Genomic DNA, 40,655 nt, shown 5'->3' with positions numbered 1-40,655 from the left:
TTATGGCCCGTTGGTCAAGCGGTTAAGACACCGCCCTTTCACGGCGGTAACACGGGTTCGAGTCCCGTACGGGTCATCCTGAGACGTTTTTAAACGTCTCTTTTTTTGTGTTTTAAAGGTACTTTTCGTAAATTACTGCTTTTCTTTAGAAATTTATTAGTGACAGGTGCTATTTTTCTGTTATAATCGAGTCGTTGCAAGTTCCCGATAGGCTCTGGAAGCCCAGAGATTCCTTGTAACCGAATAAAATTTAGGGGGAATATTTATAATGGAAGAACGTCGTTTATTTACATCTGAATCTGTTTCAGAAGGACATCCGGATAAGGTTGCTGATCAAATCAGTGATGCAATTTTGGATGCAATTTTAGAAAAGGATCCAAAAGCCAGAGTTGCATGCGAAACATCTGTAACAACTGGGCTTGTTTTAGTTTTTGGTGAGATCTCTACTTCAGCATATGTAGATATCCAAAAAGTAGTACGCCAAACTATCAAACGAATTGGCTATACTGATTCAAAATTTGGTTTTGATGGAGACAATGTTGCTGTTTTAGTTGCAATCGATGAACAATCACCAGATATTGCTCAAGGTGTGGACGATGCCTTAGAGACTCGTGGTAAAGAAGATTCATTCGATGATATCGGTGCTGGAGACCAAGGCCTTATGTTTGGTTTTGCGGTGAACGAGACGCCTGAATTGATGCCATTACCTATTTCATTGAGTCATCACTTAGTTAAACGTTTAGCTGATTTACGTAAGTCTGGAGAAGTTGCTTATTTTGGACCAGATGCAAAATCTCAAGTAACAGTAGAGTATGATGAAAATGGAAAACCATTGCGAGTGGATACGGTCGTGATCAGTACACAACACAACGATCAAGTTGAAAACGAAACGATTCAAAAAGATGTAATGGAAAAAGTGATCAAACACGAAATTCCTGCAGAGTTATTAGATGAACAGACAAAATATTTTATCAATCCAACCGGCCGTTTTGTAATTGGCGGACCTCAAGGTGATGCTGGTTTGACTGGACGAAAAATTATCGTTGATACTTACGGTGGTTATTCACGTCATGGTGGCGGTGCTTTTTCTGGTAAGGATGCGACAAAAGTTGATCGTTCAGCTTCTTATGCTGCACGTTACATTGCGAAAAACATCGTAGCCGCTGGTTTAGCTGAAAAAGTTGAAGTCCAACTTGCCTATGCAATCGGTGTAGCGCAACCAGTTTCTATTTCAGTCAACACATTTGGCACAGCAAAAGTTTCTGAAGAAGCATTGATTGGTGCTATTCGTGAAAACTTTGATTTGCGTCCAGCAGGTATTATTGAAATGCTTGATTTATTGCGTCCAATTTATAGCGATACAGCTGCATATGGTCATTTTGGCCGGACAGATGTCGATTTAACTTGGGAGCATACCGATAAAGTTGCTGCGTTGAAAAAAAGTTTGAATTTAGGATAAATCGTACAGACATAAATTATTTATGGAGTTCACGAGGCGGTTTCGATTGGTCTTTGATCAATGGGACCGTCTTTTTTTGTTAGTTTGATTTATGCAGATCAGATAGGAATTTGGAGGGGAAAATGAAGAGGAAAACAAATGTGAAAGTTGTGACTGCCGGAATTTTTATCGCGACATTCATGTCAGCGATTGAAGGAACGATCGTGACGACTGCCATGCCGACGATCGTTGGTAGTTTACATGGAATCGAGATTATGAATTGGGTCTTTTCAATCTACTTATTAACTAATGCTATGATCACACCGATCTATGGCAAGTTAGCCGACAAAATTGGGAGGAAACCAATTTTTATTCTAGGAATTTTATTGTTTGTTTTAGGCTCTGCGTTGTGTGGAATGTCAAATGAGATGCTGACATTGATCATTGCTCGCGCAATTCAAGGGATCGGTGCTGGAGCGATCATGCCCGTATCATTAACGATTATTGCGGATCTCTATGATCTTGAAAAACGAGCAAAAGTTTTGGGACTGACGAGTGCTGCTTGGGGAATCGCGAGTGTCTTTGGTCCGTTGGCTGGTGGACTGATCGTGGATACAGTCGGTTGGCATTGGATTTTCTTTATCAATGTGCCGATTGGTCTGGGTTTGATTGGTTTATTGCAATATTTTTTTGTGGAAGAAAAGAAAAACCATCAAGCCAAAAAGATGGATATTTTAGGCAGCTTATTTTTAATGTTGACGTTATTAAGTTTGCTGTTAGGTTTTCAATTATTAGGTGATGAAGGTCTGTCATTAGCAGTCGGTGCGTTATTCATTGCGAGTGTTCTTGCATTAGTCTTTTTTATACAAACGGAAAAAAGAGCAGTTGATCCGGTGATAAACTTGAAATTATTCAGCAATCAGACTTTTGCTAGTGTAAATATTGTCGCAGCGTTGATCAGCGGTTTTTTGATGGGCCTAGATGTTTATATCCCGATGTGGATGCAAGGCGTTTTAGGCAAACCTGCGGGGGTAGGCGGCTTAGTTTTAGCACCGATGTCAATCGTCTGGATGTATGGATCTTTCTTATCGGGGCGTCTGTTGCGCAAGTATTCAGTTAAGTGGATTTTGATAGTTGGATTGACCATTATTTTATTAGGCGGTGGAACCTTGCTAGCCTTACCACAACAAAGTCCATTTTGGCTGTTCTTCATCATTACAGGTGTCTTAGGTGTCGGGTACGGATTATCTATCACAACAACAACGGTGGAGGCGCAAGCCAGTGTACCAAAAGAAGAAATTGGTGTTGCAACTTCATTCAATGCATTGTCACGAACGATTGGTCAAACGGTTATGGTCGCACTTTTTGGAATTATTTTGAATGTTGCTAATAGCCGCCAGCTAATAAAAGCCGGGATTTCTGATCTGGATATCATGAATCGTTTGATCAATCCGCATACAGCGATCCAAATTGAGTTGGAACTGCGGACGGAATTGCATAAAATTCTTTTTGACAGCTTGCATTGGGTGTATTTGGCGGGGCTGCTGTTGATTATTTTTGCGCTGATTTTTAGTTTTATGGTTGGGAAACCAGCCAGACGTGTTAAACTAGAAAAATAAAGAAACTGGAGGCCTTAGCTGAATGGCTTTTTTACAGGTAAATGTCTATTCGAATGTTTTACAAATGGAAGTAATGGTAAATGTGATCTTGCCGCAAACGACACATAAAAAAATCGGAACAGCGACGACCGGTGCGACAGAAGATGTCTCTGTCTTGTATTTACTGCATGGGATGGGCGGCAATCATAGTGTTTGGGAACGACGAACATCAATCGAACGCTATGTTGCAGATTATCAGATGGCAGTAGTGATGCCTTCGACAGATCTTGGTTTTTATACGAACACAACTTATGATATGAATTATTGGACGTTTATTTCTGAAGAACTTCCTGAAATCGTCCATGAACTCTTTCCGCAGATTACTGACAAACGGGAAAAGACGTTTGCTGCAGGACTATCAATGGGTGGTTATGGCGCGTTGAAATTAGGTCTGGCAAAGTCAGAGAATTTTGCGGCGGTCGCATCTTTGTCAGGAGCAGTTGTTTTGAGTGATGTGAAAAGTCTGTTGACAGTGCGAAATGAAGCCTATTGGCAAGGGATTTTTGGACCGTTGGATCAGATTCAAGGTTCTAAAAACGATCCGCTTTATTTATTGGAAGAGCTGGTGAACAGTCAAAAACCTGCTCCGCGCTTCTTCTTAGCTTGCGGAACAGAAGATGATCTGTATCCAGCCAGTCAATATATGGCGCATAAACTGAAACAAAAAGAACTAGCTGTAACGTTTGAAGAGGGACCGGGGAAACATGATTGGGTATTTTGGGATACTTGGATCGAACGTGTTTTGGAATGGTTCAATGAAAAGAGCGACTGATTGATCAGTCGCTCTTTTTTTCTACGCACAATAAAATCGGCGGATTATTTTTTTGGTTGATGAATTGATAATTCAAGACACTATAAGTTTCTTGCGGCAAGTCTTGACAGAAGTGCAGGACCTCATTTTTTTCGACTTCACCGCCTATGTGACCATAGTAAATTACAAGAATCATTCGGCCGCCAACTGCTAAGCGTTTCAAGATCGCCCGCATGGCTTGTTTTGTTGTTTCAGGCAATGTGATGATTTGTTTGTCGCCTTTTGGCAAATAACCGAGATTGAAGATCGCCGCCCGGATTGGTTGCCGCGCTGAAATTTTTTCCTCGATCGTTTCGTGACCGGCAAGATACAAAGTAGTACGGTCAACATAGTCGGCCAATTTTTCGCGGGTATTTTGGATGGCTTGTTCTTGGATATCAAAGGCAGACACATGGCCTGTCGGACCCACGAGTTCCGCCAAAAATAAAGTATCATTGCCATTGCCCATCGTCGCATCGATCACGTGATCGCCATTGGTCACTACTTCTTTCAACAGTTGATGACTAAAGCGTAAGGCTGTTAGCAGCATCGGCAAAATCCTTTCGCAAAGCAAATTTCCCTTGATACGAATCGCGTCGGATTAGTTCTTGATCAATCGCGTTCAAGACTTCCCATTTTTTCAAACTCCACATCGGCCCAATCAAGGAATCCCACGGCGCGTCGCCAGTTAGCCGATGGATGATAATCTCTTGCGGAATCATTTCTAGTTGATCGCAGATGACTGAGACATAATCGGCTTTACTCATTAACTGCAGTCGACCTTCGGCATAGTCGCGCAACATTTTTGTATTGCGCATCAAGTGGAGAAGATGAAGCTTGATGCCTTGTACGTCAGAATCCAAGATTGTTCGGCGTACATTTTCCCGCATCATCTCTACAGTTTCTCCCGGTAAGCCATTGATCAAATGAGTACAGACATGAATATCGTGTTTCCGCAGACGTGCTACGGCATCCACATAAGTTGGATAATCATGGGCGCGGTTGATACGTGCGCTCGTTGATTCATAAGTTGTTTGCAAGCCTAATTCTACCCAAAGGTACAAACGCTGATTAAGTTCGGCTAAATAATCGACAACTTCTGGAGGCAAACAATCGGGTCGTGTACCGATTGATAAGCCGACCACGCCGGGCAGATTCACGACTTGTTCAAAACGTTCACGGATAACTTCGACCGGTGCATGCGTATTAGTAAAGTTTTGGAAATAAACGATGTATTGTTCCACATGGGGCCATTTTTGATGCATCATGTCGATCTCTTTTTGAAACTGCAAAGGCAGCGGATCACTTGGCGCGACGATCATATCGCCAGAGCCAGAAACACTGCAGAAGGTACAGCCGCCATGTGCCACGGTTCCGTCACGATTGGGGCAGTCGAAGCCGCCGTCGACAGGAACTTTAAAAATTTTCCCGCCAAATTGATGGCGCAGCGCATAATTCCATGAATGATAGCGCTTGGTTTTGTCGTCACTATATTGAAAGGTCATCTGTTTCTCCTAATCGCTTTTAGATCATAAGCTAATTTTTTCTGTTTGTAATATGGATAGGTAAAAAGCAGCCAGCTGCTGCCGAAAAGCATCCCGCCGAGTACATCGCTTGGATAATGGACACCCAGATAAATTCGGCTGATCATGATACTAAAGATCAACAATCCTGCAATGAGCTGAGCAATCAATCGCGGCGTTTTTTCTTTGAAGAACAACGCCATGACAGCAATCAAAGTGCCGTATAACAAAGTACTGGCTGTCGAATGACCGCTGGGGAAACTAAAGCTGTGTTCAACTACCATGTGGGGTAAAAGTGTTGGGCGTTCACGTTGGAAAAACAGCTTCAGCAAGTGGTTGCCGACTCCGCTGACTAATGCCATAGTAGTCACCAGCCATAGTGCGGTGATTTTTTGTTTATTGAAATAAAATAAACCAGTGAAAACAAGCGTCAATAAGACGATTGTAGTCGGATTAGCAAATTTTGTTACCCATAAAAAATAGCCGTTCAGCTGTGGGTAGAGTTGATGGACTGCCTGAATGATTCCGCGGTCAAAACCAGCGAGTGTTTCTGGATAAAAACGGACGATGTAACAAAGTGCCGCAAAAAAAAGCAGGGTAAAACTGCCGATCAATTGATAGAGTGATTTATTTTTCATTGTTTTGTCTGACTCATCCTTTCTAAACAGAAGTATTATATCATGTTTCAGCGGCGGGACAATTTTTTCCGTGATTTCTTAAAGGGAATTCAATTGAATATTATTTTGGAATCTGCTAAGATAAAACTACTTTAAATATTGTTGCTTGGAAGAGGAGTAGTAGAAACGAACGCATTTTAGAGAGCGCACGGTGCTGGGAGTGTGTATGTGGGACATTCGAACTTACCTTGGAGCATGATCAATCGATCCGGTTAGAGACCGTTATTTCTTTTGAGGTCTGTTTTTTGGCAGATAAAAATAGGTGGTACCACGTTAATTACGTCCTATGAAAGTTTCTTTGAGCTTTCGTAGGACTTTTTTTTGCTAGGTCCGCTTCTCATCCCGGCTTTTTGCTGTAAAGTTAGCTGAGTGATGAAGGTAAGACCGTTTTTCCTAGTTTGAAAAATGATTTTGGAACCTGGGTTAGCTGTCAATTGTATATCATCAAAAAATAAGTTTATCTAAGTAGGAGGAACAACATGAGTTACGATCACAAAGCGATTGAAAAAAAATGGCAAAAATATTGGGCAAAGCACAATGTGTTCAATACCCAAGACGACCCTGAAAAACCAAAATTTTATGCATTGGATATGTTTCCTTACCCATCTGGACAAGGCTTGCACGTAGGTCATCCGGAAGGTTATACGGCAACGGATGCAATTTCACGGATGAAGCGCGCGCAAGGATATAATGTCTTGCATCCAATGGGCTGGGATGCGTTTGGTCTGCCTGCAGAGCAATATGCATTGGACACAGGAAATGATCCAGCAGAATTTACCAAGAAAAATATTGAAACATTCAAACGTCAAATCAACTCATTAGGATTCAGCTATGATTGGAATCGTGAACTGAATACGACGGATCCTGAATATTATAAATGGACACAATGGATTTTTGAACGGATGTATGAAAAAGGCTTAGCTTATGAAGCAGAAGTTCCGGTCAACTGGGTACCTGAATTAGGGACCGTTATTTCAAATGAAGAAGTAATCGACGGCAAGAGCGAACGAGGCGGCTATGATGTGATCCGCAAACCAATGCGTCAATGGATGTTGAAGATTACTGCTTATGCCGATCGTTTGTTGGATGATTTAGAAACTGTTGATTGGCCTGAAAGTATCAAAGAAATGCAACGAAATTGGATCGGCCGTTCTGTTGGTGCAAACGTCAACTTCAAAATTGATGGTAGCACGGAAACATTTACTGTTTTCACAACCCGACCAGATACATTGTTTGGTGCAACATATGCGGTCATGGCACCCGAATTGGCTTTAGTTCAAAAAATTACTACTGCTGAACAAAAAGCTGCTGTAGATGCCTATATTGAAGAGGCATCAAAAAAATCTGAATTGAATCGAACAGATTTAGCAAAAGAAAAAACAGGGGTCTTTACTGGTGCGTATGCAATTAATCCGGTCAATGGTGAAAAAATGCCGATCTGGATCGGTGATTATGTCTTAGCTTCTTATGGAACAGGAGCGATCATGGCGGTTCCTGCTCATGATGAACGCGATTATGAATTTGCTAAAACATTTGGTTTGCCGATCATTCCCGTCCTTGAAGGCGGCGACATTGAAAAAGCAGCCTTTACCGGCGACAGTGCGCATATTAATTCTGAGTTTTTAGACGGTTTGAACAAACAAGAGGCGATCGACAAGATGATCCCTTGGTTAGAAGAACATAATTGCGGGAAAAAAGAAATCAGCTACCGTTTGCGTGACTGGTTGTTCTCTCGTCAACGTTATTGGGGCGAACCAATTCCAGTTATTCACTGGGAAGACGGGACGACTGGTTTAGTTCCTGATTATGAATTGCCATTGGAATTACCAAAAACAACAGATATCAAACCAAGTGGTACTGGGGAATCACCATTAGCCAATATCGAAGACTGGGTCAATGTGGTCGATCCGATTACTGGCAAAAAAGGGCGACGTGAAACCAATACTATGCCGCAATGGGCCGGTAGTTCATGGTATTACTTGCGCTTTATTGATCCTCATAACAAAGAAGCATTAGCAGATTACGATAAATTAGAACGCTGGATGCCAGTTGATCTGTATATCGGTGGAGCAGAACATGCTGTGCTGCATTTATTGTATGTTCGTTTCTGGCATAAATTCTTATACGACATCGGTGTCGTTCCAACAAATGAACCATTCCAAAAACTTTACAATCAAGGTATGATCTTAGGTCAAAGTTTCCGCGATAGTCGAGGAGCGCTAGTTCCAACCAATCAAGTAGAAAAACGCGATGGTAAATGGTTTAGTGTGGAAACTGGGGAAGAATTGGAAGAAGCACCGGCAAAAATGAGCAAATCATTGAAAAATGTCGTGAACCCTGACGACGTGGTCGAACAATATGGTGCGGATACATTGCGGATGTACGAAATGTTCATGGGACCATTAGATGCTTCAATTGCTTGGAGTGAAAACGGACTGGAAGGTTCACGGAAATTCTTGGATCGGGTATGGCGTTTGATCGTTGATGAAGAAGGCAAAATGCGTGATCATATTACGAACTTCAACGACGGTTCATTGACTAAAGTTTACAATCAAACAGTCAAAAAAGTAACAGATGATATGGAACATCTGCATTTCAATACCGCGATTTCTCAGCTGATGGTCTTTGTAAATGATGCCTATAAAGCAGAAGCGCTGACTTATGAATATGTAGAAGGCTTCGTACAATTGCTAGCACCGATCGCCCCGCATGTTGCTGAAGAACTTTGGGCGATCTTAGGTCATGAGGGCGGCATTTCTCATGTGGCTTGGCCAACTTATGATGAAGCGGCGTTAGTTGAAAATGAGATCGAAGTGATCTTACAAGTAAACGGAAAAGTCCGTTCAAAAGTGATGGTCGCTGTTGATTTAGCAAAAGAAGAATTAGAAAAACTTGCGCTGGAAGATGAACTTATCCAACGTAATATCGAAGGAAAAACAGTTCGTAAAGTGATCATTGTACCGAATAAATTGGTCAATATCGTAGCGAACTAATTATTCTTACTTGAAACATATGTCTGCTGGAAGCCTGTATTATCAAGGCTTCTAGCTTTTTTATTTTATTTTTAGTTTGAAATGAGGTAAGATAAGCAATTAAATAGAGTACTGAATTATCATGGGGGCCTTTTAGGATGTCGAATAAAAAAATTACCGTCATGGCAGGGACGCCGGTAGATACAGAAATGGGCTGCCGACTGTTGAAAGCAAATTTTTCTTGTGCGCTCGATCCGATCGCCGTGACAGATACACCTGAGAAACAAACTTTTTTTCAAACAAGTGATTCCGCGGTTCGCGCAAGTATCGTTAAATCACTGATCGCGTCAGCTATTTCCCGTGGCAGCGAATTGATTTTTGTTTATTGCAACTCATTAAGTGCTACGGTAGACTTTGAAGCTATCTCGCGTGACTTGCATATCAAGATCATTACGCCATTCAAAGCATACCGAGCAACAGCCAAACAATGTAAAAGAGTCGGCTTGCTGACAGCTAATGCGCAAGGAGCGTCAGGAATTGAAAAAGAACTGGTACAAACGAATGAAAAAATAAAACTTTATTCCATCAGCAATCTAGATTGGGTCAATAGTATCGAAAATAAGGAAGACGCGAAAACAATTTGTCAAAATTACGGACTGCCTGAATCAGTGCAGTTTTTTGAAACAAACAAGGTAGAAAAAATAATTTTCGGCTGTACTCATTTTCCATATTTCATGAAGGAATACCAAACAATGACTGCGATAGACTGTCTGAGCCCGGATGAATACATGCTAGCTGAAGTCGTTAAGGCCCTTAATCTTGTAAAAATAAAGACGAAAACTCTGTAAATAGTTACGGAGTTTTTTTGTAGGAAAGAAAACCAATTTATTTATTAGTACGAAAAGTTGGCTTGACCGTACAAAAAAGACCGCTGATCAATGAGATCACGGTCTATGGGAGTAGCAGTGTTTTTGAGTCTAAGCGGAATCAAAGAGCAATGAATTTTTCAGCCAATTGATAATCGCCTTCATAAGGCAGATTTTCATCGTTAACAGTCATGTACTGATCCGTTCCTTTTCCGGCTAAGATGATGGCATCGTTAGGACCAGCTGCTTGGATGGCCGCTTGGATGGCTTTTTTTCGATCAATTTCAAAGTGTACGTCCACGTGAGGATTCTTGATTCCTTGTTGGATCTCATCAGCGATTTTTCGCGGATCTTCAAAGTTCGGATCATCGCTGGTCAAAATAGCGGTATCGGCATATTCACCGATGGCTTGGCCTAAGCCTGTTCGGCGAGATTCGGCTTTATTCCCAGTCGACCCAGTGATAACTACAAGTGCACCAGTGGGGTGTTGTTCTTTAGCGAAAGCCAGCAATGATTTCATGCTTAAATAATTATGAGCGTAATCGACATAAATGTGAGCGCCATTTGATTTTAAAAGCAAATTCATCCGTCCAGGAACTAATGCTTCAGCTAATCCTTGTTGACCAGCTTTTTGATCGCCTCCGACAAGCGCGCTGGCCAGTAAAGCGGCAGCGGCGTTTTCTTTGTTGAAGTCGCCAGCTAATAAAATTTCATAGTGTCCGTTTAAATTGAAACGATCGGATGAGCTTGTTAAGGCAAAGGCAAGTGGATGTGCCAATGGCTGTACGCAGTAATCAGCTTGCTGATTTCCGTAGGTGATGACAGGAATATTTTTTTGTTTGGTTAATTCCAGCAAAAGATCAAAGTGATCGATTTCATGCTGCAAGATGACTTGTCGAGAATTAGCGAGTAGCTGTCGTTTGCAATAGAAGTAATCTTCAAAAGTCGGATGTTCAATCGGTCCGATATGGTCTGGTGAAATGTTTAGGAAAACTCCTACATCAAAGGTCAAACCGTAAACGCGGGCGACTTTATAAGCTTGGGAAGAAACTTCCATGATGAGATGGGTCATCCCGTTTTCTACAGCTTCGGCCATCATCCGGTACAAGTCTAATGATTCCGGCGTTGTAAGTTTTGATTTAAAAAAAGTTACACCGTCTACTGTCGTATTTAATGTCGACAAAAGGGCGGTTTTTTGATTGGTAGTGATGTCTAAGATTTGTTTTGTGAAATAAGCGACGGTCGTTTTGCCCTTTGTACCGGTGATCCCAATCAGTTTTAATTTTCTTTGGGGATAATCGTAAAAAGCCATACTCAAAACAGCTAGTGCTTTGCGAATATCAGTAACGATGATGGCTACTTCAGCAGCGACTTCGTAAGGTTGTTCTGCAAGATAACAAGTCAAACCTTTTTCTAAGGCTTGTTCTAGATAGCGTTGTTGAAAATTATTGCCTTTACAGAAAAAAAGTGTATCCGCATCAGCTTCACGTGAGTCGTAAGCGATTTTGCGAAATTTTTTGTCAAAAGGCGCGGTCAACGTCCAACGCGTTGGCGTGATAAACTCCCGTAAGAGATTTTCTTTTTCAAGAATTTGTTGGATTTGGGTAAGTGTCAGCATGATGAGACCTCCAATATATAGTCTAAGCTATTATAGCATAGCGCAGTAAGAGAAAAAGTAAAGAGTGATTGTCAGAAGCGTGATTTCGTTTTACTATAAAGAGAACAAGTAAAGGAGAAAATTATGGACAAAATCCGATCAAGCGAGCTTTCTTATCAAGAAAAAATGATCCAAGGATCGGCTTGGCTGTCAGTAGGCAATATCTTTTCGCGACTGCTAGGCGCAATCTACATTATTCCATGGTATGCCTGGATGGGAGAAAATGCCCGAGCTGCCAATGGATTATTTAATATGGGCTATACGTTTTATGCATTGTTCATGATGATCTCCACAGCAGGATTGCCCGGTGCGATTGCTAAACAAGTCGCACGCTACAATTCAATGGGTGAATATCAGACCAGCCGGCGCTTATTTATCAAAGCGCTACAAGCTACCGCGATTTTAGGAATCTTTTTTGGCGGAGTGATGTTTTTGACTGCGCCTTTATTAGCCGGATTATCCGGCGGTGGAGCCGCGCTGATTCCTGTGATCCAAGCGTTAAGTGTCGCCGTAGTTGCTTTTCCTTGTATGAGTGTCTTACGTGGTTATTTTCAAGGGCAGCAAGATATGCGGCCATCGGCTATCTCACAATTAGTTGAGCAGGCGCTCCGTGTTTTGTATATGTTGTTAAGTGTCTTTATTATTATGAAAGTGATGAAAGGCGATTATTTGAGTGCCGTGATTCAATCGACCTTTGCTGCATCTTTTGGCATGATCGGTTCTTACGGTGTGTTGCTTTTTTATTGGTTCAAGGAACGTAAAATCAGCGACCAGCAATTGAAATATAGTTTGAACAAAGTGACGATCGACACAAAAAAATTATTATTTGAAACAGTTAGACAAGCGATCCCGTTCATTTTGCTCGGCGGCGGAATCACGTTTTACAAACTGATCGATCAAGCGACGTTCATCCATACAATGAAAGCGAATACGAATTACAGTCATGCTCAGCTGGTAGATCTGTATGCGTTATTTAGTGCCAATCCTGATAAACTGACGATGGTCGTCGTGACTTTAGGAACTTCGCTTGCTTTAACGAGTTTGCCGATGTTGACAGAACTTTTTACGCAAAAACGTAGACCAGAGTTGGCTAAGTTAGTAAATACCAACATCCAACTTTTCGCCTTTATTATGTTTCCTGCAGTTTCTGGTATGATTTTATTGGCGTATCCATTGAACACAGTTTTTTATTCAGCCGATGTTTTAGGCAGTCACGTACTGATTGCGGCGTGTTTAGCAGGATTTATTTCAGCGCTGTTCATGATGCTGTCCACAACGTTGCAAGGAATCTCCCACAGCAGAATCGCAGTACGATATTGGCTGGCAGGGCTGGTCTTAAAAGTGGTGATCCAAATCCCGCTGATCAAATTACTGGAGGTCTATGGTCCATTAGCGGCAACATTTTTAGGACTAAGTTTGACTTCTGCATTGTGCTTATGGAAGTTGCGAAGAGTCGTTCAAGCAAATTATCGGCTGGCATTTCGTCGCTGTCTCTTGATTTTGATCTTAACGCTCTTGATGTTGGGCGTTGCTGTGATCGTGCGACAAACGAGTTATCTGGTGCTTGATCCTGCCGCTCGCTTTTCGGCCTTGCTGATTTGTTTGCTGACAGCCGGGATCGGCGGAGCCGTTTATGTTTATCTGAGTTTGAAGCTGCGATTAGTCGATCAACTAGTTGGAGCGCAAGCGAGGAAATGGCGTCAGCGTTTAAGGATCAAATAAAAAAACTTCGACTCTGTTAAATAGAGCCGAAGTTTTTTTGCTTAAACAGCCAAATTTTTCAAGAATCATCGTCTAGGCTTCTTTACAAAAAGATTTCAATATTTCCTGAAGAGCGTTTTGTAACACAAAGATAAAACAGTTCCAATTGATAGAAACCTTATAAACAGCGAGTTTTATTTCGTAATAGAAAAAATACTATATTTCAAAGTGACACACTAATGGATGTTTTGTTACATTGTTTTATCGGATTGTAATGTACTGTTACATGATTATTACCCATGAAATACAAAAGGATGATAAAGTATCTCTCGTAGTCAATAAGACAAACGAAAACGACAGAAGAAAATTCGGGGGAAATTACATAATGAAATTAGGGAAAACAGTTCTTTTTAGTACAGTATTAGCAGCCGGTGCAGGATTGGCGATGGGTGCTACAGATGCACACGCTTCAGAAACATACACTGTTGAAGCAGGCGATACTTTATCAAAAATTTCTCATAAGTTTGCTGGCAATGACAGCTTAGTTGATAAAATTGCTAAAGCAAATAAAATTTCGAACGTAAACATGATCTTTGCTGGTCAAGAATTAACAATTGACGGCGAAGCTAAAACTGAAAAAGCAGAAACAACAGAAACAACTCAAGCAGCTCCTGCACAAACAGCAGCAGTTCAAGAAACAGCAGTTCAAGAAACAACTCAAACAGCACCTGTTCAAGAAACAGCGGCTCAAACAACAACAGCTACAACTGCAGCAAGCACCAACTCAGCAAAAGAATGGATTGCACAACGCGAATCTAGCGGTTCATACACAGCGACAAACGGTCAATACATCGGACGTTACCAATTATCAGCTTCATACTTAAACGGTGACTACTCTGCAGCAAACCAAGAACGCGTTGCTGACCAATATGTAACTTCTCGTTATGGTTCTTGGGAAGGCGCTCAAGCTTTCTGGCAAGCAAACGGTTGGTACTAAAATTAAAATGAATTCTAAGCTAAGATCCCCGAGATCTTAGCTTTTTTTTATAGTAAAAATTACCAACTAAATTGCTATTTTTAAAAATAAATGAAAAAAGTATTGACAAAACCTATATTAAATGTGATTATAGTGAACAAATAATGAAGCTTTGAAGAGAAGAGTAACTGATAAGTAACGAGTACAGAGAACCCGGTCGGTGAAAAAGGGAATTGTAAAAGTCAGTGAAGATGAACTCTGAGCAATTTGGTTTGTTCACGCAAACTAAACGGGAAGTGACCGATATATCACCGGGTATCAACAGGTACCGTTGAGGCATTATTCGCGAGGATAATGTAAATGAGGGTGGTAACGCGAAAACATTCGTCCCTTTATTTATTGCACTGGCAATAGGTAAAGGGATGGATGTTTTTTTGTTTTTCATCGCCTTTTCTTAAAAGCTAAAAAATGGAGGAATTTTATTATGACAAAACGTACAACATCACCATTTCGCTATGACATCGTGGGAAGCTTCTTGCGACCTGATAAATTAAAAGCAGCACGGACAGCATTTGAAGCCGGCAATCTTACACAAGCAGAATTAACAAAAGTTGAAGATGAGGCGATCATCGATTTGATCAATAAACAAGAAGCAGCTGGGCTGAAAGCTGTGACCGATGGCGAATTTCGCCGCAGCTGGTGGCACTTAGATTTCTTCTGGGGCTTGCAAGGAGTAGCGTTTGCTATTCCAGAACACGGCTACTTTTTCCACGGTGAAGAAACTCGACCAGGTACAGTCATCGTCACTGGAAAAGTTTCTGGTGAAAATCATCCGTTTGTTGAACATTTTAAATTTACACGTGCCCATACTAGCGAAGGTGTCGAAGTGAAACAGACAATCCCAGCTCCTGCACAAATCTTAGTGGAGTTATTAAGACCGGATGTCATCGAAAAAGTTCGTGAGATCTATCCAACCAATGAGCTTTTGATCGCCGATATCGTCACTGCATATCGCCAAGTGATTGCTGATCTATATGCCGCAGGCGCACGTACGATCCAACTAGACGATTGCACATGGGGCGTTTTAGTCGCACCGTTGCCAGAAGGATTTATTGTAGAAGAAGAGAAAGATGAAAAAGAAGTTCGCAACGAATTGGCACAATTGTATTTAACGATTAATAACGCAGTCTTAGCCGATCAACCAGCAGATTTGATTTTAAACACACATGTGTGTCGTGGAAATTATCATTCAACTTGGGCAGCAGCTGGCGGTTACGATGATGTGGCAGAGCCATTGTTCACCTCTGAAAATGTCCATGCATATTATTTAGAATATGACACCGAACGTTCTGGTGGGTTTGAACCTTTAGCAAAAGTCAGCGGTGATAAACAAGTTGTTTTAGGTTTGATCACTTCTAAAGACGGTAATCTAGAAGATCGTCAACAAGTCATTGATCGGATTCATGAAGCGGCACAGTATTTGCCGTTGGATCGTTTATCATTAAGTCCACAATGTGGTTTCGCTTCAACTGAAGAAGGAAATATTTTAACTGAGGAACAACAATGGAACAAGATCGCATTGGTTAAAAGTATCGCAGAAGAGGTTTGGTCAGAAAAGTAGGGATAGAGATGGAAAAACAGGAACAACCAGTTATCGAATTGCAAGACGCTGTCGTCACCTTCAAACGTAATCAAGAATCAATCACTGCGTTAGACCATGTGTCTTTAACGATCGAACAAGGAGAAATCTATGGAATCATCGGCTACTCTGGTGCAGGAAAAAGTACGTTGATCCGGGTGATCAATCATTTGCAAGTCCCGACTTCAGGAAAAGTGATCGTGAATGGTCAGGCGCTGGAAGAGCTGGATTCGCATCAGTTTCAAAAAGCTCGGAAAAAAATCGGTATGATCTTTCAACATTTCAATTTGATGAATTCACGTACCGTTTTAAACAACGTGGAGTTCCCTTTACTAGGTGAGAAACTTAGTAAAGCGGAACGGCGTGAAAAAGCTTTGGGTTTGTTGAAACTGGTAGAGCTTGAAGAACTTGCAGGAGCGTTTCCGGATCAGCTATCTGGTGGACAAAAGCAGCGGGTAGCGATTGCTCGGGCATTGGCAAATAATCCAGATATTTTAGTCAGTGACGAAGCGACTAGCGCATTGGATCCAAAGACAACGTTATCCATCTTGAAATTGCTTCAGCGTTTGAATCAACAGTTGGGATTGACGATTGTTTTGATTACACACGAAATCCAAGTAATCCAAACGATCTGTCACCGGGTTGCTGTCATGGAAGCTGGCGAAATCATTGAACAGGGGAAAGTCGCTGAAGTTTTTATGCGGCCGAAAAAACAGCTGACGAGAGAATTTATCGATACATCGATCAATGTCCAAGAAGCATTGAAAAGGATCCGTCAAAGTAATTCACAAGATCTTTATGTTCTGAAATTTATTGGAGACACGACGAATCAAGCGGTAGTGACCGAAATGGCGCAAAAATTCCAAGTAGCGGCCAATATTCTTTTTGCCAACGTCGATCAATTCGATAATTTGACAGTCGGAGTCATGATCTTAAATTTAAGCGGCGAAGTTTCAGCGGGGGTTGATTATTTACGACAGCAAGGAGTCGATGTCGAAGTAATCAAAAAGGAGGTGCGGTCATGAGTAATTTGTTTCCTCATGTGCTGACTATGCAAGGAGCGATTTGGCAAGCGACTTTGGAGACGGTGTACATGACGATCGCTTCAGCGGTGATCGCCGGTGTGATTGGTTTATTGACCGGTTTGCTCTTAGTCGTAACGCAACCAGGCGGGATTATTCAAGATCGTAGTTTCTACAGCGTGCTGGACAAAGTGGTCAATCTTTTACGAAGTGTTCCATTTATTATTTTACTAGCGGTCATTTCACCGTTGACCAGTTTTCTTGTCGGAACAACTGTTGGAACGACAGCCGCACTAGTCCCTTTAGTAATGGGAATCTTTCCTTTTTATGCGCGTCAGATTCAAAATGCGTTGCAAGAAGTCGGACAGGGCGTGATCGAAGCTGCTCAGTCAATGGGATTGAGTAATTGGGAAATTATTTTTCGAGTTTATTTAAGAGAAGGATTGGCAGATATCATTCGTGTGTCGACGTTGACAGTAATCAGCTTGATCGGATTGACGACGATGGCTGGAGCAGTTGGAGCTGGCGGTTTAGGGAATGTGGCGATCAGTATCGGCTATGCTCGTTTTCAAAATGATGTGACTTTTGTCTGCATGATCATCTTATTAATAATGGTATTTGTGATTCAATTTATCGGGGATCGGCTCGCGAGTCGTTTTACTAAGTTTTAATATCGGGTAGGAGAGAAAAGTATGAAAAAATTATTAGCTCTTTTGGGCGTAGTGGTGGTATTGGTAGCCGCCGGTTTCGGGATCCATCAAGTGAGTGGGCAGTCGCAAAAAAAAGAATCAAAAACGATCGTTGTTGGCTCGCAAGGTTCTGATTTTCAAATTTGGCAGCACATCGCTGACAGTCCGGAAGCCAAAGAAGCCGGCCTGAAGATTCAAGTCAAAGAAATCACTGACGGAGTACAACTAAACAAGGCAACAGCAGACGGCAGTGTCGATGTGAATGCTTTTCAGTCATATTCATATTTCAAAGCATTCAATCAACAAAATAAGAAAAATCAATTGGTGAATTTAGGGACAACTTATTTGGAACCATTAGGAATCTATTCAGAAAAAATTCAATCACTGGATGACCTTGCAGATGGTGCAACTGTTGCGATTGCTAATAATCCAGCGAATACAGCTCGCGGTTTATTATTGTTACAAGAAGCTGGTTTGATCACGTTGAGCGACGATTTCGGACCATTGAGCGGAGTAGAAAAAGTTGCGGAAAATCCTAAAAAATTGGTTTTCAAACAAATCGATGATACGACAGGGCCACGTGTATTGAAATCAGTCGACGCGGTATTGATCTCTAATACAGTTGCTTTGGATGGCGGCTTAAATGTGTTGGAAGATTCTTTGTTCCATGAAAAAGTCGATCAAAGCACAAAGAACAATGTCAATATCTTGGCGACGGCTAAAGATAATGAAGACAAAACCAACTTTAAAAAGTTAGTGAAGCTATACCATAACAAAACGATTCAAAAATATATCGAAAAAGAATTCAACGGAACAAAAATCGAAGTTGTTAAACCAGTAAGTTATTTAGAAAACTAAAAGGAGTGTTTCAAACATGGCAGAAGTAGAAAGTTTCACATTAGATCATACAAAGGTAAAAGCACCTTATGTACGTTTGATTGCTAAAGAAGACGGCGCAAAAGGCGATGCAATCACGAATTTTGATTTACGTTTTGTTCAACCTAACGAAAATGCGATCCCAACAGCGGGTCTGCATACGATCGAACATCTATTAGCCGATCTATTACGCGATCGTTTAGACGGCGTGATCGATTGCTCACCGTTTGGCTGCCGGACAGGGTTTCATTTGATCGTTTGGGGCGAACCGACTGCTCATGAAGTTGCGGTGGCGTTGAAAGAGTCATTGGAAGAGATCGCTGAAAAAACTCAATGGGAAGATGTTCAAGGAACAGATATTGTCAGTTGCGGAAACTATCGCGATCATTCACTATTTTCTGCTAAAGAATGGTCGAAAAAAGTCGTTGCCGAAGGAATCAGTGATGATCCGTTTGAACGTCATTTGGTCTAGGTGAGAAAATGTTTCCAGAATTAAAAGAAAAAATTGTATTAGTGATCGGTAGCAGTCAAGGGATCGGTAAAGCAGTCGTTGAGACGTTTTTAGAAAATCAAGCGACTGTGATCGCTGCAGATATCGCCTACGATTTTACAGAACTGCATCCGGCAGATCAAAACTATTTTCAAATACATTTGGATATCAGCCAAGAAGCCGAAGTTTCGGCGTTGAGTCAGCAGCTGATCGAATTGAATTTGGTTCCTGATACCGTCGTGGATGTGGCGGGAATCTCAACGATGGATTTTCTAGTAGAAAGCAAAACGAGTGATTTTGACAAGACTTATCAAGTCAATACTCGTGGCACGTATTTAGCAGCTAAATATTTTACTTGCGCGATGATCGACCACGGTAAAAAAGGGCGGCTGATTGTGATCGCTTCGCAAGCCGGCAAAAACGGCTACCGCGGAATGGCGGCGTACGTTGCTTCCAAACATGCGGTATTAGGTTTAGTAAAAACATTAGCCATCGAAGTTGCACCAAAGCAAATTTTAGTCAACGCTGTTTGTCCTGGAATCATTGAGACAGAGATGAAGCAACGAGAACGAGTTGAAGGCGGTGCGCTGCGAGGATTGAGCGCTGAAGAGATTCGGCAAGAAGATATCAGCCAAGTGCCGTTAGGTCGAACAGGAACGCCGCAAGATGTGGCCAACGTTGTTTTATTTTTAGCAAGTCCATTGGCAAATTATATGACTGGCCAAGCACTTAACGTTACTGGCGGGATGACAATGCATTAAAAAAGGTTGTGACAAAAAAATCTTGTCACAACCTTTTTTATGTCCACAATCCTGGTAATGCTTGAACTGAAATCACTTGATCAGTAAACGGGTGCGTCAGATGCAATTCATACGCGTGGAGCATCAAACGCTGTCGATCAGCTTGGCTGTATAATGGATCGCCAACTAATGGATGCCCAATACTGGCTAAATGAACGCGGATTTGATGGGTTCGGCCAGTTTCTAATTGGCAAAAAATAGCAGTTTGATTTGAAAAGGAGCGAGCAATCTGTACGTGAGTCACGGCAGGCTTGCCGCCTTTTGGATCAATTCGACGTTTCCGGCGATCGTGGCGATCGCGACCGATTTTTTTATTGATCGTCAGATTTTTTGTGAGTTTGCCGTGGACTAATGCTTGGTAACGTCGGAAAATCACTTTTTGTTCTAATAATCTTCCTAAGATCGGCAACACAAAAGGATTTTTTGCAAATAAAATCGCACCGCTAGTTTCTTTGTCTAAGCGGTGGACGACATGCGGCTGATGATCAGGTGCTAAATAAGCCGCCAAATGATTCAATAAGGTATCTTGTTCAATGGGTTGATTCGGATGTGTTTTCATACCCGCTGGTTTATTAACGATAATCAAATGTTCATCTTCATACAAAACAGTGATCAAAGATGGATCGCCCAATAAAATTTGGCGTTCGGGATAATCGCTCGTTTCAAGTATGACGGTAATGCGATCGCCTGGATGAACCAAGTCTTGAAAGTGACACGTTGCGCCGTTGATCAACAGCCCTTTACGAGTCCGAATAAAATGCCGTACTTTACGCGGTACGAGCCATTCTTTTTCTAGTAAGTCTTTGACTGTCATTTCAGTAAATTGTTGGGGCAAAGTCATCGTAAATTCCATTAGATCGCTCCTTGTTTTGTTCATTGAAAGTATCAAAAATTTTATTTTCTGGCTTATTGTATCACTTTTAACGGATATTTAAGAAAAAAATCAGCTTTTCCTTGAGAAGCCATGCTAGAATATTGCAAGTGTCAGTCTCAAGACCCAAGCGTTAAGATTGGGTTTTATGGTACACTGTGTCTGAATTTTAATAGAATGGAGATCAAAAAATGGATTTTCAGGAAATTTGGCGTAAATTTAAACAAGGCGCAAAAGTTTTTTGGCAGAAATTTCGCAGCGGCACAAAAATATTTTGGCAATGGGCCAAGCCATATTTGATTCGTTTTCACCATTGGCGCAAACGGATTTGGAAAAAATACCACGTCAATAAAATCTTGCTATTATTAACACTCGTTGGAGTTTTAGTGATGAGTGTCTATCTATTTTTCTTGGCAAAATCGGTCAACGTAGAGACGCTACAATCCAGCTTGAAACAATCAACGGTAGTCTACGATAAAAAAAATGAGCAGGCAGGTTCGCTTTATGGACAAAAAGGGACTTATGTAGAAAGTGATCAAATTTCTTCCTATTTAAAAGATGCGGTCGTTTCAACAGAAGATCGTAATTTCTACAGTCATCATGGTTTTGATATCAAAGGGATCGCACGGGCTGCGGTAGGGTTGATCACTTCTGGTCATATCACCGGCGGTGGGAGTACGTTGACGCAGCAGTTGGCGAAAAATGCTTATTTAAGTTTAGATCAAACTCTAGAACGAAAAGCTAAGGAAGTTTTCATGGCGATCGAGATCGAAAAGAAATACGATAAAGAACAGATTTTAACGATGTATCTGAATAACTCATACTTCGGCAACGGTGTTTGGGGTGTTCAAGATGCTTCGAGAAAATATTTTGGCGTAGATGCCAATCAATTATCCCTTGGAGAAGCTGCGACGATCATCGGCATGTTGAAAGGGCCAAATATTTACAATCCGATTGATAATTTAGAAAATGCCGTAAATCGCCGTGATACCGTTCTTTCAGTTATGGTAGAAACGGGCAAGCTGACTGAAGAACAAGCAGCGCAAGAAAAAGCTGTTGATCTTGGTGCGGAATTGAACGATACGTATTCATCAGCAGATGCAGGGTATCGTTATCCGTCTTATTTTGATGCGGTCATCGATGAAGCGGTTGAACGCTATGGTATCTCCGAAAAGGATTTATTAAATAAAGGCTATAAAATTTACACTGCGTTAGATCAGGATTATCAAAAACAAATGGATGCTGTTTACGAAAACACGGCCAACTTCCCAGCGGATGCAGAAGATGGGGCGATGCCGCAATCCGCTTCAGTAGCGCTGGATCCTAAAACCGGCGGCGTTCAAGCTTTAGTCGGACGGCGCGGTGAACACATCTTCCGAAGCTACAACTTTGCAACACAAATGCGGCGTTCGCCAGGCTCGACGATCAAACCGTTGAGTGTTTATTCACCGGCGTTAGAAGCCGGTTATAAACCGGATAGTGTTTTGAAAGATGAACCGCAATCGTATTACGACGCAAAAAATTATGATGGAACAACTCAAGGCGAAGTAGCGATGTATCAGGCGGTCGCTCAAAGTTTAAACTTGCCGGCAGTCTGGTTGCTGCACGAACTTGGATTGAATAAGGGATATAACAAAGTCGAAGAATTCGGAATTTCATTAGACAAATCCGATCGATATTATGGCTTGGCTTTAGGCGGATTAGAAAAAGGAACTTCACCGATTCAAATGGCGGCGGCTTATGGTGCCTTTGCTAATGAAGGAAAAGTTTATGAACCGCATTTAGTTACTAAAATTATCGACTCGACTGGTGCGGTGATTGAAGACAACAGCTCACCTAAATATGAACAAGTCATCTCAAAAGAAGTCGCAAATGAAATGACCAGCATGCTATTAGGAACATTTTCAAATGGAACGGCGGCCCAAGCTGCACCAGCTGGCTTTACAGTTGCTGGTAAAACTGGGACGACTGAAACTAATTTTGATGCAAATAAAGTCAATGACCAGTGGATCATCGGCTATACACCAAATATCGTGATTTCTACTTGGCTAGGTTTTGAAAAGGTCAGCGAAACCCATTACTTGAGTGGAACAAGCGGCTCTGAAGTCGGTCAAGTCTTCAAAGCAGAAGCGGAATCGATCTTGCCTTATGCCGGACAGTATTCTTTTGAAGTGGCAGATGCTTATGCGACAGGCGGTCAAGTCGTAGCAGCCGATCAAGTGAATCAAGGCAATCAAAATGGCGAGACAAGTAAATGGCGAGAAGACCTAAAAGATATTGGTGGCAAGGCTAGCGAAGGTGCCGCGAACTTCTTTGAAAAAGCTAAAGCCGGCGCGGATAAATTGATGGAAAAAGGCCAAGAATTGTGGCAGCAATACCAACCAGGAAATTAGGGTTTGAACCCGTTTCCATTCATGTTACAATGAAAAAGTAACTTTTATAGAAAATGAGGGAATAAAAAAATGGCAAACATTTATGATTCAGCAAATGGATTAGAACGTGAAATTCGTGAACTACCAGAATTCAAATCTTTAGAAGCAGCTTTTGCAGAATTAAAGGAAAATGAAACAGCGTATACAGCATTCAAAGAATTCCAAGCATTCCAACAAAGTTTGCAAGAAAAACAAATGCGCGGCGAAGATTTTAGCGATGAAGATGCAGCGCAAGCACAAGCATTAGCTGAAAAAGTTCAACAAGAAGAATTGATCAATGAACTAATGGTGAAAGAACAAGCCTTTAGCGTGATCATCAACGACTTGAACCGAATCATTATGACTCCAATCCGTGAATTATACGAAGGATAAGTCTTTAAGAGGTTGTGACAACATGTTGTCACAACCTTTAATTAATTTACTATATAAAATACGCTAAAAACGTTAGGAAGACCGGCTCAAAACGAGCGGCCTTCCTAACATTTTTATTTAAAGAATTTTTTGAATTGACCTAGTAAATCATCCATTTTATCCGATCTTAGTAAATTTTTGGCTTTGTCATAGTAATCGCCTAACTCTTCTTTGTGGTCTTCGATAAACGTTTTAGCCTTTTCAAGATTGTCCTCATTCAATAATTCTTTGACTTTTTTGATCAGTTCTTCGCGCTCCATCTTTAGCGACCTCCCTTTTTATTCTAGTTTATAACAGGCAGTCGACTTTGATGAAAAGTTATGCTTGGCTCTGCGGTCAATGGAACGAAATAACGGATAGTTGAATTACAGATGGAAGTATTTTGAAGGATCAGTTTGGAGATTTCCGTGTCATTAGTGTACATATCTATCAGTTTTCAGATCAAATTGATATTTTTAAAGCTAGTTTTTAAAAGGGGCACAGATTACTGAAATGCGAACAAGTTTTCGCTTTTTTATGGTAAAATAAACGAGATTGATTAGTTGAAGAGTCCTGGATCGGTCAACAATCACTTTAGGACGACAGCTATGATTGAATAACATGACAGGAGGAAAAAAATGAAATTTTTACATGCAGCGGATCTGCATTTAGATCGCTCATTTGAAGGTCTGACCAGTGTGCCAGAATATTTTCAAGAACAATTGACGACGGCTAACCAAAAAATGTTGAAAAATATTGTTGATACAGCACTTGTTCAAGCAGTAGATTTCATTTTACTGGCTGGTGATACGTTTCATCAGAATCGTCCTACATTGCGAACACAGCGCTACTTTTTTCAAGAGATGGGGCGTTTAGCCGAAGCTGGTATCTCTGTTTTTATGAATTTCGGCAATCATGATTTTTACCAAGCTGAACGTTATTGGTTCGCTTTTCCAGAGAATATTCATCGATTCACCGATGAACAAGTCGAGACGAAAAATTTTGTTACAAACGCCGGCGAGAAAATCGCGATTACGAGTTTCAGTTATCAACATCCTACAATCGAGACAGCGATGGCTGCAAGTTTTCCGCGTAAAAGTACAGCAGATTTTCATATCGGAATGTATCATGGCGGACAAATGCCTTATGCACCGTTTCAGTTGACAGAATTGGTGTCAAAAGGCTATGACTATTGGGCGTTGGGACATATCCATGTGCCACAAGTTTTAGCACAGCAGCCGCTTGTGATCTATCCCGGCACACCGCAAGGGCATACACAAAAAGAAACCGCGCTGGCAGGAGTCAGTCTAGTTGAGAGTCAAGGAAATCAATTAATTGCCAAACCCATTCCAGTTGAAGCGGTTCGTTGGGAGAAACGAACGATTTCATTGATGAATGTGAAACGGCCACGTGAACTATTTCCTTTGCTGAAAAAGTTAACCGCAGAGCTGCCGACACTGTTACAAATCGAGTTCAGCCAGACTGAAGGATTAGGTGAAGAACTTGCTTACCAAGTGGCCTCTGGTGAATTGTTGACGGCTTTACAAGAAGAAGTTCCCGAGAATATCTTTTTATGGAAAGTATCCTTAGCAGAGCTACCGCAAAAACGTCCTTATCTTGCAGTGAATAAAGAGTTGGTCGATCAGTTGATTGCGACGTATCAAGCACCAGCGATTTTTAACGATTTATTGAGCGAGCTGGAACAAAATCCGCAGCTGCATCAGTTGCTGGATAAAGGATTCAGGAGCGATACAGTTGCTCTATTGAAAGAAAAAATGGCGCGCAGCTATCGTTTTAGGAGGGACGCCGATGTGGATTAAAAAAGCGGAGATCACAAGCTTTGGCAAGTGGCGCCAACAAACATTTTTATTTGAAGCAAAAAATCAACTAGTCTATGGGTTGAATGAAGCCGGAAAATCGACATTGTATCAATTTATCCAAGCGATCCTTTTCGGTTTTCCAGCAAAACGAAAAAAAGGACAAGATTACACGCCAGATGACGGCAGCGGTTTTGGCGGACGCCTGCTGATCGTGCATGCGACGTATGGAACGGTGACGATTGAGCGCTACAAAAATAAAAATAAAGGCAAAGCCAGAGTATGGTTAGCTGATGGTCAACAAGGTGACGAAGAATTGTTGGAAAAAATTCTTTATCCGCTGAATCTGCAGCTTTTCCGCCAAGTCTTTACCTTTCAACAAGAACAATTGCAACAATTAGAGCTGCTGACTGAAGAGAATTTGCATGAAGCGCTGATTTCATTAGGATTATCCGGTAGCAACGAACTATTTGAACAGCGTTTGCAATTGAAAAACACCTACGAAGGGATCTATCGACCGCGAGGACGCAAACAACCATTGAACCAAGCGTTGCAAAAGTATCAAATGTTGCAGCAAAAAATCAGTGAAAAAGAAGCACAAGAAGCGAGCTTCCAACAATTGGTCCGTCAAGCGGATGAGGAAAAACTACAAGTAACGCAACAAGCTGCAAAAAATAGAACCTTGCAAGAACGTAAATTGCTGCTAGAACAGCAACGAATGAATTGGACTAGTTATGCAGAATTTTTAGAACTGCAAAAAATGGAGCTGCATTCAGTAGCAGATGAAAAACAGCGTGGTAAGCTACAAACGTTCTATCAAGACTATCAACAATTGATGAAGGAACAAGAAAAATTACATGCAGCGTTGCAGCAGCATAGCGGTAATCAAGATTCCGCTCGGTATTATTTTTATTTAGAAAATGAACTGCGTATCCAGCAGTTATTAGATGAAAAAGTCGCTATCAGTCGAATGTTGGACGAAGAGCAGCGAATCGCTGTCAAACTTGCGCAAACAGGAACGCAGGCCTCTCAATGGCAACAATCTCCGCCACAGCCATTTGTAGATGAATCAGCGATTCGAGCACTTTTTGCTCCGCTGCAAGCCCAACAAAAAATGCTGGAGGAACAGCGGATTCGCCTGCGTTTAGTTAATGAACAGCGGGATCAAGCAGAAGCGAGTCTCAATGCGTATGAACAAAAGCATCCTGAACTTTTTAACAATAAAAAAAATCCGCCGTGGCTGTTTGTCGCAGCAACGCTTGGATTGCTTGGGGCATTTTTAGTTCCGGCTCCTATACGCTATCTTTTGCTGATTGCTGCCGCAGCTTGTGGGATTGCAGGTGTCGCTAAGCGTAGCCGACCGGCTGACAAAGATACGTGGCAGGAGAAGTTGGGGCAGTTAGATGTTTATGAAGGGCAGTTGGCAGAAACAACAGAAAAACTCAACCAGAGTCAGCAAAAAAATCAACGGCTACTGGAACAAATCCAAAAAGAATTACGTCAACGAAATTTGACGAGTACGGAAAATGAATTTGCAGTGATCCAAGAAAATCAGCAAGCTAAGAGTTATTTGGCCCAGCAACAAACAAGACAGGAGTTGCACCAGCGGCAAGCAACTTTGCATCAGACGTTGCTGCAGCAAGAACAAGACTTTGCCTTTTTAGCTGAATGGCTGCCGCTACATGAAAAAACATTGTCCGAAAAACTTTTGACATTAGAGCAATTTGCCAAAGAGATGGAACAGATCCGATTTGCGCAAACCTATCAAGAAAATACCGTGTTGCAGCAACGTATCCACGAGACACAAAGGCAGCAACAACAACTATTAGACCAATTTCAGCCGTTGTTGAAAAAGTTAGGACTGGCGTACCCGGCAGAAATTCCAGCCTTTTTACAGCGGGAAACAGAAGTCTTTCAAAAACGAATTCGTTTACAAGAATTGACGGAAAGTGTTGCTCCATTATTCACACAGGAGACAACGTTGGCAGCAATCGAAACTTCATTAGCCAACTTGGCACAAGAGATGCAAGTCAGCGAACAACAGCTGCTTCAATTACAAGAACATGAGCAAAGATCGCGGCTGCAGATCCAGCAAATGCAAGCGGATGGGACGTTAGACAGTTTGTATCAGCAAGTGAGTCAGCAACGAGCATTAGTTGAAAAATTGACGGCTGATTATGCCGCAGCAAAGCTGGAAAATCAATTATTACAAGATATCGCGACTGAATTATCTGAGCAGCAATTGCCGGAATTATTAAACCAAGCGACAGATTATTTTCAACTATTGACCAATAATGAACATAGCCGGCTGGATTTTACGGAAGGAGTATTGACTGTCGATCAGTTGAGCCTTTACAATCTTTCGACCGGAACTAAAGATCAAGTCATGATGGCATTTCGTTTTGCGTATCTGACGTTGCAGCAAAAGCATCCGCTGTGTCCAGTAATCATTGATGATGGCTGGCTACATTACGATCATCAGCGAAAATATCAATTCGCTAAATTATTGCAGCAATTTAGTCAAAATTATCAAATCATTTGTTTGTCATCTGATCAAGAAATGGTAAGCTATTACCAAGAGCTTCACCAGCCTGTCTGGGAATTGAAGGGAGTCCAACGATGAAAAAAATCAAAGAATTAACGGTTGATGAGTTATTTGAGATGTATGTACTGATCAAAAATGCCGATGTCCGGTTAGCTAAAAATGGGAAAAAATTTATCGCGTTTACGTTCCAAGATACTTCAGGAACAGTGGACGGAAAATTCTGGGATGCCTCAGAAGAAGAAATCAAACGCTATAGAGCTGGACAAGTTGTTTTGTTGAACGGCAAACGAGAGATGTATCAAGGCAATCCGCAAGTCAAGATCATCCATTTGCGTACGACAAAACCAGAAGAGCCGAATGATCCTGCGCTATATATGGAACGCGCGCCGATCAAGCGTGAAGAGATGGAAGAAGAGATCAATCAGACATTATTCGAGATCACGAACGCGCATTGGAATCGGATCGTCCGCTTTTTATTGAATAAATATCAAAAAGAGTTTTTTGAATTTCCAGCGGCAAAACGCAACCACCATGCTTTTGCTGGCGGCTTGGCCTTCCACACATTAACGATGCTGCGCTTAGGCAAGGCGATTGTCAAAGAATATCCGCAGTTGAATGCGTCACTGCTTTATGCCGGGATCATTATTCATGATCTAGGCAAAGTGATCGAGTTGACCGGCCCTTCTTCGACTGAATATACAGTAGTCGGAAATCTGGTAGGCCACCTTGTGTTAGTCGATGAAGAGATCACTAAGGCTTGTATTGAGTTGAAGATCAACGATGCTGACGAAGACATTGTCATTTTACGCCATATGGTTTTATCGCACCATGGGTTGTTGGAATATGGGTCACCTGTTCGACCAAGAATCATGGAAGCAGAAATTTTACATCAAATCGATAACATTGATGCTTCGATGCAAATGCTTTCCAGTGCGGTAAAAAATGCTGAACCGGGAACGTATACGGAACGGATTTTCGGTATGGACAATCGCAGTTTTTATGTACCAAAAGATATTTGACCTGAAGCTGTGCCAAATTATTTTGGTACAGCTTTTCGCGTTTAAAAAGACGTACGGATATCTGCCAAATATAAGTCGTGTTAAGATAAAGAGAGTAGAACAAATTATCCGAAGTATTGCGATGAGATGAGGTGAAACCGGATGAAAAAGAAGGAAGAAGTTCAAACGGTGAAAGAAAATTTTGACGGTGTCGAGATTCCAACAGAATTAAAAGGATTGACTGATTCTGAGGTTCAACAAAAAACAGCACAAGGACAGATCAATCAAGTGGAAGATAATTTGTTGAAAACCGATAAAGAGATCATCAAAGAAAATACAATCACTATCTTTAACATTCTTAACTTTGTATTGGCACTGCTAGTGCTCTTAGTCGGTTCACCAAAAAATACATTGTTTTTCGGAGTAGTGATCATCAATACATTGATCGGGATCATTCAAGAGTTACGTGCTAAACATACGATCGATAAATTATCCGTCCTTGCTAAAACTAAAGTCAGTGTATTAAGAGCGGGACGTTTGCAACAGATCGAGCAAGAAGCAATCGTGTTAGGTGAGACAGTGTATTTGCGAAATGGCGATCAAGTTCCTGTAGATGGGTATTTGTTAGTTGGGGCTGGAGTCGAAGTAGATGAATCGTTGTTGACCGGCGAAGCAGATCGCGTGCAAAAAAAAGAGCAAGATAAATTATTCAGCGGTAGTTTTGTAACGGCGGGTGAATGCTTTTATCAAGCAACGGCTGTTGGAAAAGATAATTTTGCAGAACAATTAACGAGTGAAGCTAAAACAAAAAAGACCGGGAATTCTGAATTAACAAAAGTCTTGAGCCGCATGATCGCGGTCTTGACGGTAGTGATCATTCCGGTTGGTTTAGGTTTGTTTTATAGTCAATACCAAGCCTCTGATTCCATTAGACAAGCAGTGCTAGGCACCGTTGCGGCATTAGTCAGCATGATTCCAGAAGGCTTGATGCTATTGACGAGTGTCGCATTTGCAGTGGGTGCAGCAAATTTGGCACGGAAAAAAGTGCTGGTCCAAGCATTGCCTTCTATAGAAACATTGGCACGTGTCGATGTAATTTGCTTAGATAAAACGGGAACAATCACCGACGGCACCTTGGAATTTGAGTCAGCACTGTTGGAAGATATCTCAAATGAACGCTTGAATACGATCATGGGTGCGTTGATGCAGCACTTAAAAGATCAAAATGCCACGGCTAACGCGTTACGCAAAGCCTTTCCAGCTGCCGGCAATTGGCAAGCAGAAAAAGTTATTCCATTTTCTTCTGCACGAAAATGGAGTGGGGTGACATTCAAAGACCAAGGTAGTTTCGCTTTTGGTGCACCAGAATTTATATTCAAACAGATGCCAGAAAAAATGCAGCATCAGATTCAGCCGTATTTGGAAGAGGGGCAGCGTGTACTTGTTTTAGTTGAATATCCTGGAATGTTGACAGAAGAATTGCAGAAAGAACCGCAGCTTTTGGCCATTCTGATTATTTCAGATAATCTACGGGAAAATGCGCAAGCAACGTTTGGTTATTTTGCCGAACAAGATGTTCAGTTGAAAGTAATTTCTGGGGATCATCCATTGACTGTTTCAAAAATCGCGCAAAAAGCTGGGATCGAAAATGCCGCAGCATTTATCGATATGTCTACTTTGACTGAACCGATCGATTATTCGGCATTGGTGACGAAAAAGACAGTTTTTGGTCGGGTCACGCCAAAACAAAAACGTTCTTTGATCCGAGCCTTGAAAGAAAATCATACAGTCTGCATGACTGGTGATGGAGTCAATGACGTCTTAGCATTGCGAGAAGCGGATATCGGTGTTGCGATGGCTAACGGTAGTGGTGCAGCTCGGGCTGCTGCGGATGTAATTTTATTGGATTCTGATTTTGCTCGAATGCAAAATGTTTTGAATGAAGGTCGGCGAGTCATCAATAATATTGAACGGGTCGCCTCGATGTATTTAGTCAAAACGATCTATTCCTTAATCTTAGCGGTCATCTTTATGATTATCACAAATCCTTATCCATTTGAGCCAGTCCAACTGACACCAATCAATGCTTTGACTGTAGGGATTCCTTCCTTTTTCTTAGCATTGAAACCAAGCTATGAACGAATCAAGGGCGACTTTTTAAATAATATTTTACGTGTCTCATTACCGGGTGCTCTGACTGTGATCAGTGCGGTAATGATCATCCAGCTGGCCGCTCATTTATTTAAATTGGATTATCAGGCGACTTCGACAATGTCGGTCTTTCTGACGGGCTGTGTCGGCTTGTTGGTTTTGTATAAAGTGTCCTTTCCGCTTGATAAGAAAAAAATTGCTTTGATCACTATATTGAGCAGTGCATACTTAAGCTGTTATTTATTTTTTAGAACGTTCTTTGATTTCGATAAACTTTGGAATCGTAATCTGTTTTTCGTTATTCCGTTGACGGTCGGAATTTATTGGCTATTCAAAGGATTGACTTTAGTGATGGAACAATTGGTCGCATGGCGAATCCGTTGGCAAAAGAAACGGAAAGAAAAAAAGAAATCGAAATCACGTGTTATTTAGTGAAAAACTGGTTAAAATGATAAAAATCCCCGGAAAAGGCTTTCTTTTTCGGGGATTTTGGTATAATAAACTAAAAGTAGAATTATCGGACTTATTTTTCTAAAAGAAAAATAAATCCATAAATAGGAATAAGGATGCCAGTCCAACTTTTCGCAGGTGACATATTTAGTAAAATAGAAAAAGTAGATAAACCAGCAAAAAGCTTGAGTCACATAGTTGGATGGTATACGGCATGAAAATCGGACTTATTTTTCTAAAAGAATAAATCCATAAATAGGAATAAGGAAGCCAGTCCAACTTTTCGCAGGTGATGTATTTAGTAAAAAAGAAAGAGTAGATAAACCAACAAAAAGCTTGAATCACACAGTTGGATGGTATACGGCATGAAAATCGGACTTATTTTTCTAAAAGAAAAATAAATCCATAAATAGGAATAAGGAGGAATTTATCAATGGAATTATCGAAGTTGCAAAATGGTTCGGATATTCGCGGGATTGCTATCACGACTGAGGACAAGGTAAAAAATTTAGGGGCTGAAGAAGCTCGTTTGATTGCGCAAGGAATTCTTAATTGGTTAGCAAAAAATGGGATAAAACGGCCTAAAATTGGGATCGGCCACGACAGTCGTTTAACGGGTCCGGCATTAAAAACAGCAATGATCGACGTTTTTAAAGCGACTGGATGCGAAGTGTTAGACTTTGGTTTAGCCACAACGCCGGCTTTATTTATGGCGACACAGTTCAAAGAGTTTGCTTGTGATGCAGGAATTATGCTGACAGCCAGTCATCTGCCATTTTATTTCAATGGTATCAAAATTTTCAATCAAATCAGCGGTGCAGAAAAAGCGGATATTGCTTATATTTTAACTCACACGGAAGCTAGTGAAGCGGCTGAAGGGACAGTTCAGCAAGCTGATTTGTTGACGCGTTATGCTGCGGATCTAGTTGAAAAAATTCAACAAGGCAGCGGCAGCAAACAGCCGTTGAAAGGCATGAAGATCATTGTTGACGCGGGAAATGGCGCCGGCGGTTATTTTGCTGACAAAGTTTTAGCTGTTTTAGGTGCGGATACGAGCGGTTCACAGTTTTTAGAACCAGACGGAAATTTTCCAAATCACATCCCAAATCCTGACAATAAAGAAGCGATGGCAAGTATCAAGCAAGCTGTTTTAGATAATCAAGCCGACCTTGGTGTGATTTTTGATACAGACGTTGATCGTTCAGCGATTGTTTCAAAAGATGGACAAATGATCAATCGAAACAATTTGATCGCGGTATTGGCGGCGATTGTTTTACAAGAATACCCAGGTAGCACGATCGTGACCAACTCGCCGACTTCAGATCATTTGAAACATTTTATTGAAGAAAAAGGTGGCAAGCAGTATCGTTATATTTCTGGTTACCGCAATGTTATCAACAAGGCGATCGAGCTTAATCAAGAAGGAATCGATTGCCAGTTAGCGATCGAAACTAGTTCTCATGCGGCCTTTAAAGAAAACTACTTTTTAGATGACGGGGCATATGTGATCGCAAAAGTTTTGATGCTGTTGCCAAAATTACAAAAAGAAAATCGAGAATTGACGGATTTGATGGCTGAATTGGCACAGCCCGTGGAAACATTAGAGATTCGCTACACGATCTCAGGGGAAGATTACAAAACGATCGGTCAACAAATGATTGATACCTTCCGAACAGAATTACCAAAACAAGCAGGTTTTGCAGAGAATCCTGAAAATCAAGAAGGTGTACGTTTTTCCGTGACTGATCCGTATGGAAAAGGTTGGATGTTATTGCGGTTAAGCTTGCATGAACCATTGTTAGTGATGCAAGTAGAAAATGATCAAGCCGGTCAAATCCAAAAACAATTGCCGCTTTTCCGTGAGATATTAGCTCAGAATTCTAAAATCGATTTGACCAAATTGGATCAACAATTAACTAAGTAAGATTGCTTGCAAAAAAGCCTCTTTGTCTGATGCTATCAGTGAAAGAGGCTTTTTCAGTGCAACATAAGAGTGAATAGATTAAATTAGGAGGGATAAAGATGAGAATTTTATTGGATGAAGCAGCTAAAGCAAAACTTTTGCCATACTTGGACAGCGACAAGGTCCTGTTATTAACGTTTGAAGACGGGGTCGGACCTTATTCACAACACGCGATGATCCACATGCAGACACAATTTTCGATCACTATCATTTCAAGTAAGATGGAAAAAAACGATTATAACGAAAAAATTCCTTCAGAGATTGGCGATTTTTGGATCAAAGGGTATTCAAAAGATGCATTACAAAATGACCTCCGAATCAAATTTAATCCGCGTCTTAGTACGTTTAGTTTGTCGGGTGAAGGCGGGATGATCGACGATAATTTAGGGTTGATTGATTTTACTAAAAAATAAACCGGATCGTCTTTTATTTCGTTTCTGTTCTTTGCTATGATGATACAAAGAGTTTAAGTACTTACTTAGTTTTTTTGCTAGTTAAGTTAGTAAAACAAGAAAAAAGAAAGTGGGAGATACAGTGGCGAAAATTATGATCGTTGAAGATGAGGCAGTAATCCGCCAATTGATCGGAGAAGAGTTGACGAAATGGAGATTTGATGTGTATCAAATAACGGATTTCAGTCAAGTTTTTGAAGAATTCGAACAAATTGCGCCGCAGCTTGTTTTATTAGACATCAATCTACCGGTCTATGACGGTTATTATTGGTGCCAAAAGATTCGTGAAGTTTCCAAAGTTCCGATTATTTTTATCTCTTCCCGAAATACCAATATGGATCAAATTATGGCGATGAATATGGGGGCAGACGATTATATCACAAAACCATTTCAGGTCGATATTTTAGTCGCAAAAATTAATGCACTATTGCGGCGTTCATACAATTATGCTGAAAGCGGCGAAGCATTGGAACATAACGGCATCACACTGAACATTGATAACAGCAGTATGACGATTCAACAAGAAGTTGTAGATCTCAGTAAAAACGAATACCGATTGTTGTTTATTTTGATGAAACAGCATGGCAAAATCTTGAGCAGAGACAAGTTGCTGAGGGCATTGTGGGACGATGAACGTTTCGTTGACGACAACACATTGACCGTGAACATCAATCGTCTGCGTCGTAAAATCGAACAAGCGGGGATCGAAGATTATATCCAAACAAAAGTCGGACAAGGCTACATTGTTCCATGAGCGAGGAGTGCGTATGACATTTATTAACTACTTAAAGGATCGTTTGCTAGTTTTATTAGGCTGGGCAGTGTTGAGTCTGTTGTTGATTGGGATGGTTTGGTTAACACCGGATCTGCACGGTTTTTGGGATAATCTCAGCTATTTATTGATCTTGCAGTTGTTTTTGGTTTTTCTTTTTTTCACTGTCGATTACTATCGGCGCAAAAAATGGTATCAATCATTTGATCCAGCGGACGATACGCAGCTTCAGCAGTTTATCGAAGCCGCAACTAGCAATGAAGAACGGGTGGTCCAGGAATACGTAAACCAGCAAGTCCGGCAGCATCACTTACTGACGGAACAATTATTGAGCAGTCAAAAAGATCAAAAAGATTATTTAGACTCGTGGATCCACGAGATCAAAGTTCCGTTAGCGGCGGTAGATTTGATTTTGAATTCGATTGAATTTGATATTCCGGATGATAAATTCTTTTTATTGCAAAATGAGCTTCAGCAAATCGATGAGTATGTCGAACAAATTCTATATTATTCTCGTTCCGATGAATTTGTGAATGACTATTTGATTCAAGAATATTCGTTGAAAAAAATTATTCAGCCGATCATCCGCAGCCAGGCAAATTATTTTATCCAAAAAAATCTGCAATTAACACTTGCAGAAGAAGATGCTAATGTGTTAACAGATGCGAAATGGATCGAATTTATCTTCCGTCAATTATTGAGTAACGCGATCAAATACACACCCGATCATGGAAAAATTACTATTGAAATCACAACGAAAAGCGGGGGTGTTGAATTACGCCTGAAAGATAGTGGAATCGGCATTCCACCAGAAGATTTAGGACGAATCTTTGATAAAGGTTTTACTGGAGAAAATGGCCGCAAAGCGCAACAACATTCTACCGGTCTTGGATTGTATCTGGCCAAGACGTTGGCAGAAAAACTTGGAGTGGGTTTAACTGCACAATCAACGATGGATGTTGGAACGACGATGACTTTATTTTTCCCTCGATTAGATTATTATCATGAAGAACGATAATTTTTTGTTTTTTTGTTGCTAAATTTCCTTTTTTTCGCTAAACTATTCCAGTTGTGAATTGAAGGGAGTAAGTATATGAGTATTTTGATTGCCCTAATACCGATGGTAGCATGGGGAAGCATTGGTTTGGTAAGTGGAAAATTAGGCGGAGACGCTAACCAGCAAACCTTAGGAATGACGATGGGCGCTTTTATTTTTGCATTAGTGACTTTCTTCATCGTTCAACCAGCAATGAGCGGTTGGATCGCGTTGATTGGTTTCTTATCAGGCTTTTTCTGGTCGATTGGCCAAAATGGTCAGTTTCACGGGATGAAATTTATGGGAGTGTCGGTCGGTTTACCGATCTCAACCGGGTTTCAATTGATTTTGAATACCGTCGCCGGTGCAATATTCTTCCATGAATGGACTAAAACAAAAGATTTTATTTTTGGGTTCATCGCGTTAGCCTTGCTTGTTTTAGGAGCGTATTTAACGGCACGCAAAGATGACGAAAGCGGCGTCAAAGTAGACAATGGTATGTTGGACTTTGGTAAAGGATTTCGGGCATTGATCTTTTCGACCTTAGGTTATGGTGTTTACACAATTATTATCACATGGGCAGGTCTGGACCCATTAGCGATCATTTTACCGCAAAGTGTCGGAATGCTAGTCGGAGCTAGTTTCTTTGCCTTTCGCAAAGCAAAAGTCGACCGCTATGTTTGGCGCAATATGACTTCAGGCTTATTGTGGGGGATTGGGAATATCTGTATGTTATTGTCTGTCCAAAACATTGGTTTAGCGATTGGTTTCTCATTGTCACAAATAGGAATCATCATTTCAACGCTAGGTGGGATCTTCTTGTTAGGTGAACATAAAACCAAAAAAGAAATGTATTATGTCATTATCGGCTGTCTGCTGATCATCGTCGGCGGTGTCGTGTTAGGATATATGAAAGCATAAAAAAAGCATGCCTCGGCATGCTTTTTTTGCGCTCCGTCAACCCTGAGGAAGAAAAATTATCGAAGTCAATCGTACATTCTTCCGTAAATTGTAAATTTCTATTGGTTGATCCGAGTAATTTCTAGTACGATGATCTATTGGGAGATTCCTTTTTACTTTATTTACAAAAAAAGTTGGTAAAAAACCGGCTGCGATTTTCCACCAACATGAACTATTATAAAATTATTTTTTGGCTCTAGTTTGGAATAGCACTGTCCGGTTTATTGACCAGAATTTAATTCCATCAGTTTTTGTTTCAAGTCGTTTTCCATATGACCAATCTCGATTTCAGCAGCTTGTCGCCGTTCACGGCCTTCTTTTTGGATTCGCAAGGTTTCTTCAAGTGTTTCGACTAAATCATTTTGCGTTTGTTGCAGCGTATCAAGATCAACGATGCCGCGTTCATTTTCTTTAGCCGTTTCGATAGTTGAGATTTTCAACATTTCTGAATTTTTCTTCAATAGATCATTTGTCGTCTCAGAAACTTGGCGTTGTGCGGTAGACGCATCTTTTTGGCGTAATAAAGTCAATGCGATCGCCACTTGGTTTTTCCATAAAGGAATCGCTGTATTGATCGATGCTTGGATTTTTTCTGCTAAAGCTTGGTTCGTATTTTGGATCAAACGGATCTGCGGAGCTTGCTGGATCGTAATCTGGCGAGCCAATTTTAAATCATACGTCCGTTTGTCTAAGCGATCTAAAAATTGTGTGTAGTCGTTTACGATTTGAACGTCCATTTGATCACCGGAAGCTTGTGCTTTTTCTGTCGCTTCAGGGATCGTAGTCAATTTCATTTCCTCCATTTTTAGTTCTGCAGCAGCGATGTAAATGTTCAAAGCATCGAAGTAGTCTTTGTTTTTGTTGTAGAGTGTTTCTAACATTTGATTGTCTTTCAATAAACCATCTTTTTCGACATTCAATTTAGTTGCGATCTTATCGATTTGAGCACCAATCTTTTGATATTTAGTGGTGATCTCATAAATAGATTGTTTGACTTTGCCAAACATTTTTTGGAAAATATTGCCTTCGCCGACCCGTAATTCATCAGGGTTGGCTTCATTTAAGCGATACATCAATTGATTTAACGAATCGCCGACAGGTCCGATGTCTTGTGCTGAAACGGTGTTCAACATGGACTGTGAAAATTCGCTTAATTTAGTTTGTGCAGTCGCACCGTAACCAATGACTGCTTGTGAGTCGTTGATGTCGATTTTTTTTGCTAATTCTCGTGCTTGTGCTTGGCGTTCTGCGGGTAATTTATCGACTAAGCGATCTGCTTGTTCTTGCGACTGCAAGTGAGAGATTTCTTGTTGTTGGACAGGGGTCAAAGAATCGGTGCCGAACGGATTGCTAAGCAAGTCATCTAGCGTACTGTCGACAGGTTTGATTGGTTGTTTATTTTCTGGTTCCACGTTGGTTCCTCCTGTTCAAAAAAATCTAGCTTCAGCTAGATTTTTTTGTTTCGTTATTTTTTACTTTGTGGACAAATCAGGATCGTGCTTAAGATTTTTCTTTGCAATCGAGATCTCAACGTCCATCTCGTCTAAGTCTTCAGCTACGAATTGTTGGTAGTCTTTCACGATTAAATCAGCCATTTGATCGATGATCTGTGCGCTTTCTTCTAGTTTACCATAAACTTCTTTCGTCTTGACTTCATGACCGTTGATTTCGACATAATTATCAGTTAAATCAACAATGTTCGGTAAATGAGTATAAAGAAATTGGCTCGCTTCCGGCAGACGCTTAGGATCTTTCACCAATTCTTTGAACAAAGCTTTGGCAGCCTTTAACGTGTCATGACGTAAGTCGATCGCTTTTAATTTCGCATTTTTTTGGATATTGTGTTGCAGACGGAAAATCTGTTGTTTGGAAAGATTCATTGTTTCACGGAACAATTCGATTTCACGCTCACTCATACCCACTGTTTTATAATACGTCTCTTTTTCTTTGCTTAGAGAGGGCAGCTCCTCTTTTTGCGGACGCGCTTTTCTTCCCTTAAATCCGCGATAGATCAGCCAAGACCCAACGACCAACATTAAAAAGACGATATAATCATCGAAGTCTCCTCCCAAAAAAGCGAGAACGCCGATTGCTGCGATGATGATAGGGAATAGTTTCCTTCGCATAATAATCCTCCTAGTCTAGTAATAACCCTTCACATAAATTAGTCTAAATCCTTGATTTCTTTACACGCTCATCATAGCATGAAATTCTATAGAAAGAGTATCGGACTAAAGATGGATTTTTCATATTTAGAAAAAACATAAGAATTTTCTGTGATACAATAAGGCAGAACTATTGAGTGAAAGTCATTCGTGCTGTCGGTTGTATTTTATAATAAATCATGCAAAAAAAATCGAGGGTTAGAACGAAGGAGGACAAAGTGTCACGATGTTAGAGTATAAAGATTTTGAAGAAAAGACGATTGAGCGGAAAGAACTGTTCAAAGGAAAGATCATTGATGTATTTTTAGATGAGGTTGCACTGCCGATGGGCGGAGTAGCAAAACGAGAATTGGTTTTCCATCACGGTGGCGTTGGGATCATTCCAATCACGCAGGAAAACAAGCTCATCATGGTCAAACAATTCCGCAAACCGTTGGAAAAAGTGGTGTTAGAGATCCCTGCAGGTAAAATCGATCCTGGCGAAGGACAGCATCCTGAAAAGACAGCGTTACGCGAATTAGAAGAAGAGACCGGCTATCGGACTGAAAAATTATCCTACATAAATGAAATGTATTTATCACCAGGCTTTTCCAATGAAAAATTATATATTTATAGCGCTACTGACTTAGTCAAAGTTGAAAACCCTCGAGCACAAGATGACGATGAAGTCTTAGAACTTTATGAATTGACACTAGAAGAAGCCAAAGAGGCGATCCAAACAGGCTTGATTTGCGACGCCAAGACAATTTTTGCGGTCAATTATTGGGAATTGTGGCAATATAAAAATAAGTACTAAATCAGCAGGAACAAGGAGAGGATCACGCATGAGCCAATCACCACTGGTGACGCGCAGCGAATTGAGAAAACGAAAAGAAGAGCAGGAACGGTTGGCTCAAGAACAACGTGAGGCCGCTGAACGAGTCTACGAAAAAAGAGAAAAAGAAATCAGTTCGGTCTATCGGAAAGAACTCAAAAAAAATAAACCAGTCACGAAATCTCGCAGCAGCGAGCGCGTCAAACAAAAAGAACGAGGCAGTTTTTTAAATAAAGCGATCATTCTAGTTTTATTACTTTTGATTGTAGTGATGCTAGCCGTATTCTTTATTTAACGAATCTGCAATAATAAAAAATAATTTATATGAAATAGGGGAAAGATTATGAAAATCGGTATTATTGGTGCAATGGAACCAGAAGTAAAAGCATTACGCGAAAGCTTGGAACACCCATTATCTTGGGAACAATCAGGTGCATTGTTTATTTCAGGCAGCTTGGGCAATCATGAAGTAATCGTCGTCCAATCAGGGATCGGAAAAGTTTTAGCATCGATCACTACAGCCGTTTTGATTCAACAATACAAAGTCAACATGGTGATCAATACCGGAACAGCCGGCGGAATCGGAACAGGTCTAGCCATTGGTGATCTAGTGATCGCTGACAAAGTAGCTTATTTTGACGTAGATGCAACAACGTTTGGTTATCAATTGGGACAAGTTCCTGGTATGCCGCTTTATTACGATGGATCTGCGTATCTAAAAACGGAAATGTTGGAAGCCAGCAAAAAATTAAATCAGCCTGCACACGTAGGTCTGATCGTTTCAGGCGATACGTTTGTCAGCAGCCCAGCAAAAATCTATGAAATCAAAGCGGCTTTTCCCGATGCATTAGCCGTTGAGATGGAAGGTGCCGCAATTGGGCATACCGCCGCACAATTTGGAATCCCATTTTTGATCGTGCGGGCAATCAGCGATACTGCTGACAGCGAAGCAACAGAAACGCACGAAGAATTCGTCAATCGGACGGGGACATTATCAGCACAACTAGTAATAGAGTTTGTAAATCATTTAAAATAAAAAAAGCTGAGAAAGAGCAGGAGGGATTT

General features: G+C 41.0%; 35 protein-coding genes, 1 tRNA gene, 1 riboswitch and 1 other annotated feature. Of the genes, 28 read left to right on the top strand and 8 right to left on the bottom strand.

Annotation, left to right across the window (positions count from 1 at the left end; all coding sequences use genetic code 11):
• The first annotated feature begins 4 nt into the window (after positions 1-4).
• The 4 genes from FFM68_RS11875 (at position 5) to FFM68_RS11860 (ending at position 3,868) form a co-directional block, all read left to right on the top strand.
• Positions 5-76, top strand: a tRNA-Glu gene (locus FFM68_RS11875).
• Between the two features lie 113 nt (positions 77-189).
• Positions 190-271, top strand: a riboswitch (SMK box riboswitch).
• On the top strand, positions 269-1,459 hold the full coding sequence (metK, locus tag FFM68_RS11870) for a methionine adenosyltransferase (protein WP_137619518.1): 1,191 nt from the start codon (positions 269-271) through the stop codon (positions 1,457-1,459). (Overlaps the previous riboswitch by 3 nt.)
• 122 nt (positions 1,460-1,581) lie before the next feature.
• Positions 1,582-3,057 carry an MDR family MFS transporter gene (locus FFM68_RS11865; protein WP_137619517.1) on the top strand — a complete coding sequence of 492 codons (1,476 nt, stop codon included), beginning with the start codon at positions 1,582-1,584 and terminating at the stop codon, positions 3,055-3,057.
• Between the two features lie 22 nt (positions 3,058-3,079).
• On the top strand, positions 3,080-3,868 hold the full coding sequence (locus FFM68_RS11860; RefSeq protein ID WP_137619516.1) for an alpha/beta hydrolase: 789 nt from the start codon (positions 3,080-3,082) through the stop codon (positions 3,866-3,868).
• Positions 3,869-3,872: 4 nt separating this feature from the next.
• Here the strand turns inward: FFM68_RS11860 and mnmM are convergent, their stop codons facing one another.
• The 3 genes from mnmM to FFM68_RS11845 are packed head-to-tail and all read right to left on the bottom strand — an operon-like array spanning position 3,873 to position 6,047.
• Complete coding sequence (gene mnmM, locus FFM68_RS11855) at positions 3,873-4,436, bottom strand: tRNA 5-(aminomethyl)-2-thiouridylate-methyltransferase MnmM (RefSeq protein ID WP_137619515.1); 564 nt, start codon at positions 4,434-4,436, stop codon at positions 3,873-3,875.
• A complete protein-coding gene (gene mnmL / locus FFM68_RS11850) occupies positions 4,411-5,391 on the bottom strand; it encodes a tRNA modification radical SAM protein MnmL/YtqA (RefSeq protein WP_137619514.1) in 981 nt (326 codons plus the stop codon). Before mnmL ends, mnmM begins: the two co-directional genes overlap by 26 nt.
• Positions 5,388-6,047 carry a phosphatase PAP2 family protein gene (locus tag FFM68_RS11845; RefSeq protein ID WP_137619513.1) on the bottom strand — a complete coding sequence of 220 codons (660 nt, stop codon included), beginning with the start codon at positions 6,045-6,047 and terminating at the stop codon, positions 5,388-5,390. Before FFM68_RS11845 ends, mnmL begins: the two co-directional genes overlap by 4 nt.
• A gap of 137 nt (positions 6,048-6,184) precedes the next feature.
• Positions 6,185-6,376: a binding site (T-box leader), on the top strand.
• Between the two features lie 189 nt (positions 6,377-6,565).
• On the opposite strand from FFM68_RS11845, the gene leuS reads away from it, so the two are divergent.
• On the top strand, positions 6,566-9,079 hold the full coding sequence (gene leuS / locus FFM68_RS11840; RefSeq protein WP_137619512.1) for a leucine--tRNA ligase: 2,514 nt from the start codon (positions 6,566-6,568) through the stop codon (positions 9,077-9,079).
• A 137-nt stretch (positions 9,080-9,216) separates the two neighbouring features.
• Positions 9,217-9,906 (top strand): aspartate/glutamate racemase family protein, encoded by a 690-nt coding sequence (locus FFM68_RS11835; protein WP_137619511.1) that lies wholly within the window; start codon positions 9,217-9,219, stop codon positions 9,904-9,906.
• Between the two features lie 139 nt (positions 9,907-10,045).
• On the opposite strand, the gene FFM68_RS11830 is transcribed toward FFM68_RS11835, so the two are convergent.
• On the bottom strand, positions 10,046-11,542 hold the full coding sequence (locus tag FFM68_RS11830; protein WP_137619510.1) for a UDP-N-acetylmuramoyl-L-alanyl-D-glutamate--L-lysine ligase: 1,497 nt from the start codon (positions 11,540-11,542) through the stop codon (positions 10,046-10,048).
• Between the two features lie 123 nt (positions 11,543-11,665).
• On the opposite strand from FFM68_RS11830, the gene FFM68_RS11825 reads away from it, so the two are divergent.
• From FFM68_RS11825 to FFM68_RS11790, 8 genes are all read left to right on the top strand, one after another.
• The gene (locus FFM68_RS11825; protein WP_137619509.1) at positions 11,666-13,303 is read left to right on the top strand and encodes a putative polysaccharide biosynthesis protein; all 1,638 of its coding nucleotides are present in this window, start codon (positions 11,666-11,668) and stop codon (positions 13,301-13,303) included.
• Between the two features lie 364 nt (positions 13,304-13,667).
• The gene (apf, locus tag FFM68_RS11820; RefSeq protein ID WP_137619508.1) at positions 13,668-14,279 is read left to right on the top strand and encodes an aggregation-promoting factor; all 612 of its coding nucleotides are present in this window, start codon (positions 13,668-13,670) and stop codon (positions 14,277-14,279) included.
• A 463-nt stretch (positions 14,280-14,742) separates the two neighbouring features.
• The gene (locus tag FFM68_RS11815) at positions 14,743-15,879 is read left to right on the top strand and encodes a 5-methyltetrahydropteroyltriglutamate--homocysteine S-methyltransferase (protein ID WP_137619507.1); all 1,137 of its coding nucleotides are present in this window, start codon (positions 14,743-14,745) and stop codon (positions 15,877-15,879) included.
• An 8-nt stretch (positions 15,880-15,887) separates the two neighbouring features.
• Complete coding sequence (locus FFM68_RS11810) at positions 15,888-16,922, top strand: methionine ABC transporter ATP-binding protein (RefSeq protein ID WP_137619506.1); 1,035 nt, start codon at positions 15,888-15,890, stop codon at positions 16,920-16,922.
• On the top strand, positions 16,919-17,590 hold the full coding sequence (locus FFM68_RS11805; protein ID WP_137619505.1) for a methionine ABC transporter permease: 672 nt from the start codon (positions 16,919-16,921) through the stop codon (positions 17,588-17,590). Before FFM68_RS11810 ends, FFM68_RS11805 begins: the two co-directional genes overlap by 4 nt.
• 21 nt (positions 17,591-17,611) lie before the next feature.
• Complete coding sequence (locus tag FFM68_RS11800; protein WP_137619504.1) at positions 17,612-18,466, top strand: MetQ/NlpA family ABC transporter substrate-binding protein; 855 nt, start codon at positions 17,612-17,614, stop codon at positions 18,464-18,466.
• 16 nt (positions 18,467-18,482) lie between these two features.
• Positions 18,483-18,956, top strand: a complete 474-nt coding sequence (locus tag FFM68_RS11795) for an S-ribosylhomocysteine lyase (RefSeq protein WP_137619503.1) — start codon at positions 18,483-18,485, stop codon at positions 18,954-18,956.
• 8 nt (positions 18,957-18,964) lie between these two features.
• Positions 18,965-19,735: an SDR family oxidoreductase gene (locus FFM68_RS11790; protein ID WP_137619502.1), complete on the top strand. Its 771-nt coding sequence runs from the start codon at positions 18,965-18,967 to the stop codon at positions 19,733-19,735.
• Between the two features lie 37 nt (positions 19,736-19,772).
• On the opposite strand, the gene FFM68_RS11785 is transcribed toward FFM68_RS11790, so the two are convergent.
• On the bottom strand, positions 19,773-20,627 hold the full coding sequence (locus FFM68_RS11785) for an RluA family pseudouridine synthase (RefSeq protein WP_137619501.1): 855 nt from the start codon (positions 20,625-20,627) through the stop codon (positions 19,773-19,775).
• A 209-nt stretch (positions 20,628-20,836) separates the two neighbouring features.
• Between FFM68_RS11785 and FFM68_RS11780 the strand changes: the two genes are divergently transcribed.
• Positions 20,837-23,038 (top strand): PBP1A family penicillin-binding protein, encoded by a 2,202-nt coding sequence (locus tag FFM68_RS11780; RefSeq protein ID WP_137619500.1) that lies wholly within the window; start codon positions 20,837-20,839, stop codon positions 23,036-23,038.
• A gap of 69 nt (positions 23,039-23,107) precedes the next feature.
• Positions 23,108-23,449: a YlbF/YmcA family competence regulator gene (locus tag FFM68_RS11775; protein ID WP_137619499.1), complete on the top strand. Its 342-nt coding sequence runs from the start codon at positions 23,108-23,110 to the stop codon at positions 23,447-23,449.
• 113 nt (positions 23,450-23,562) lie between these two features.
• On the opposite strand, the gene FFM68_RS11770 is transcribed toward FFM68_RS11775, so the two are convergent.
• The gene (locus FFM68_RS11770; protein ID WP_137619498.1) at positions 23,563-23,748 is read right to left on the bottom strand and encodes a hypothetical protein; all 186 of its coding nucleotides are present in this window, start codon (positions 23,746-23,748) and stop codon (positions 23,563-23,565) included.
• 357 nt (positions 23,749-24,105) lie between these two features.
• Here FFM68_RS11770 and FFM68_RS11765 point away from each other — a divergent pair, with 357 nt between their 5' ends.
• From FFM68_RS11765 to FFM68_RS11725, 9 genes are all read left to right on the top strand, one after another.
• Positions 24,106-25,287: a metallophosphoesterase family protein gene (locus FFM68_RS11765; protein ID WP_137619497.1), complete on the top strand. Its 1,182-nt coding sequence runs from the start codon at positions 24,106-24,108 to the stop codon at positions 25,285-25,287.
• Positions 25,277-27,907 (top strand): ATP-binding protein, encoded by a 2,631-nt coding sequence (locus FFM68_RS11760; RefSeq protein ID WP_137619496.1) that lies wholly within the window; start codon positions 25,277-25,279, stop codon positions 27,905-27,907. The genes FFM68_RS11765 and FFM68_RS11760 overlap by 11 nt, the downstream gene beginning before the upstream one ends.
• A complete protein-coding gene (locus tag FFM68_RS11755; RefSeq protein ID WP_137619495.1) occupies positions 27,904-28,848 on the top strand; it encodes a 3'-5' exoribonuclease YhaM family protein in 945 nt (314 codons plus the stop codon). Before FFM68_RS11760 ends, FFM68_RS11755 begins: the two co-directional genes overlap by 4 nt.
• A 141-nt stretch (positions 28,849-28,989) precedes the next feature.
• Positions 28,990-31,410 (top strand): HAD-IC family P-type ATPase, encoded by a 2,421-nt coding sequence (locus tag FFM68_RS11750; protein WP_137619494.1) that lies wholly within the window; start codon positions 28,990-28,992, stop codon positions 31,408-31,410.
• A 451-nt stretch (positions 31,411-31,861) separates the two neighbouring features.
• Positions 31,862-33,352 carry a phosphohexomutase domain-containing protein gene (locus FFM68_RS11745; RefSeq protein WP_137619493.1) on the top strand — a complete coding sequence of 497 codons (1,491 nt, stop codon included), beginning with the start codon at positions 31,862-31,864 and terminating at the stop codon, positions 33,350-33,352.
• A gap of 98 nt (positions 33,353-33,450) precedes the next feature.
• Positions 33,451-33,804, top strand: a complete 354-nt coding sequence (locus tag FFM68_RS11740; RefSeq protein WP_137619492.1) for an iron-sulfur cluster biosynthesis family protein — start codon at positions 33,451-33,453, stop codon at positions 33,802-33,804.
• A gap of 121 nt (positions 33,805-33,925) precedes the next feature.
• Positions 33,926-34,597, top strand: coding sequence for a two-component system response regulator SapR (gene sapR, locus FFM68_RS11735; RefSeq protein WP_137619523.1), 672 nt, complete (start codon positions 33,926-33,928; stop codon positions 34,595-34,597).
• A gap of 13 nt (positions 34,598-34,610) precedes the next feature.
• A complete protein-coding gene (gene sapS, locus FFM68_RS11730; RefSeq protein WP_137619491.1) occupies positions 34,611-35,633 on the top strand; it encodes a two-component system sensor histidine kinase SapS in 1,023 nt (340 codons plus the stop codon).
• A gap of 75 nt (positions 35,634-35,708) precedes the next feature.
• Entirely contained in the window at positions 35,709-36,572 is an 864-nt protein-coding gene (locus FFM68_RS11725; RefSeq protein ID WP_137619490.1) for a GRP family sugar transporter, read from the top strand.
• A 260-nt stretch (positions 36,573-36,832) separates the two neighbouring features.
• Here the strand turns inward: FFM68_RS11725 and FFM68_RS11720 are convergent, their stop codons facing one another.
• Together FFM68_RS11720 and FFM68_RS11715 are read right to left on the bottom strand one after the other, a co-directional pair.
• On the bottom strand, positions 36,833-38,023 hold the full coding sequence (locus FFM68_RS11720) for a toxic anion resistance protein (RefSeq protein ID WP_137619489.1): 1,191 nt from the start codon (positions 38,021-38,023) through the stop codon (positions 36,833-36,835).
• Between the two features lie 60 nt (positions 38,024-38,083).
• Positions 38,084-38,737 carry a 5-bromo-4-chloroindolyl phosphate hydrolysis family protein gene (locus tag FFM68_RS11715; protein WP_137619488.1) on the bottom strand — a complete coding sequence of 218 codons (654 nt, stop codon included), beginning with the start codon at positions 38,735-38,737 and terminating at the stop codon, positions 38,084-38,086.
• A gap of 265 nt (positions 38,738-39,002) precedes the next feature.
• Between FFM68_RS11715 and FFM68_RS11710 the strand changes: the two genes are divergently transcribed.
• Genes FFM68_RS11710 through FFM68_RS11700 form a run of 3 tightly spaced genes read left to right on the top strand, consistent with a single transcriptional unit; the run spans position 39,003 to position 40,626 of the window.
• Positions 39,003-39,572, top strand: a complete 570-nt coding sequence (locus FFM68_RS11710) for an NUDIX hydrolase (protein WP_137619487.1) — start codon at positions 39,003-39,005, stop codon at positions 39,570-39,572.
• A gap of 28 nt (positions 39,573-39,600) precedes the next feature.
• Positions 39,601-39,885, top strand: a complete 285-nt coding sequence (gene macP / locus FFM68_RS11705) for a cell wall synthase accessory phosphoprotein MacP (RefSeq protein ID WP_137619486.1) — start codon at positions 39,601-39,603, stop codon at positions 39,883-39,885.
• A gap of 48 nt (positions 39,886-39,933) precedes the next feature.
• Complete coding sequence (locus tag FFM68_RS11700; protein WP_137619485.1) at positions 39,934-40,626, top strand: 5'-methylthioadenosine/adenosylhomocysteine nucleosidase; 693 nt, start codon at positions 39,934-39,936, stop codon at positions 40,624-40,626.
• Positions 40,627-40,655 lie beyond the last annotated feature (29 nt).

The sequence above is a fragment of the Enterococcus xiangfangensis genome, from assembly GCF_005405365.1.
GTDB classification, from domain to species: domain Bacteria; phylum Bacillota; class Bacilli; order Lactobacillales; family Enterococcaceae; genus Enterococcus_A; species Enterococcus_A xiangfangensis.
Note: the sequence above shows the minus strand (reverse complement) of the source record. Positions and strands in the feature narration are given on the sequence as shown.

Coding starts and splice junctions, on each gene's coding strand:
- metK (WP_137619518.1), top strand. CDS start 269: ATGGAAGAACGTCGTTTATTTACATCTGAATCTGTTTCAGAAGGACAT.
- FFM68_RS11865 (WP_137619517.1), top strand. CDS start 1,582: ATGAAGAGGAAAACAAATGTGAAAGTTGTGACTGCCGGAATTTTTATC.
- FFM68_RS11860 (WP_137619516.1), top strand. CDS start 3,080: ATGGCTTTTTTACAGGTAAATGTCTATTCGAATGTTTTACAAATGGAA.
- mnmM (WP_137619515.1), bottom strand. CDS start 4,436: ATGCTGCTAACAGCCTTACGCTTTAGTCATCAACTGTTGAAAGAAGTA.
- mnmL (WP_137619514.1), bottom strand. CDS start 5,391: ATGACCTTTCAATATAGTGACGACAAAACCAAGCGCTATCATTCATGG.
- FFM68_RS11845 (WP_137619513.1), bottom strand. CDS start 6,047: ATGAAAAATAAATCACTCTATCAATTGATCGGCAGTTTTACCCTGCTT.
- leuS (WP_137619512.1), top strand. CDS start 6,566: ATGAGTTACGATCACAAAGCGATTGAAAAAAAATGGCAAAAATATTGG.
- FFM68_RS11835 (WP_137619511.1), top strand. CDS start 9,217: ATGTCGAATAAAAAAATTACCGTCATGGCAGGGACGCCGGTAGATACA.
- FFM68_RS11830 (WP_137619510.1), bottom strand. CDS start 11,542: ATGCTGACACTTACCCAAATCCAACAAATTCTTGAAAAAGAAAATCTC.
- FFM68_RS11825 (WP_137619509.1), top strand. CDS start 11,666: ATGGACAAAATCCGATCAAGCGAGCTTTCTTATCAAGAAAAAATGATC.
- apf (WP_137619508.1), top strand. CDS start 13,668: ATGAAATTAGGGAAAACAGTTCTTTTTAGTACAGTATTAGCAGCCGGT.
- FFM68_RS11815 (WP_137619507.1), top strand. CDS start 14,743: ATGACAAAACGTACAACATCACCATTTCGCTATGACATCGTGGGAAGC.
- FFM68_RS11810 (WP_137619506.1), top strand. CDS start 15,888: ATGGAAAAACAGGAACAACCAGTTATCGAATTGCAAGACGCTGTCGTC.
- FFM68_RS11805 (WP_137619505.1), top strand. CDS start 16,919: ATGAGTAATTTGTTTCCTCATGTGCTGACTATGCAAGGAGCGATTTGG.
- FFM68_RS11800 (WP_137619504.1), top strand. CDS start 17,612: ATGAAAAAATTATTAGCTCTTTTGGGCGTAGTGGTGGTATTGGTAGCC.
- FFM68_RS11795 (WP_137619503.1), top strand. CDS start 18,483: ATGGCAGAAGTAGAAAGTTTCACATTAGATCATACAAAGGTAAAAGCA.
- FFM68_RS11790 (WP_137619502.1), top strand. CDS start 18,965: ATGTTTCCAGAATTAAAAGAAAAAATTGTATTAGTGATCGGTAGCAGT.
- FFM68_RS11785 (WP_137619501.1), bottom strand. CDS start 20,627: ATGGAATTTACGATGACTTTGCCCCAACAATTTACTGAAATGACAGTC.
- FFM68_RS11780 (WP_137619500.1), top strand. CDS start 20,837: ATGGATTTTCAGGAAATTTGGCGTAAATTTAAACAAGGCGCAAAAGTT.
- FFM68_RS11775 (WP_137619499.1), top strand. CDS start 23,108: ATGGCAAACATTTATGATTCAGCAAATGGATTAGAACGTGAAATTCGT.
- FFM68_RS11770 (WP_137619498.1), bottom strand. CDS start 23,748: ATGGAGCGCGAAGAACTGATCAAAAAAGTCAAAGAATTATTGAATGAG.
- FFM68_RS11765 (WP_137619497.1), top strand. CDS start 24,106: ATGAAATTTTTACATGCAGCGGATCTGCATTTAGATCGCTCATTTGAA.
- FFM68_RS11760 (WP_137619496.1), top strand. CDS start 25,277: ATGTGGATTAAAAAAGCGGAGATCACAAGCTTTGGCAAGTGGCGCCAA.
- FFM68_RS11755 (WP_137619495.1), top strand. CDS start 27,904: ATGAAAAAAATCAAAGAATTAACGGTTGATGAGTTATTTGAGATGTAT.
- FFM68_RS11750 (WP_137619494.1), top strand. CDS start 28,990: ATGAAAAAGAAGGAAGAAGTTCAAACGGTGAAAGAAAATTTTGACGGT.
- FFM68_RS11745 (WP_137619493.1), top strand. CDS start 31,862: ATGGAATTATCGAAGTTGCAAAATGGTTCGGATATTCGCGGGATTGCT.
- FFM68_RS11740 (WP_137619492.1), top strand. CDS start 33,451: ATGAGAATTTTATTGGATGAAGCAGCTAAAGCAAAACTTTTGCCATAC.
- sapS (WP_137619491.1), top strand. CDS start 34,611: ATGACATTTATTAACTACTTAAAGGATCGTTTGCTAGTTTTATTAGGC.
- FFM68_RS11725 (WP_137619490.1), top strand. CDS start 35,709: ATGAGTATTTTGATTGCCCTAATACCGATGGTAGCATGGGGAAGCATT.
- FFM68_RS11715 (WP_137619488.1), bottom strand. CDS start 38,737: ATGCGAAGGAAACTATTCCCTATCATCATCGCAGCAATCGGCGTTCTC.
- FFM68_RS11710 (WP_137619487.1), top strand. CDS start 39,003: ATGTTAGAGTATAAAGATTTTGAAGAAAAGACGATTGAGCGGAAAGAA.
- macP (WP_137619486.1), top strand. CDS start 39,601: ATGAGCCAATCACCACTGGTGACGCGCAGCGAATTGAGAAAACGAAAA.
- FFM68_RS11700 (WP_137619485.1), top strand. CDS start 39,934: ATGAAAATCGGTATTATTGGTGCAATGGAACCAGAAGTAAAAGCATTA.